This is a genomic window from Bacillus bingmayongensis (genome assembly GCF_000299035.1).
Taxonomy (GTDB): Bacteria; Bacillota; Bacilli; order Bacillales; family Bacillaceae_G; genus Bacillus_A; species Bacillus_A bingmayongensis.
In genome coordinates this window covers 146,318-201,397 of the sequence record NZ_JH921521.1, presented here as the reverse complement: position 1 = coordinate 201,397, position 55,080 = coordinate 146,318, and the positions used below count along the sequence as shown (strand labels likewise).

The 55,080-nt window shown below is 35.4% G+C and carries 74 protein-coding genes and 1 riboswitch (2 of these 75 only partly in view); of the genes, 65 read left to right on the top strand and 9 right to left on the bottom strand.

Going from position 1 to position 55,080, the window contains the following annotated elements; translation table 11 throughout:
• The 17 genes from Y7E_RS0126145 to Y7E_RS0126060 all read left to right on the top strand — a co-directional run.
• On the top strand, positions 1-378 hold the 3' portion of the coding sequence (locus Y7E_RS0126145; protein WP_017154165.1) for a Rha family transcriptional regulator. The gene continues 345 nt to the left of window position 1, outside the view; 378 of the gene's 723 nt are visible here — the last part of the coding sequence; the start codon falls outside the window, past its left edge; it ends in the stop codon at positions 376-378.
• Between the two features lie 45 nt (positions 379-423).
• Positions 424-774, top strand: a complete 351-nt coding sequence (locus tag Y7E_RS0126140; protein ID WP_026049359.1) for a helix-turn-helix domain-containing protein — start codon at positions 424-426, stop codon at positions 772-774.
• Entirely contained in the window at positions 771-935 is a 165-nt protein-coding gene (locus tag Y7E_RS33795; RefSeq protein ID WP_017154163.1) for a hypothetical protein, read from the top strand. Before Y7E_RS0126140 ends, Y7E_RS33795 begins: the two co-directional genes overlap by 4 nt.
• A gap of 32 nt (positions 936-967) precedes the next feature.
• Positions 968-1,150, top strand: coding sequence for a hypothetical protein (locus tag Y7E_RS30420; RefSeq protein ID WP_017154162.1), 183 nt, complete (start codon positions 968-970; stop codon positions 1,148-1,150).
• A gap of 5 nt (positions 1,151-1,155) precedes the next feature.
• Entirely contained in the window at positions 1,156-2,034 is an 879-nt protein-coding gene (locus Y7E_RS0126125) for a phage replisome organizer N-terminal domain-containing protein (protein WP_017154161.1), read from the top strand.
• Positions 1,976-2,851 carry a DnaA ATPase domain-containing protein gene (locus tag Y7E_RS0126120; RefSeq protein WP_017154160.1) on the top strand — a complete coding sequence of 292 codons (876 nt, stop codon included), beginning with the start codon at positions 1,976-1,978 and terminating at the stop codon, positions 2,849-2,851. Before Y7E_RS0126125 ends, Y7E_RS0126120 begins: the two co-directional genes overlap by 59 nt.
• Before the next feature lie 32 nt (positions 2,852-2,883).
• Positions 2,884-3,075, top strand: a complete 192-nt coding sequence (locus Y7E_RS0126115) for a hypothetical protein (protein WP_017154159.1) — start codon at positions 2,884-2,886, stop codon at positions 3,073-3,075.
• Positions 3,076-3,106: 31 nt separating this feature from the next.
• On the top strand, positions 3,107-3,271 hold the full coding sequence (locus Y7E_RS31080; RefSeq protein ID WP_017154158.1) for a DUF3954 domain-containing protein: 165 nt from the start codon (positions 3,107-3,109) through the stop codon (positions 3,269-3,271).
• Between the two features lie 30 nt (positions 3,272-3,301).
• On the top strand, positions 3,302-3,532 hold the full coding sequence (locus tag Y7E_RS0126105; RefSeq protein ID WP_017154157.1) for a hypothetical protein: 231 nt from the start codon (positions 3,302-3,304) through the stop codon (positions 3,530-3,532).
• A 15-nt stretch (positions 3,533-3,547) separates the two neighbouring features.
• Positions 3,548-3,823, top strand: coding sequence for a hypothetical protein (locus Y7E_RS0126100; protein ID WP_017154156.1), 276 nt, complete (start codon positions 3,548-3,550; stop codon positions 3,821-3,823).
• Positions 3,824-3,837: 14 nt separating this feature from the next.
• Positions 3,838-4,263: a hypothetical protein gene (locus Y7E_RS0126095; RefSeq protein ID WP_017154155.1), complete on the top strand. Its 426-nt coding sequence runs from the start codon at positions 3,838-3,840 to the stop codon at positions 4,261-4,263.
• Positions 4,264-4,278: 15 nt separating this feature from the next.
• A complete protein-coding gene (locus Y7E_RS0126090) occupies positions 4,279-4,761 on the top strand; it encodes a nucleoside triphosphate pyrophosphohydrolase family protein (RefSeq protein WP_017154154.1) in 483 nt (160 codons plus the stop codon).
• Between the two features lie 39 nt (positions 4,762-4,800).
• A complete protein-coding gene (locus tag Y7E_RS0126085) occupies positions 4,801-5,055 on the top strand; it encodes a hypothetical protein (protein ID WP_017154153.1) in 255 nt (84 codons plus the stop codon).
• 36 nt (positions 5,056-5,091) lie between these two features.
• Positions 5,092-5,478 carry a YopX family protein gene (locus Y7E_RS30410; RefSeq protein WP_017154152.1) on the top strand — a complete coding sequence of 129 codons (387 nt, stop codon included), beginning with the start codon at positions 5,092-5,094 and terminating at the stop codon, positions 5,476-5,478.
• Positions 5,456-5,839, top strand: a complete 384-nt coding sequence (locus tag Y7E_RS0126075) for a hypothetical protein (RefSeq protein WP_017154151.1) — start codon at positions 5,456-5,458, stop codon at positions 5,837-5,839. Before Y7E_RS30410 ends, Y7E_RS0126075 begins: the two co-directional genes overlap by 23 nt.
• Before the next feature lie 40 nt (positions 5,840-5,879).
• Complete coding sequence (locus Y7E_RS0126070; protein ID WP_017154150.1) at positions 5,880-6,335, top strand: hypothetical protein; 456 nt, start codon at positions 5,880-5,882, stop codon at positions 6,333-6,335.
• Between the two features lie 371 nt (positions 6,336-6,706).
• Positions 6,707-7,000, top strand: a complete 294-nt coding sequence (locus tag Y7E_RS0126060; RefSeq protein ID WP_017154148.1) for a hypothetical protein — start codon at positions 6,707-6,709, stop codon at positions 6,998-7,000.
• 9 nt (positions 7,001-7,009) lie between these two features.
• Here Y7E_RS0126060 and Y7E_RS35100 read toward each other — a convergent pair whose 3' ends face one another.
• Positions 7,010-7,282, bottom strand: a complete 273-nt coding sequence (locus tag Y7E_RS35100) for a hypothetical protein (RefSeq protein ID WP_017154147.1) — start codon at positions 7,280-7,282, stop codon at positions 7,010-7,012.
• 285 nt (positions 7,283-7,567) lie between these two features.
• On the opposite strand from Y7E_RS35100, the gene Y7E_RS0126050 reads away from it, so the two are divergent.
• The 36 genes from Y7E_RS0126050 (at position 7,568) to Y7E_RS0125880 (ending at position 35,930) form a co-directional block, all read left to right on the top strand.
• The gene (locus Y7E_RS0126050; protein ID WP_017154146.1) at positions 7,568-7,777 is read left to right on the top strand and encodes a MerR family transcriptional regulator; all 210 of its coding nucleotides are present in this window, start codon (positions 7,568-7,570) and stop codon (positions 7,775-7,777) included.
• A gap of 3 nt (positions 7,778-7,780) precedes the next feature.
• Complete coding sequence (locus Y7E_RS33345) at positions 7,781-7,948, top strand: hypothetical protein (protein ID WP_017154145.1); 168 nt, start codon at positions 7,781-7,783, stop codon at positions 7,946-7,948.
• A complete protein-coding gene (locus Y7E_RS34845; protein WP_272942963.1) occupies positions 7,926-8,060 on the top strand; it encodes a hypothetical protein in 135 nt (44 codons plus the stop codon). The genes Y7E_RS33345 and Y7E_RS34845 overlap by 23 nt, the downstream gene beginning before the upstream one ends.
• Before the next feature lie 337 nt (positions 8,061-8,397).
• Positions 8,398-8,856 (top strand): DUF7448 domain-containing protein, encoded by a 459-nt coding sequence (locus Y7E_RS0126040; RefSeq protein ID WP_017154144.1) that lies wholly within the window; start codon positions 8,398-8,400, stop codon positions 8,854-8,856.
• A gap of 25 nt (positions 8,857-8,881) precedes the next feature.
• Positions 8,882-9,004 carry a DUF3983 domain-containing protein gene (locus Y7E_RS31075; protein WP_017154143.1) on the top strand — a complete coding sequence of 41 codons (123 nt, stop codon included), beginning with the start codon at positions 8,882-8,884 and terminating at the stop codon, positions 9,002-9,004.
• A 239-nt stretch (positions 9,005-9,243) separates the two neighbouring features.
• On the top strand, positions 9,244-9,414 hold the full coding sequence (locus Y7E_RS33785) for a hypothetical protein (RefSeq protein ID WP_017154142.1): 171 nt from the start codon (positions 9,244-9,246) through the stop codon (positions 9,412-9,414).
• 26 nt (positions 9,415-9,440) lie between these two features.
• Positions 9,441-9,923 carry an ArpU family phage packaging/lysis transcriptional regulator gene (locus Y7E_RS0126025; protein ID WP_017154141.1) on the top strand — a complete coding sequence of 161 codons (483 nt, stop codon included), beginning with the start codon at positions 9,441-9,443 and terminating at the stop codon, positions 9,921-9,923.
• Positions 9,923-10,465: a site-specific integrase gene (locus tag Y7E_RS0126020; protein ID WP_017154140.1), complete on the top strand. Its 543-nt coding sequence runs from the start codon at positions 9,923-9,925 to the stop codon at positions 10,463-10,465. Before Y7E_RS0126025 ends, Y7E_RS0126020 begins: the two co-directional genes overlap by 1 nt.
• A 561-nt stretch (positions 10,466-11,026) precedes the next feature.
• Positions 11,027-11,776 carry a DNA-methyltransferase gene (locus Y7E_RS0126015; RefSeq protein WP_017154139.1) on the top strand — a complete coding sequence of 250 codons (750 nt, stop codon included), beginning with the start codon at positions 11,027-11,029 and terminating at the stop codon, positions 11,774-11,776.
• Positions 11,777-11,808: 32 nt separating this feature from the next.
• Positions 11,809-12,108: a hypothetical protein gene (locus Y7E_RS0126010; RefSeq protein WP_017154138.1), complete on the top strand. Its 300-nt coding sequence runs from the start codon at positions 11,809-11,811 to the stop codon at positions 12,106-12,108.
• An 83-nt stretch (positions 12,109-12,191) separates the two neighbouring features.
• Positions 12,192-12,407: a hypothetical protein gene (locus Y7E_RS30400; RefSeq protein ID WP_017154137.1), complete on the top strand. Its 216-nt coding sequence runs from the start codon at positions 12,192-12,194 to the stop codon at positions 12,405-12,407.
• Between the two features lie 83 nt (positions 12,408-12,490).
• A complete protein-coding gene (locus Y7E_RS0126000; protein ID WP_017154136.1) occupies positions 12,491-12,811 on the top strand; it encodes a hypothetical protein in 321 nt (106 codons plus the stop codon).
• A 30-nt stretch (positions 12,812-12,841) separates the two neighbouring features.
• A complete protein-coding gene (locus tag Y7E_RS34605) occupies positions 12,842-13,261 on the top strand; it encodes a hypothetical protein (protein ID WP_017154135.1) in 420 nt (139 codons plus the stop codon).
• Positions 13,262-13,278: 17 nt separating this feature from the next.
• Positions 13,279-13,443, top strand: a complete 165-nt coding sequence (locus Y7E_RS0125990; protein WP_017154134.1) for a helix-turn-helix domain-containing protein — start codon at positions 13,279-13,281, stop codon at positions 13,441-13,443.
• Entirely contained in the window at positions 13,444-13,674 is a 231-nt protein-coding gene (locus Y7E_RS0125985; protein WP_017154133.1) for a hypothetical protein, read from the top strand. It begins immediately after the preceding gene.
• Positions 13,667-14,002, top strand: a complete 336-nt coding sequence (locus Y7E_RS0125980; protein WP_017154132.1) for an HNH endonuclease — start codon at positions 13,667-13,669, stop codon at positions 14,000-14,002. The genes Y7E_RS0125985 and Y7E_RS0125980 overlap by 8 nt, the downstream gene beginning before the upstream one ends.
• 153 nt (positions 14,003-14,155) lie before the next feature.
• Positions 14,156-14,491: a P27 family phage terminase small subunit gene (locus Y7E_RS0125975; protein WP_017154131.1), complete on the top strand. Its 336-nt coding sequence runs from the start codon at positions 14,156-14,158 to the stop codon at positions 14,489-14,491.
• Positions 14,488-16,146 carry a terminase TerL endonuclease subunit gene (locus Y7E_RS0125970; RefSeq protein ID WP_017154130.1) on the top strand — a complete coding sequence of 553 codons (1,659 nt, stop codon included), beginning with the start codon at positions 14,488-14,490 and terminating at the stop codon, positions 16,144-16,146. The genes Y7E_RS0125975 and Y7E_RS0125970 overlap by 4 nt, the downstream gene beginning before the upstream one ends.
• Before the next feature lie 11 nt (positions 16,147-16,157).
• Entirely contained in the window at positions 16,158-17,300 is a 1,143-nt protein-coding gene (locus tag Y7E_RS0125965; RefSeq protein WP_017154129.1) for a phage portal protein, read from the top strand.
• Position 17,301: 1 nt separating this feature from the next.
• Complete coding sequence (locus Y7E_RS0125960; protein ID WP_017154128.1) at positions 17,302-18,057, top strand: head maturation protease, ClpP-related; 756 nt, start codon at positions 17,302-17,304, stop codon at positions 18,055-18,057.
• A 19-nt stretch (positions 18,058-18,076) separates the two neighbouring features.
• Positions 18,077-19,234 (top strand): phage major capsid protein, encoded by a 1,158-nt coding sequence (locus Y7E_RS0125955; RefSeq protein ID WP_017154127.1) that lies wholly within the window; start codon positions 18,077-18,079, stop codon positions 19,232-19,234.
• An 18-nt stretch (positions 19,235-19,252) separates the two neighbouring features.
• Positions 19,253-19,435 carry a hypothetical protein gene (locus Y7E_RS0125950; RefSeq protein WP_017154126.1) on the top strand — a complete coding sequence of 61 codons (183 nt, stop codon included), beginning with the start codon at positions 19,253-19,255 and terminating at the stop codon, positions 19,433-19,435.
• A gap of 5 nt (positions 19,436-19,440) precedes the next feature.
• The gene (locus tag Y7E_RS0125945) at positions 19,441-19,752 is read left to right on the top strand and encodes a hypothetical protein (RefSeq protein WP_017154125.1); all 312 of its coding nucleotides are present in this window, start codon (positions 19,441-19,443) and stop codon (positions 19,750-19,752) included.
• Positions 19,739-20,113: a phage head closure protein gene (locus tag Y7E_RS0125940; RefSeq protein ID WP_017154124.1), complete on the top strand. Its 375-nt coding sequence runs from the start codon at positions 19,739-19,741 to the stop codon at positions 20,111-20,113. The genes Y7E_RS0125945 and Y7E_RS0125940 overlap by 14 nt, the downstream gene beginning before the upstream one ends.
• A complete protein-coding gene (locus Y7E_RS0125935; protein ID WP_017154123.1) occupies positions 20,101-20,538 on the top strand; it encodes an HK97-gp10 family putative phage morphogenesis protein in 438 nt (145 codons plus the stop codon). Before Y7E_RS0125940 ends, Y7E_RS0125935 begins: the two co-directional genes overlap by 13 nt.
• Positions 20,535-20,897, top strand: coding sequence for a structural protein (locus Y7E_RS0125930; RefSeq protein WP_017154122.1), 363 nt, complete (start codon positions 20,535-20,537; stop codon positions 20,895-20,897). The genes Y7E_RS0125935 and Y7E_RS0125930 overlap by 4 nt, the downstream gene beginning before the upstream one ends.
• Positions 20,898-20,911: 14 nt before the next feature.
• A complete protein-coding gene (locus tag Y7E_RS0125925; protein WP_017154121.1) occupies positions 20,912-21,493 on the top strand; it encodes a major tail protein in 582 nt (193 codons plus the stop codon).
• Between the two features lie 59 nt (positions 21,494-21,552).
• Positions 21,553-21,927, top strand: coding sequence for a phage tail assembly chaperone G (gene gpG, locus Y7E_RS0125920; protein WP_017154120.1), 375 nt, complete (start codon positions 21,553-21,555; stop codon positions 21,925-21,927).
• The gene (locus Y7E_RS34600) at positions 21,924-22,073 is read left to right on the top strand and encodes a hypothetical protein (protein WP_237741415.1); all 150 of its coding nucleotides are present in this window, start codon (positions 21,924-21,926) and stop codon (positions 22,071-22,073) included. The genes gpG and Y7E_RS34600 overlap by 4 nt, the downstream gene beginning before the upstream one ends.
• 15 nt (positions 22,074-22,088) lie before the next feature.
• Positions 22,089-27,071, top strand: coding sequence for a phage tail tape measure protein (locus tag Y7E_RS0125910; protein ID WP_017154118.1), 4,983 nt, complete (start codon positions 22,089-22,091; stop codon positions 27,069-27,071).
• Positions 27,072-27,112: 41 nt separating this feature from the next.
• The gene (locus Y7E_RS0125905) at positions 27,113-28,570 is read left to right on the top strand and encodes a distal tail protein Dit (protein WP_017154117.1); all 1,458 of its coding nucleotides are present in this window, start codon (positions 27,113-27,115) and stop codon (positions 28,568-28,570) included.
• On the top strand, positions 28,567-33,354 hold the full coding sequence (locus tag Y7E_RS31070) for a phage tail spike protein (RefSeq protein WP_017154116.1): 4,788 nt from the start codon (positions 28,567-28,569) through the stop codon (positions 33,352-33,354). Before Y7E_RS0125905 ends, Y7E_RS31070 begins: the two co-directional genes overlap by 4 nt.
• A 32-nt stretch (positions 33,355-33,386) precedes the next feature.
• The gene (locus tag Y7E_RS0125895; protein WP_017154115.1) at positions 33,387-34,346 is read left to right on the top strand and encodes a tyrosine-type recombinase/integrase; all 960 of its coding nucleotides are present in this window, start codon (positions 33,387-33,389) and stop codon (positions 34,344-34,346) included.
• Positions 34,347-34,393: 47 nt separating this feature from the next.
• Positions 34,394-34,630, top strand: a complete 237-nt coding sequence (locus Y7E_RS0125890) for a hemolysin XhlA family protein (protein ID WP_017154114.1) — start codon at positions 34,394-34,396, stop codon at positions 34,628-34,630.
• Positions 34,630-34,869 carry a hypothetical protein gene (locus tag Y7E_RS0125885; RefSeq protein WP_017154113.1) on the top strand — a complete coding sequence of 80 codons (240 nt, stop codon included), beginning with the start codon at positions 34,630-34,632 and terminating at the stop codon, positions 34,867-34,869. The genes Y7E_RS0125890 and Y7E_RS0125885 overlap by 1 nt, the downstream gene beginning before the upstream one ends.
• Complete coding sequence (locus tag Y7E_RS0125880) at positions 34,866-35,930, top strand: N-acetylmuramoyl-L-alanine amidase (RefSeq protein ID WP_017154112.1); 1,065 nt, start codon at positions 34,866-34,868, stop codon at positions 35,928-35,930. Before Y7E_RS0125885 ends, Y7E_RS0125880 begins: the two co-directional genes overlap by 4 nt.
• A gap of 48 nt (positions 35,931-35,978) precedes the next feature.
• Here the strand turns inward: Y7E_RS0125880 and Y7E_RS0125875 are convergent, their stop codons facing one another.
• The gene (locus Y7E_RS0125875; protein ID WP_017154111.1) at positions 35,979-36,413 is read right to left on the bottom strand and encodes a hypothetical protein; all 435 of its coding nucleotides are present in this window, start codon (positions 36,411-36,413) and stop codon (positions 35,979-35,981) included.
• Between the two features lie 740 nt (positions 36,414-37,153).
• Between Y7E_RS0125875 and Y7E_RS0125870 the strand changes: the two genes are divergently transcribed.
• The 4 genes from Y7E_RS0125870 to Y7E_RS0125855 all read left to right on the top strand — a co-directional run bounded on the left by Y7E_RS0125870 (position 37,154) and on the right by Y7E_RS0125855 (position 41,051).
• A complete protein-coding gene (locus Y7E_RS0125870; RefSeq protein ID WP_026049357.1) occupies positions 37,154-38,131 on the top strand; it encodes a tRNA dihydrouridine synthase in 978 nt (325 codons plus the stop codon).
• Positions 38,132-38,630: 499 nt separating this feature from the next.
• Positions 38,631-39,479 (top strand): pyridoxamine kinase, encoded by an 849-nt coding sequence (locus Y7E_RS0125865; protein WP_017154109.1) that lies wholly within the window; start codon positions 38,631-38,633, stop codon positions 39,477-39,479.
• Positions 39,480-39,689: 210 nt separating this feature from the next.
• Positions 39,690-40,220: a YehS family protein gene (locus tag Y7E_RS0125860; RefSeq protein WP_017154108.1), complete on the top strand. Its 531-nt coding sequence runs from the start codon at positions 39,690-39,692 to the stop codon at positions 40,218-40,220.
• 123 nt (positions 40,221-40,343) lie between these two features.
• Positions 40,344-41,051 (top strand): M48 family metallopeptidase, encoded by a 708-nt coding sequence (locus Y7E_RS0125855; RefSeq protein ID WP_017154107.1) that lies wholly within the window; start codon positions 40,344-40,346, stop codon positions 41,049-41,051.
• Between the two features lie 79 nt (positions 41,052-41,130).
• Here the strand turns inward: Y7E_RS0125855 and Y7E_RS0125850 are convergent, their stop codons facing one another.
• Both Y7E_RS0125850 and Y7E_RS0125845 read right to left on the bottom strand, forming a co-directional pair.
• Complete coding sequence (locus Y7E_RS0125850; RefSeq protein ID WP_017154106.1) at positions 41,131-41,826, bottom strand: hypothetical protein; 696 nt, start codon at positions 41,824-41,826, stop codon at positions 41,131-41,133.
• A gap of 14 nt (positions 41,827-41,840) precedes the next feature.
• Complete coding sequence (locus Y7E_RS0125845; RefSeq protein ID WP_017154105.1) at positions 41,841-42,950, bottom strand: mandelate racemase/muconate lactonizing enzyme family protein; 1,110 nt, start codon at positions 42,948-42,950, stop codon at positions 41,841-41,843.
• A gap of 214 nt (positions 42,951-43,164) precedes the next feature.
• Here Y7E_RS0125845 and Y7E_RS0125840 point away from each other — a divergent pair, with 214 nt between their 5' ends.
• Together Y7E_RS0125840 and Y7E_RS0125835 are read left to right on the top strand one after the other, a co-directional pair.
• A complete protein-coding gene (locus Y7E_RS0125840; protein ID WP_017154104.1) occupies positions 43,165-44,271 on the top strand; it encodes a M20 peptidase aminoacylase family protein in 1,107 nt (368 codons plus the stop codon).
• Between the two features lie 99 nt (positions 44,272-44,370).
• Complete coding sequence (locus tag Y7E_RS0125835; protein WP_017154103.1) at positions 44,371-44,979, top strand: SAM-dependent methyltransferase; 609 nt, start codon at positions 44,371-44,373, stop codon at positions 44,977-44,979.
• 142 nt (positions 44,980-45,121) lie between these two features.
• Here Y7E_RS0125835 and Y7E_RS0125830 read toward each other — a convergent pair whose 3' ends face one another.
• Genes Y7E_RS0125830 through Y7E_RS0125820 form a run of 3 tightly spaced genes read right to left on the bottom strand, consistent with a single transcriptional unit; the run spans position 45,122 to position 48,132 of the window.
• Complete coding sequence (locus tag Y7E_RS0125830; protein ID WP_026049356.1) at positions 45,122-46,126, bottom strand: FecCD family ABC transporter permease; 1,005 nt, start codon at positions 46,124-46,126, stop codon at positions 45,122-45,124.
• Entirely contained in the window at positions 46,126-47,160 is a 1,035-nt protein-coding gene (locus tag Y7E_RS0125825) for a FecCD family ABC transporter permease (RefSeq protein ID WP_026049355.1), read from the bottom strand. Before Y7E_RS0125825 ends, Y7E_RS0125830 begins: the two co-directional genes overlap by 1 nt.
• 48 nt (positions 47,161-47,208) lie before the next feature.
• Positions 47,209-48,132, bottom strand: a complete 924-nt coding sequence (locus tag Y7E_RS0125820; RefSeq protein WP_017154100.1) for an iron-hydroxamate ABC transporter substrate-binding protein — start codon at positions 48,130-48,132, stop codon at positions 47,209-47,211.
• A 326-nt stretch (positions 48,133-48,458) separates the two neighbouring features.
• Here Y7E_RS0125820 and Y7E_RS0125815 point away from each other — a divergent pair, with 326 nt between their 5' ends.
• Positions 48,459-49,508 (top strand): NAD(P)/FAD-dependent oxidoreductase, encoded by a 1,050-nt coding sequence (locus tag Y7E_RS0125815; protein WP_017154099.1) that lies wholly within the window; start codon positions 48,459-48,461, stop codon positions 49,506-49,508.
• Positions 49,509-49,766: 258 nt separating this feature from the next.
• On the opposite strand, the gene Y7E_RS0125810 is transcribed toward Y7E_RS0125815, so the two are convergent.
• A complete protein-coding gene (locus Y7E_RS0125810; protein WP_017154098.1) occupies positions 49,767-50,135 on the bottom strand; it encodes a hypothetical protein in 369 nt (122 codons plus the stop codon).
• Between the two features lie 191 nt (positions 50,136-50,326).
• Between Y7E_RS0125810 and Y7E_RS0125805 the strand changes: the two genes are divergently transcribed.
• The 3 genes from Y7E_RS0125805 to Y7E_RS0125795 all read left to right on the top strand — a co-directional run bounded on the left by Y7E_RS0125805 (position 50,327) and on the right by Y7E_RS0125795 (position 52,620).
• Positions 50,327-50,566, top strand: a complete 240-nt coding sequence (locus Y7E_RS0125805) for a helix-turn-helix domain-containing protein (RefSeq protein ID WP_087958035.1) — start codon at positions 50,327-50,329, stop codon at positions 50,564-50,566.
• 206 nt (positions 50,567-50,772) lie between these two features.
• Complete coding sequence (locus Y7E_RS0125800; protein ID WP_017154096.1) at positions 50,773-51,999, top strand: ATP-binding protein; 1,227 nt, start codon at positions 50,773-50,775, stop codon at positions 51,997-51,999.
• A 237-nt stretch (positions 52,000-52,236) separates the two neighbouring features.
• The gene (locus Y7E_RS0125795; RefSeq protein WP_017154095.1) at positions 52,237-52,620 is read left to right on the top strand and encodes a hypothetical protein; all 384 of its coding nucleotides are present in this window, start codon (positions 52,237-52,239) and stop codon (positions 52,618-52,620) included.
• Positions 52,621-52,636: 16 nt separating this feature from the next.
• Here Y7E_RS0125795 and Y7E_RS0125790 read toward each other — a convergent pair whose 3' ends face one another.
• A complete protein-coding gene (locus Y7E_RS0125790) occupies positions 52,637-53,272 on the bottom strand; it encodes a cyclase family protein (RefSeq protein WP_017154094.1) in 636 nt (211 codons plus the stop codon).
• 88 nt (positions 53,273-53,360) lie between these two features.
• Positions 53,361-53,473: riboswitch (SAM riboswitch) on the bottom strand.
• A gap of 152 nt (positions 53,474-53,625) precedes the next feature.
• Between Y7E_RS0125790 and Y7E_RS0125785 the strand changes: the two genes are divergently transcribed.
• Both Y7E_RS0125785 and Y7E_RS0125780 read left to right on the top strand, forming a co-directional pair.
• Entirely contained in the window at positions 53,626-54,735 is a 1,110-nt protein-coding gene (locus Y7E_RS0125785; RefSeq protein WP_017154093.1) for a PRK06851 family protein, read from the top strand.
• Positions 54,736-54,891: 156 nt separating this feature from the next.
• Positions 54,892-55,080, top strand: partial view of a nucleotidyltransferase domain-containing protein gene (locus Y7E_RS0125780; protein WP_017154092.1) — the 5' end (the start) only. Its footprint extends 591 nt past the window's final position; the window shows 189 of its 780 coding nt (coding positions 1-189); its start codon is at positions 54,892-54,894; its stop codon lies off the right edge, out of view.

Here is a 55,080-nt window from a genome sequence, read left to right as displayed (position 1 = left end):
TACATTGAACAGCAGCAACAACCTTCTGTTGAGGATGCAATCATCCATAGTATGACGGAGTTGAAACAAATTAAAGAACGCCAGAATCATACAGAAGAAGAATTAAATAAAATGAAACTTTTAGTAGATAACGAGATTTGGCTCACTGAACAGAATAAAGGAGCTGTTCAACGAAAAGTAAAACAACGTGTTTTTGAACTAAGAAAAGAAGGTTATGATAATGCATCTTATCAAGGGATATATGGAGCATTAAAAAGACATTTCGGTGTAGCTAAATACGATAAGATACCACGAAAATATTATCAAAATGCAATGAAATTCATATCTGGATGGTATCCGCTGGAGAGACCTAATTTATTTGATGACCATGTTTCATAATTGCAAGATTTTAATTTTATAAATAAGGAAAAAGGAAGTGTAAATATGAATAATTCAACAGTTCAAATAGCATTAAGTATTACAAAATTGTCAGCACAAAAAGGTTGGAAGGATGAAGAATTTTGGGAAGCTATCGAATTACTTCGTTCTAATAAAGAAGATGATAGACAAACAACAGTAGAAAAACTAGACAATGTTCCAGTTACTTATGATAGTGCAAATGATTATCCAATTATGTTGAATGTTGATCATGTGAAAGAAATATTAGGAGTTGCCCAAAGAACAGCTTATGACATTATGGATCAAAAAGGGTTTCCATTAGTAAGGATTGGTCGTAAGAAAGTAGTACCAAGAGATGCATTCTTTAATTGGTTAGAAAGGAGTGCAACAGCATGATGGAAGATACAGGTTCATTAGCAATTTTCGCAACAGTATTTGTTACTTTGATTTTAATAGTTCATATCACATCTAAACCGATTCAAAGATGGGCAGGGAGTGATGAATCACAAAATAAAAAGACCCACGGCAATGGGTCCCTTAAGAAAATCAACTTGTAAATAGTATATCACGGAAAGTGAGTAAGTAGTACATGCAGATAAATCTAGTTCCTTATCAAGTACTGTTACCTCGGAAATTTTGGGAGAAAGCAAATGATGAAAAAGAATTAAAACAAATGATTGAACACTATTTCAGTGTTAGTTATCCAGATTATGAGATTCAACAAATCATCAAAAGCGGAGAATCACATGTGGCGATTTGTGTGAGGAGGTAAATACATTGTCAGAAGTTAAATGGATAAAGTTATCAACTAGCATGTTTGAAGATGAAAAAATACGTTTAATCGAGAGTATGCCTGAAGCTGATACTTTGCTTATTATATGGATTAGATTATTAGCCCAAGCTGGAAAAACGAATGCAAGTGGTTATATCTTTCTTAGCAAAAACATTCCTTATTCAGAAGAAATGCTTGCAACACTTTTTAATAGACCAATTGCAACAGTTAGGTTAGCACTTCAAACATTTAAACAATTTGGAATGATTGAAATTACAGAAGATCAGTATATATGTATTTCAAATTGGGAGAAACATCAGAATATGGATGGGCTAGAGCGTGTACGACAATTAAATGCAGAAAGAAATAAAAAGTATCGTGAACGTAAAAAACAACAACAGCTGGCGCTAGAAAATAAGAGTAATGATAGTGACGCTTCCGTGACGTCACGTGACGATACAGATATAGAAGAAGAATTAGAAGAAGATAAAGAAAGAGATAAAGAAAATAATAAATCCTCTTCTAACAAAGAGGACAAGCCGGCACCAATTCCCTATAAGGATATTCTTGATTATTTAAATGAGAAAGCAAAAAAGAATTATAACCATCAAGCAGAGGGCCACAGGAAATTAATTAGAGCTAGATGGAATGAAGGGTATACAATTGATGACTTTAAAAAAGTAATCGATAACAAAGTATCACAGTGGCTAGGGAAATTTGATAGAGATGGAAAGCCGTTAGAACAGTATTTAAGACCAAGTACATTATTCGCGCAAAAACATTTTGATAATTATTTAAACGAAACAGTAAAAGGAGCGAAAAATAATGATGCGATTGCAAGAAACGGCGCAGTTTATTACAGCGAAACTGAATTTGACTTCTAACCTATGTGAAGTTTGTAAAGCGAAAGGAATTAAACAACGAACAATGATTTTTCGAGAAGAAGAGGTTTGTCCTAAGTGTTATTTACAACAAGATCACGATAGATTGTTTGAGGAATGCAATAAATATTACCAGGGCGAAGAGGAACGGAGAAGAAAGGCTTATTTTCATAACTACAGCTTAATTAGTGATCCAACTATCATGAATGCAACGTTTGATAACTTTGTACCGGAATGTGAAGAAGAAAGAAACAACAAAGGACAAGCTAAGGAACATGCTCGTAATTTTATCGATGATATGAAATATACATTAGTAGCTTCAGGTGATGCTGGACGTGGGAAAAGTCATTTAATGCATGCGATAGCTGAAGATATTAATGAGGGTGGATCGCAAACAGTTTTATTCATAAGCGAAAGTGTTTTATTCAAAAAACTAAAAGCTACGTTTAAAAAAGATTCCAATCTATCTGAGGATGATTATTTGCAAAAGATAATTGATGCAGATGTAGTAATCTTTGATGATTTCGGTTCAACGTTGGGAGATTATCGAGATATTAATTTGAAAGCATTAGAGTTCCATAACAAAAAAGGAGAAGGGAATATAGGTGACCTTCAAAGAGCAACAAAATATATGAACGACACTTATATGACAATCTTTGACGGAAGACAAGGTAAGGCAAATGGAATTGCTACAAATTTAGTAGGCGCAGCAATCACATATTGTTATGACCAACGTATCACATCTCGGATTCTAGGATGCAAGTCGGCTATGACATTCAAAAATACACCAGATAGACGTCAAAAAGCATTACCTTTCTAATTAAAACCGAATCGAATTAAGGAGGAGTAATAATGTGTGCATGCAATGGCAAAGGTGTTATTTATACAGAACCATTTAAAGGTGCGGTGAAAATTGAATCTTGTACATGTGAGATTGCTCAATTACAAGAAGCAACTTATCAAGATCGATGGAAAGCGTGGTTGCAATATAGTAAAGCGAAAATGCAAGAAGTAGAAGCTAAAATACACCAACAAGCTAGTTAATAAACAGTTTTGAAAAAAGGGAGAGAAGTCCATGAAAGTGGAAATCGATGTTTCAAATAATAAAATTTACGTTGTAAAGGATGGACAAGTTATTCCAGTTAATCCACCGTCAAGTGGATTTGGGGAACAGGTTGCTATTTGGGTAAATGGGAAAGTGGATCGTGTAGATACAAAGTTCACTGAAAAGATAAAATAACTCAATCGTAAAAGAAAAGGAGATAGGGATATGGGAGTGGCACAGCAGCACGAAGCAATGAAGGAATCACGTCTTAAAATATATGTTGCATTAGAAGATGCAAATTATATTTGGGATGAACGAGACGTGATTCGTTTTCGTGAGATGTGGAGTTCTGGAGTTCCTTTTGTTGAGATTTGCAAGAAGCTAAGACGTCATAAAACAGAAGTCATGCTTCTTTTGATGGATCAAGCCGATTTATGCAAAATAGAACCTCGATAAGTGGGTGATGGAAATATGAGAAGTGGACAATTAACATTCGATGATCTGTTAGGAACTTTTGATTACAAGGCAAAGAGTACGGCTGAGCAATTCTTGAAGTGTGATCCAGCTGTAAAAACATATGAAGTTCATTTTTATGACAAGGATGAAAGACAGAAGATAGATTGGTTTGATGTTGAAAGTGAGAAGGAAGCATGGGAAGAAGCGAAGTTAGAACATGGTCGTAGTATTCAGAAGATTGGAATATTTAAGTCAAAAAGAACGAGAGCGGAAATCATGGCATTGGATTAGGAGTGGTAAGGGATATGAAGGACTATCTTCCAGTTCCGACAGCTGAAGAAATGGAACAAGCTGCATCGATTGGAGTTAGTAATAAGTTATTAGATCAGAGATTACGTCAAGGATGGACAGTGGAACGGACAATTACTTCCCCACCAGGGACAAGTTACGAAGGAAAAGAAAAGCATGTGAAAATGCTGAGATTGGCTAAGAAGACAGGAATTAGTGAATCTACTTATTATCGTCGTCTAAGAGAAGGAATGACACCATATCAAGCAGCAACTACATCAAAAGAAGAAACGTACGGAAAATATAAAAATTATGTCGCGATCGCTATAGAGAACGGGATCGAGCCAAAAACATTTTATAAAAGAGTCGAAAGAAATATGGATCCATTAGAAGCGGCGACAAAGCCTGTAAAGAAGAGAAAGACAGTACAAAAAAGCTATTAAAAGGAGCGAACGAAAATGAAGGAAATCGAAAACGGTGTATTTGGAATAACTCAATTAATTAGTGAAATGAAAAAAGGAGATCACATTATAAAAGATTCTACTGTATTAGAAATTGCTAACGCCTTATCAATTGATGAATTAAACGATTATCAAGAAGCAACGTTACGTACTTGGAATAACAAAACCGATTTTGGAGGACGTGTTTCAAATGCGGCTTTAGGACTTACGGGAGAAGCTGGTGAAGTTGCCGATATTATTAAAAAAGCGATTTATCATGGACATGGGTTTCAACCAGCTCATTGTCCAGGAGAAGAAGACGGAAACACTTATAAATTGGCATTAGAGCTAGGGGACATTATGTACTATGTAGCAATTATGGCTCATGAGATTGGATATACCTTACAAGATATTGCTGAAATGAATATAGCAAAATTAGCTAAAAGATATCCGGACGGATTTAGTCGAGAAGCAAGTCAGAATCGTGTCGATGTGAAGTAAGGCCAAATTTGAATTTTATTAAGAAATGGGGAATGAGAAATGGCTATTGAAGCACATAAATGTAACGTTAAAGGATGTAATGGTCTTGTAGTTTTTGAAAATGCTGATTTTGATTTGCAAAATCCTGAAACAATTAAAGGAGTTTATGCACTTGATGATCCTACTTGTAACGTTTGCGGAAAAGAATTTTTAGTAGTACCTAGCTATTCTGTCATTGATCTTGATGTAGAAACACAAGAATTTGAAGAAATTGAACCAGCTTGTATTACTGAATGGCAGAATCAAAAATTTTAACCAAAGCGTTATTTGAATAGAAAAGGGGAATGAGAGATGAGCAGATTTCAATTTCGTACATGGGATAAAACAGCAAAGGTGATGGAGCAATATCTTCACTTGCAACTATCGCCAAATGGTCAACTGTATCACGATGGAATGAATGTTACTGATAACTATGAAATCATGCAATGTACGGGTCTTAAAGATTCTGACGGAACGGAAATATATGAAGGGGATATCGTGAAATTTAGTGGCTACGTTAATGCAATTGGAATAGTGAAATTTAATGACAAATTAGGAATTTATCAAGCAGTAAATGGTGAATCAAGTTGGCTTTGTTGTAAGGAGAGTGGAGTAGAGCAAAGGGTCATCGGAAATATCTATGACAATATAGATTTAGTGCAAAGGGGAATGAGTGATGGACAAGCAAAAACGGATTGAAATTGTGAATTCACTTATTAACTACTTAGCAGATCATGAGAAATCTTTCTTTAAATCCAAACATAAGATAGGCGAGTTTAAACATGATGGTAAAAATTTATGGTTCGTTGATGGATTTACACATGTTGCAATGCGTATGACACGTAGTCCATATAAGAATAAAAAACAAGAACGTAACTTCTCAAAAGGTGGAACGATGTGGGGATTGGTTAGGGATTTTACTGACTTTATATTTGGTAATGATGATTCAGATGGAGCGAATGGTTATGGTGGTTTGTACTGTTCTCACTGGGGTTGGCCAAAGGAAGAAATGAAGAAAATGCGTGAATACGCAAGGGAAATCGGATACTTAAAATCTTAATAAAATAGTTATTTGGTAAGCGGGAGGTGAAGATGGCAGTATGGGCCGCTTAATTACTTCTATAAAACAAACTACTAAATTATTCCGATCACCTCAACGAATTGGGGAAATCACGGAGTACAAAGGGAAACCTTATTTAATAATTGGCATCGAGAATTTTCAGGTCATAGGAAATCAAATTTCTATATGGTACACAGTACAGGATTTGGAGAATCATAACTTTATTTCAAAACAGGCGGCGCACCCTGAATATGGTTTGGAAGAAGCTTATGTTCAATATAAATATGATGCCAGCTTTGAACATGTCCAATTAGGAAGGACGTTCACATGCGAAGGAGAAAGATACAAGATTTTAGAGTATACGGATATTGTATTGAAGGGAACTGATATTGAAGTTTCATTTACGGCAAGTAAAGTGTTCCCTGTAGATCGTAAGACGGCGAAGTCAAAATACTTAACAGAAAAAAGGAAAAAGTTAGCTATAGATGTTTTATAAAATATTTATTTGAGAGAAATGGAGAATGAGATATGAAAACCTCCATAGGTAATATAACTTTGAATCCTAAAATCAAATGTTTCTTTATTGGGCATAAATGGAGCTCAAAAGTAACTAAGGATACAGTTTTTGAATGGGAAAAAGAGTGGATTTGTAAAAGATGTGGGAAGAAAGAAAAATACCAGCATTGGTTTTTATCATAAAATCCTTATTTGAATAAAAGAAACCCCGTAGATAAACAGGGTTAAGTAAGGGTATAGCCGAGAATGTCAGACTCGACAAATTAATCATAACATGGGTCCTTCGGTGGACAAGTGATTCAAATCACAGAATTAATAAAAAATTATTTTTGTAGAAAGGGAGAATGAGAGATGCGGTATACAAGAGGGAAGCAATTAGCGTTGTATGTGTGTAAAGGAGCTAATGAAGATTACAAACGATTCAAGAAAATGCGTGGAGCTATCGGGAATATGACGATAGAAGAAAATGTAACGTTACCACCATACTGTAATGAGGTCGATCCAACGTTTAGATGGGAAAGGGGTCTGAATGCTAAAAATACGGTTTCAAATCTAATTTTCTTTCGACGAAAAAGTGGAGAGTTAACAGTCATGTTAGCTAAAGAGTCTACACAAAAGTTAATAAAACAGGGATGGATTAAATAAACAAAATCGTTATTTGGGAGAATTGTGATTATTCAAATGTGTTTCAGCCATTCCAGCACCAATAATAGCACCAATAATTAATGCGCAAGCAATTAAAATACCTAAAATAATTAACATAGCAAAAGTAATTTTTTTCGCTGTATCCCCTTTCGGAGCAAGAATAGCTAAAACAATTGAGATAGGTATTAAATAAATTAAGTAATTGTTTGTATGCCCAGATAATGAAGCAAAAAACACGATTGAAACTAAAAACATTGAAATGAAACCAAAGTATTCTCTCATTGCTTTATCCTTTCTTGGAAAAGTGAATTATACAGATTATACCATAAATAAAGAGAATCAAAGTGAGTTTCAATAAAAACGCTATTTAGTACGGTTTCAAGTCTACGAAAAGAGGACCAGCTAAGAATAGCAGGTCCTCTCCAAGATGGCAAAGAGTAAATCTTTCAGTTACTCTTGGTTCATATAATACACGATTATTAATGAGAATTCTAGGTTCTATATATTGAGAAATAAAGTGAAATGATTCTAAACAAACTTCATTTTAGATTAAAGGGGAGTCGAGTAATGAGTGTCATAACAAGTTCAAAAGAATATGCCGTTTACAAAGGTGAATCGCTCATATGTATCGGGACCATAAAGGAGTGCGCTCAACATATGGGCGTACTTCCTGAAACAGTCTACTTTTACACTACACAAGCGTATCAGAGGAGATTGGCAAAAAGAAAGAATCCTAGGAATTGTTTAAATGTTACGGAACTTGAGGAGGATGAATGATAGATGTCAATGTATACGACAGCAAAAACATGGGATGAAATGATGAAAACGGTACAATCATTAGACCCTCCATCATGTTTATCAGTAAACTTTGATCCAGATAACGATGAGTATAAAATCTGGTGCGGAAATCAACCTTATTATTTTTATGATGATGTCATATCCGCCTAAACAGAATTGGATATGCAAGAAGTGTGGAGCGCAAGGAATCACTGTCATTGGCATTCCTAATAGAAATAAAGCAACGTTTGAAGAGATTAAAAAGATGTTTGAATCACAATAAAAGAGCAGCTAGCAAAAGCTAACTGCTCGACTCCAAGGCATCTCCGAATGGGGACGGAGAAAGAAATTCAAATGAGTTTTGGCTAACAGCCTATATACAGTATTGACGGAATATTGAGTTTTATTCAGGGAGGGCAATAAAAAAAGCTAGGATTTCTCCTAGCGAGTCATAGGGTATTCGTGCATAGACGAATTTACTTATATTATATCGTAATAACTAACTTAATGAGATTTTAATCTGGTTAAGTTTTTTTACAAGATAATTACAATTGTAAATTGAAGGTTAAGGAAGGTTTTAACAAAATAATCCTTTGAATAGAAAGTGATGGTGGTAAATAATGCGTTTCATGAATGATATTGAGAGACTACTAGGTAAACCTGGTGACATTCATATGTTAGTAGGAAAAACAATCGAAAAGATTTATATAGGTAATGGTGATTGGTCACTTCGTTTTGTAATAAACGATGGCGTTATAGAGTGGAATACGGAAGGTGGTTGTTCTAATAATGTATGGTTTGAGCACCTAGACGATATTGATGCACTTTTAGGCGGTACCGTCATTGAAGTAGAAGGTGATCGCTGGGGTGAATGGATAGATATAACTACAAAAGATGCCGAGGAAGCACTGGAACAAGCATTTTGGAAAATCAAAACGAACAAAGGAGTTTGCACCATTGAGGTTCGTAATTCACATAACGGTTTCTATGGTGGTCGCATTGTGGAGAAATTAAGCGAGCAGAGTAAGGAATACTTCGAAAACGATATTGATTGGAAGGAAGTAAAGGAAGAATTTTAAAGTAATAGAAAGAGAGGTTAGGAGAATGACAAGTTTAAAGAAGAGAAAAATAAAGAAATCTATTGCTCGTCGTGCGAAGGCAGTAGATAAATACAGAATCGAGAATGCATGGAGAAACATCTTTATACAAGCTGGCATTTTAAAATAACAAAGAAAAAAGCAACCCGATGGGGACGAGTCGCTTTTTCGAATGGCAATGATACATTTATTATAACAAAGTAAATGTACTAGCTAAACGAAAAAAATACGAAATTATTAGACGAAATTCGATTCAAGAACTGAATACAGTCCGGCTAGAAAACTAGAGGACACCAATTCTTTAAATCAGCAATTAAAGCTGTTTGGGGAAATGGTGTCCTTTTTATTTTGAAAAGGGAGATGTGGAGAATGAAAGCATTAAAAGATCAATTACGTGAATGGAAAAAACAATCTAATCAAGAGAAAAAGAAAAAGAAGAAAAAACGAAAAGAGAAATTAACTACACGTGATATTGAGGGCTTAATGGGAATCCATGGACCACGTTATGAACGTAGACGTGGGGCATTAAGACAAAAGTAATTAATAAATAAAAGGAGTGGTCTTACATGACTAAACAATTATCTTTCTTACCAAAAATCGATAGAGCAGCAACACAAGAGAAATTAGAGGGTATTCTCGAAAGTGTACGTATATATAAGCAATTTGGAATGATGCGTAAGGAAATGAAAGTCACTCCTTCTTATGAAATGAGAGAGCATGGTCCTACATATGCAGTGGGAAAACCTTTAGAAGATGTGGCAATCTCTAATGTTCAACAAAGTGAACGTGAAGAATGGCTTGAAAAGATGGCGTTTCGTATAGATCAAGCGTTAAGTCGATTTGGTAATGGGATTGCAGGTAAGAATCAAAGAGACATCATTATTAAACGTTATTTAGAAGATGAAGATATATGTGATTATATGGTTTATAACGAGATGGGAATGAGTGAACGTACTTATCGACGCGTTAAAGCTAGAGCATTTTATAAACTGGCCTTTGCTCTTAGATTAGAAGTTTATGAGACAGAAGAAGCTGGAGGTAATGAATAATGAATTTTGTTCAGCCAATACGTGATCCAGAGCAAATAAAGCGGTTAAAAGAGTATTTTAAAGAAAAGAGTGTACGTAATTATATTTTATTTATTATGGGAATTAATACAGGCCTGAGAATATCTGATATTTTGAAATTGAAGGTAGGAGATGTCAAAGGCAGTCATATCTCTATGAGGGAAAAGAAAACAGGGAAACAAAAACGAATACAAATTACAGCAGCGCTGAAAAGAGAACTTAAGTGGTTTATTGAAGATCGAGAAGATAATGAGTATCTATTACAAAGTAGACAAGGCAAGAATCGTCCGATTGGTCGTAGCATGGCATATAAGATATTGAGTAGAGCTGCAGCAGAGTTTGGATTAGATGAAATAGGTACACATACATTAAGAAAAACGTACGGGTATCACATGTACATGCAAACGAAAAATATAGCATTACTTATGGAGATATTCAATCACTCGTCAGAGAAGGTCACACTACGTTATATAGGTGTAAACCAAGATGCAATGGACAAAGCAATGACTAGATTCAAAATCTAATCATTGCTTTTTTCTTTTTAATTTATACAGTTACTCATAAATTTTGTACTGTGTAACTCAAAAAAGAAAGGCTTATAAATTCACTGATATCAAGGAGTTCAGCGATTGGCTCAGTTACACACAATATAAGATATGGGTAACTCATTAGAGAGAAATACATAAGAGCAAGAGATAGTTAGAGAAGGAAAAATAAGTGGCAGAGTTGTGACCGCTTTTTGGCAGTAAATGTGCCGGTTATTTTGGATTCACCGTGATATATTTGTATTGTGAGAAGTGGCGGAAAACACAACTCATAAGGATACCATTATAATTCTAAACGGCTTCATATTGACGGCATGATTAAGAAATCCGTAACCAGCAGAATGGTACTGATTGAATGATACCGTTAATATAGGAGAGCTTTTGCTCTTCTTCCAGTTACTTAATAATGTTTCAGCAGATCAGCGCAGCATCATTAGGTGACTGGAAGAAGGATAAAACTTCACATACCACATTTTATTGTCCGAATAACTTCTAACGCTTTCATGAAATTTTAGACAATAGAAATGGATGGGATAACAAATGTTGAATCAAGTATTTAATATGGACTGCCTTGAAGGTATGAAAATGATTGAGGATAAATCAATTGATTTAATCCTGTGTGATTTGCCTTACGGAACGACTTCCTGTCATTGGGATGAGATTATTCCGTTTGATAAGTTATGGGAACAATATGAACGAATTATAAAAGATAATGGAGCTATCCTTTTAACAGCAAGCCAACCATTCACTACAAAGGTAATTGCTTCTAATATGAAGTTATTCCGTTATGAATGGATCTGGAAGAAAGGGAATCATACAACAGGTTTTCCGAATGCAAACAGAATGCCATTAAAGAATCATGAAAATGTATTAGTCTTTTATAAGAAGTTACCAAAGTATTATCCTCAAGATTTGGTTTTATTAGATAAGCCGATTTATAAAAAAAGTACAGATAAGAAATTAAAAATCTTTGGTAAAAGAAATAATGAATCATTAAATAAGGTTCATGTGACCAAGTATACAAATTATCCTAAATCAATATTAGATTTTCCGCGTGAGAGCAAAACATTTCATCCAACACAAAAGCCAGTTGCATTATTTGAGTATTTAATTAAAACCTACACAAAAGAAAGCGAAACGGTGTTAGATAATTGCATGGGTAGTTTTACAACTGCTATAGCATGTATTAATACGAACCGTAACTACATTGGATTTGAAATGGATGAAGAGTATTGGAAGTTAGGGAATGAACGAGTGGCAAAACATTTACAAACAATTAAGCATCCGTAATGGGTGCTTTTTATTTTGGAGGATGATGAAGGATGGAGGAAAGAATTGATCAATTAGAAAAAATGAACAGTGATTTGTATAGCGCTTATCAAGAACAACAAAATAGAGTTGCTAGATTAGAATGGTACATTAGTAGTTTGTATAGTGAGAATCGAATGCAACAAGAATCGATTAACCAGTTAGCATGTAGTGTGGAAGGACTAACACAAACGGTTAGTATTTTAGAACAGAAGATAAATACGAAAGTAGATAAAATTGATGTATTGCAAACAATTGAACAAGCTGAAGTAATAAAAAAGATTAATGATACTAAAGAAAAGTATCGAATTTAAATAATTAAAAGAGGATGATACAAATGGCTAAAAATAAACTAACTATTAAATTAGATGCTGATACGACAGAAGCATTAAAATAAATGAAGGAAGTAACGGAAGCCGCTAATGAATGTGTGGCGGCTTTGGAGAAGTTGGAAATGGTTATGGGTAAGTTTGCTGGTGAAAGTAAGTCAATTGAAGTGAATCCTAAGATTGGTCTTGTGTTAGATGATAAAGTGATAGGTGAATCGATTGGACAACGAATTGATGAAATGGAAAGAATCAAAGTCAGAATGTCACCATTTTATCATGATTAAGTTAATATCAATTATCGTAGGCGCTGCTGTTATCTGTCTAGCGTCTTATTTGTTGTTAAGGAAAGGTAAGGGGTGAAATAGATATGAATCAAGAGAATTTCGATTCGATTTATCTGAAGGGATTATTAAATGAACTAAAAGAAGATAAAAAACAACAGTTATGGATTGTGGGTAGTAATCTAACACAAGCGAAAGAAACTTGGAAAGAAATACAATATCACTTTGAAACTGATCATGTAATACCTCGTTTGATATCTAATAGTTCATTTTCATTAGATGGGTTGAATCCAATGAACGCGCGAATAATTTTGCTAGATAAATGGTGGCAAAATAAAAATGCTATGCAACTTCTTAAATATTTTATACCGTTATCAAGACAGTGCCGTCAAATCAGTAATATTTAAAATATTAATTTGATTAAGGAGTGAGGATAGATGTGTGAGGTACGTACAGAAATAAAATATTATAACACTTCTAAATGTTTAGTATGCGGTCATCAAGATAAGGTATATCGTTCATCTAAAGAAGAATATAAAGAAGTGACTATTTGTCCGAAATGTAACGGTGCTTTTGTAGATGTGTGGAAGTTAGGGGAATACCAACAACATATCGTTCAACATAAAGAATGCCAGCATAAGTATCAAGTGTTAGATAGTGAGACTACTTCTTTTTATTCTGATGATAAGCAATTCATTCAAGAATTATCAGCTACTTTCTTCTGTGAGAAATGTCTTGATATTAAACATCGAAATCAAGTAGTGAATAAAGGACATCTTAATGTACGAGATGACAGTAAACAGGGTAGTGGAACAATTAAAAGTGTAGGTACTGTAACTCATAATAGTTATTGCTAGATTGTGAGGTGATGTAAATGAATACATTCTTACACAATGCAATCGGTGTTCATGAAGCTGCATCTATTCTTAATGTATCACCTGGTTATGTCAAGAACCTTTGCGCTCAAGGGAAGATTGTGGCAAAGAAGATCGGTAAGACATGGGTGATTGATAGGTCAAGACTAAAAGGGGTGAGATGAATGTTATGGTTATTAGCTTATCTTATTGTAGGTATGCTCTATGTTTCTATTACAACATATCCAATCGTAAGGAAAGTAGCACAACAATATAAGAATGATGATGTATATTTAATAGCTACATTCATCATATCGATAGCATTTATTATTTGTTTAATACCTTTCTGGATTATCATTCTAACATTTGATATTGCTAAGTTGTTTTATAAATGGAGAGGTAAGCTTCATGAATGAATACAAAACAAAACAACAGAAGCGTAAGTTCTATGACAATGGAGCATGGAAACAATTACGTGAACAAGTAAAGAAGCGTGACAACTATGAATGTCAAGAGTGTAAACGTAATGGTCGTGTTCAGACGGATACGAATGAATACAGTGAAAGAGCAAAACGTAAAAAGATTCAATTAGTTGTCCATCATATCAAAGAACTTGAACATCATCCAAAGCTTGCATTAGAAATAGATAATCTCGAAACAGTCTGTGTGGATTGCCACAACAAAGAACATGGAAGAACATTCGAAAAGAAACCGAATAAATGGGAAAGCGATGAAAAGTGGTAAAAAAGATTCGGAATAAATACCCCCCCTTAAAAAATTTTAAAAAAATTTGGGGAACCAGGCACCGGGGAGGGGGCTCGATTTTCCAAATTCATGAGCATTTTCGCGCGTTATATTAAATTGGGGATTAATGTAAATTAGGAGGGAGGGGATACGGTGGCTAAAATCAAACGTGAAACGTTAAGAAAACGGATTGAAAAAGATTTAATCAAGCAATTAAAAGAGAAAAAAATTGTGGGTAATCATTATGAAGACTTGATCCAAGATTATTTATCCTTGTGGGATTTAAAATGTATTCTTTTTGATGATATTGAAGAAACGGGAATAAAAGTATCCGGTATGCATGGGCCGAAATCCAATCCTTCCATCAATGATTTACATAAAACCAATGATCGAATGATTAAAATTTTAGATGCACTTGGATTGGAAGCATCGGCTGAAGAACAGAAAACACTTTCAAAACCTAAGCGCTCTGTGAAAGATCTGACATGATTCAGAATCAATATGTTAATGAATATATTGAAATGTATCGAACGGGAAAAATTAAGCTGAATAAAGAGCGCATAATGCTAATTGAGTACCTGGAGAAATACATCTTAGTACGTAATGATTTGTATTTTCATAATGAAATGCATGAGGATTATATAAAATTCACCGAGAAATGGTACTTTAAATTACAGCCATTTCAGAGGTTTGTAACTGCATTTGTCTTTCTCTTTTATAAAGAAGATAATTCAATTTTTTATGAACAATTTCTCTATATGATGGCTCGTGGCGGTGGTAAAAACGGTTTGATTTCATCGTTATGCCATTTCTTTATTAGTCCATTGCATGGAATAGATCGATATAATGTTTCAATTGTGGCAAACAATGAGAAACAAGCAAAAGTTTCATTCCGTGAAGTATATGATGCTATTGAAGGTAAAGAAATATTAGAAGATATGTTTTATCGAACCAAAGTTGAAATCATGGGTAACGATACGAAAAGTATTATGCAATATCATACATCTAACGCAAGTTCTAAAGACGGGCTTCGCGACGGCTGTGTTATTTATGATGAAATACACCAATATGAAAATTTTGATGTAGTTAACGTATTCTCTAGTGGACTTGGAAAAGTGCCAAATGCTAGGGAATTTTTTATTGGAACAGATGGTTTTGTTCGTGATGGATTCTTGGACAAGATGAAAGAACGAGCAATGAACATTCTTAAAGGTGAAGAATTAGATGATCCTTTGTTTCCTTTTATCTGTAAAATTGATGAACCAGAGGAAATTGATAATCCTGATATGTGGGAAAAAGCAAATCCAATGTTTAGTGAACCGAGAAGCTCATATGCAAAAGGGTTATTTAAAAAGGTACTAACTCAATATAAACAATTAGCAAATAATCCATCTAATCGTGAAGAATTCATGACAAAACGTATGAATTATCCTGAAACGGATTTAACAAAAGCTGTGGCTCCATGGGAAGAAATTTGGAGGACAGGATATGAAGAAGATGGAGAGACATTGAGAGAAATACCAGATTTAACACATAAAGTTGCTGTGGGCGGTCTCGATTACGCCAGCATTAAAGACTTTGCATCGGTGGGACTTCTATTTAAACATAGGGAAAACTATATATGGAAAACTCACTCCTTTGTACGAAAAGGTTTCCTGGATAAAGTGAAATTAAAGGCTCCTATTTACGAGTGGGCTGAAAAGGGATTACTAACTATTGTGAATGAACCTGTTATTAATATTTCTCACATAGTTGATTGGTTCGTAAAAATGCGTGAAGTTTATGGAGTAAATACGATTGTTGCCGATACATTCCGTTTGGATCTTGTTAAAACAGCACTTGAAGCGGAAGGATTTACATTGTTGTATATTCGTAATCCGAAAGCTATTCATTCTTTATTAGCTCCACGCGTTGAAACATTATTTGCAAATGGACAAATTATTTTTGGGGATAATCCATTGATGCGTTGGTACACCAACAACGTCTACGTCCACATCAAGAAAGACGGCAACAAAGAGTATTTAAAAAAGGATGAATTCAAAAGGAAAACAGATGGATTCCAAGCCTTTATTCATGCATTATGGCAAGCTGATAACATCCTTGAAGATGATGTTGAATTTGTGTTAGCTGATATTAAATTTTAGTAAAGGGGGTGATGGCAATTGGGTGGCTCAGTGATGTATTAAACAAAAATAAAGAAATAGCTTTTATGTTTGATGTAGACATGTTTATCGATACAGCGAACAGAGTCCACATGAAACGATTGGCCATTGATACATGTATATCATTTTTAGGAAGAACAATTAGTCAATCAGAATTTAGAGTCAAGAATGGTAAAGAATTTGTGAAAGATGAATTGTATTATCGGTTAAACATTCGTCCAAATAAGAACATGACAGCAAGTACCTTTTGGGAAAAATTCATTCGCAAGCTTATTTATGATAATGAATGTTTGATAATACAAGCTGATGATGGTGATCTACTTATCGCGGATGATTTTCAACACAATGAATATGCTGTGTTTGAAGATATTTTTACGAATGTAACAGTAAAAGATTATCTTTTTAAACGTAGTTTTAAGCAAAATGAAGTCATTCATTTGAAATATCGAAATGATAAATTATCGCCACTCATTGATGGGCTTTTTGCTGATTATGGTGACTTATTTGGGAGAATATTAAACTCTCAAAAGCGTAAAAATCAAATTCGTGGCACAGTTGATATGGATATGATTGGTGCTAAAACACAAGAACAGGTTAAAAAGCTACAAGAATTTATAGACAATATGTATAAGGCTGTTAGTGACAAAGATATTGCTATTGTCCCGCAACAAAAAGGACTTGAGTACAAAGAGGTATATAATGGTGTCGCTAATGGTCCTAGTGTGGATGAAATAAACAAAGTGACAAACGGCTTTTTAAATCAAGTTGCAATGGCTATTGGTATTCCAACAGCTTTGTTATATGGAGAAATGGCTGATGTTGAAAAGCAAACGAAAAACTATATGCTTTTCACTGTAAATCCTTTGTTGAAAAAGCTATCAGATGAAGCAAATGTGAAGTTCTTTGAGATGGAGGAATATCTTTCAGAACAAAAAATTGAAATTAAATCTATTTCTTATCAAAACATATTCGATCTTGCAACAAGTATTGATAAGCTTATTTCTTCCAGTGCGTTTACTGGTAATGAAATTAGATTAGAAGTAGGATATGAAGCTTCCGATGATCCGAACTTGGACAAACACTATATCACGAAAAACTATACTGAAATGAACACAGGAGAAGGAGGTGAGAAATAAAATGAAGCAGATGAAACGTAAATTCGGATTTAAAAATCAAAAGTATAATGAGCAGTTAGCGAACATCCCACATAATTTTGCTGTTGTTCACGATGATGAAAGTGGAGTAAGTGAATTAACTATTTATGGCGACATTGGTGAATCATGGTGGTGGGATTCTACTTCGGCAACAGATGTTGACAGTGCTTTAAAAGAAGCTGGTAATAATAATTTAATTATTCACCTTAACTCTCCAGGAGGTAGTGCCTTTGACGGAATTGCTATTTACAATCGTCTAAAGTCACACAAGGGAAAGGTCACAATTCATGTAGATGGATGGGCTTGTTCAGCGGCTTCTATTATTGCTATGGCAGCAGATGAGTTAATCATGGGAGCAGGTTCAATGATGATGATCCATGAGGCTTCAACAATTGTGTGGGGCAGTAAAACGCTTATGCGAAAAGAAGCTGATATGCTTGAAAAATTAGAAGATGGCATCGTTGATATTTACATGACTCGTGCAAATGTTGAGCGAGAAGAAATTCGCAATATGGTAAATGAAGAAACATGGTTTAGCGCAAATGAATCAGTAGAAATCGGCTTTGCCACTTCTACTGCAATAACTGTGGAAGACAACACGAATGAAGAGCTTGCACAATTAAAAGCTCAAATGCAATCAATGCAAAATGAATTAAATCAGTATAAGAATCAACCAAAAGAGCCTAGTCCTACACCTGTAAAAAACAGTGGGATTAAAGGACTCTTTTTAAAATTATAAAAATTGGAGGAAACACATAATGGTAATTAAATTTAATAAATCTGAAGCGTTTAATAAGGCAAAAGCGAAATTAACGGATGCTTTAACAAATGCTGAAAGTACAGAACAAGAGCAAACGGCAGCCTTTGAAAATTTCTTTGATGTAATGCAAACGGACGTAATTAATACAGTTCGTACACAGGTTAATGATGAAATGCTTGATCGCTCTATTCTACAACAACGTGGTCAAAATGTTTTAACTTCTGAAGAAACAAAATTCTTTAATGCTGTTGTGCAAGAGGGTGGCTTTAAGGATGACACTATTCTTCCAGTCACTACACAAGAACGTGTATTTGAGGATTTAGTAACGGAACATCCATTACTTGATGCAATTGGACTTCAAGATTTAGGAGCTGTAACTAAATTTATCTACTCTGATGCAACAAAAGCGTATGCTTGGGGTCCTTTATTTGGAGAAATTAAAGGTCAAGTGAATGCAGCATTCCGTGAAGAACAAATTGGTCAACTTAAATTAACGGCATTTGCAGCTATTCCAAACGATATGCTTGAATTAGGTCCAGTATGGGTTGAACGTTATGTACGTACTTTACTTGTTGAAAGTTATTCTGTAGGCCTTGAATTTGGTTTCATTAATGGTGGAGGTACTACAGTAAATCAGCCAGTTGGTTTAATGAAAGATGTGAATCCAAGTACAGGTGCTATTACTAATAAAGCATCATCTGGTACATTAACATTCGCTCCTTCTGAATTTGGCGAAGTGGTAGCTGGTGAACTTTATGAGGTAGTAAAGGCTTTATCTGTAGATGCAAAAGGAAAATCACGAAAAGTATTAAATAAAATTGTAATGGTTGTCAATCCTGTGGATGCTATTGGTGTACAAGCACGTAACACAATTCAAACGGCAAATGGTCAATGGGTTATGGCATTACCTTATAACATTCAACTTGTGGAATCTGAAGAAGTTCCAGTTGGGAAAGCATTATTCTTTGTGAAAGGTCAATACCTTGCAGCAATTGCAGGTGGATATAAACTTAAAAAGTTTGACCAAACATTGGCAATTGAAGATGCTACGCTTTATACAATCAAACAATTCGCTAATGGTAAACCAAAAGATAATAAAGCGGCGCTTGTGTATGAATTAAAGATTTCATTTACACCTCAAGCACCATCAGCTTAATAGGAAGGTGAATAAACTATGTCTTATGTAGTAATTAATGCATTTAGAGATAAAGAGGATAATGATCTACTATATCAAGTAGGCGAAAAATATCCAAAAAGTGATTATAAACCTACTAAAAAACGGTTAAATGAATTATCGAAAGAACATCCAAAGCACAAATGTGTTTTTCTTAAAGAGATGAAAGAGAATGAGGAGTGATGTGAATGAGCATCACAACAATTTCAAATGAAATATTAAAGCAGTTTAAAGATAGGATGCGATTAGGTGATGATGAAGACGATAACCTAAGACGTATCCTTTCTGCATCTAATAAAGCTTTAATGAGAGTGTGTGGGAATTATGATCTTAATAATGACGAGGTGTTCCAGGAATTAGTCTTTGAACGCTCTCGTTATGTTTATAATGATGCACTTGAATATTTTGATAAGAATTTTTTAAGTCAGATTAATAGTCTGAGCATTGATAAAGCATTAGAAGAAATCGTATTGGATGGTGGTCAAGATGCAACCATTTAGATACAAACGACCATTAAATGCAGCAAAATTAAATAAACGTATCATATTGGAATATAAAACATCTGAAACGAAGGATGAAGAAGGTAATACAATTCCTGCTGAATGGAAGGAATTTGCTACAGTATGGGCAGAACCTAAAACACCTTTTGGTTCAGGGTTTAGATCAGAGATATTCCAAGGTAATGCAGAGTTTGTTATTAAACTGATAAACTTTACAATTCGATACCGAGAAGGCATTAATCCAGCAATGCGTGTACGTTATGATGGCAGATTATATGAGATTAAGTCAGCCATTGATATTGACGAACAGCATAAAGAAATTTGTCTTATTTGCGAGGAGCGATCCAATTGGCACAATTAGAGGTCTTTGGTATTGAACAATGGATTCAAGAACTAGAGAGTTGGGGGCAAGATGTTCCTAAAATTACAACAAAAGCATTAAAAGCTGGGGCAAATGTATTTAAAGATAAGTTAGAAGCCCCACCTACACCTGTAGGACCTTCACCAAAAAAGCCAACAGCAAAACAACCTTGGTGGGATGGAAAACATGCAAAAGATGCTGTTCAAATTGGAAAAATTGTAAAAAGAGGTGGAGCATCTTATGTACAAATTGGTTGGGATAAGGCAGACAGATCCCCTCACTTCTATATGAAGTTTCAAAACTGGGGAACAAGTAAAAAACCTAATCCACCACATAAGGGGTTTGTAGAAAAGACGATGGTTCAGTCTCAAAAAGAAGTACTAGAAGCAATGCAAAAAGTATTTATGGATGCGATGCCAAGATGAGAAATTTAAATAAAGAAGTATTCGATGTTTTACGAATAGATTCAGTAATTAAAACAGAACTTGGTGGAGAGTTTATCTATCAATTTGTGAAAGGCAATGACCAAACGAATACTTGGATTACTTTTTCTGAATTGGATACATCGTCAGGTTTTTATGCTGAGAATACAGAGAAATCATCCATTGTTATGTATCAAGTAGATATATGGTCAATGTCACCTATTAAGGCACAATTAAAAAATGCAGTGCAGGCAGCTATGAAAAAGCTGTCTTTTCAGCGTTTAAGTACGTTTCCGGATTATGAAATGGATACAAAAATTTATAGATATGGCTTTCGTTTTATAACAGAAGTCAGTAATTAAGGAGGAAAACAAGCATGGCAATTGCAATTGATTTTAGAGATTTACACTTCGCAATTTTAACGGAAACACCAGATGGAAAGTGTGATTATGAGATTCCAGAACGAATCGGTTATACAGTTAGTGGTAAGGCATCTCCTAAGAATGATTCAACAACGTTTTATGCAGAAGGTGGTCCACTTGCTACAGCAAATGCATTTGGTGGTGTGGAAATCGAACTAGAAACGGATGATATTTCATTGTCTGTTTATGCGAAACTTTTAGGTAAAAAAGTTATTAAAGGGCAAGTTGTTGATAACGTTAATGATGTAGCTCCATATGTAGCTTTACTATATCGTTTACCAAAAGATAATGGTAAGAACCGTTACTATTGCTACTATAAAACGAAATTTGAAATTCCAAGTGATGAGCATAAAACAGCGGAAGATAAACCAAACTTCCAATCAGCAAAAATTAAATGTAAAGCAATTCAACGTGCAGACGGAAACTGGAGACATCGTCTTGATGAAGAAGAACCTGGTTTTGATGCAAACGTTGCAGCAAATTGGTTTAAAACAGTACCAAGTCCACCAACAGAAACGGCACCACCAAGTGCTTAATAATGAGAAACAAGGGATGGCGAAATGCCGTCCCTATTTTAATTTAGGAGGAAAAAGATATGAAAATTACATTGCAAACAGCAGAAGGAACCAAAGATTATTATCTTCCACAATTTATTCAAGGTTCAGCTACTTTTGAAGCTTCTACATTAGCTGATGAAATGCAAGCTGATCTTGTCCCAAAAGAAACGATTGAAAAAGCAGCGAATTTTATAGCGCGAGTATATGACAATCAATTTACTGCTCAAGAATTTGTGGACGGTACTCATGTATGGTTTTTATCTCTTACAATTTACTCAGTTTGTTTAGCAATCATGGGGCGTTTAAATGATGCAATAAAAGTAATGGAAGCGATGGATGATACGAAAAAAAAGTTGATGAAGGAACTAGAGATGAAACCGAAGCGAAAAAAATCAAATACAGTGAAGTCGTGATAGATATATATAATCTTTTGATGGATGCAGGTATGACACAAAATCAAATCAATGAAATGGATATTGCGTTTTACTTTACCTGTTTGGCAAGAAAAGAAAAGGCAAACCGAGTAACAACAGCAGATAAAGCGCCGGATTGGTTGTAAAGGTAGGTGAGATAAATGTCATTAAGTAACGATACAATAGGCGCTCGTGTTCGGTTAGATACAGACCAATTTGAACGTGGGGTAGCTGGCATCAACCGAAGTCTTCGCATAATGGATGCTGAATTTAGAAATAGTTCAGAGCAATTACGTGCCGTTGGTTCTGAGATGGATCAATTGCAAAATAAGGTGAATCATTTAAACAATAAGATTGAGGGGCAAACACAAAAGGTTCGCTACTATGAGCAAGCTTTGCAAACTTCTAAACAAAAGCAACAAGAAGTGCGTGAAAAATGCGAGCAACTAGCCACATCTATGCAGCAATTAGAACAAGAAATCCAGCAAAGTACGCAAAGGTTTGGCGCTAATTCTCAAGAAACTAGACAATTGCAAGAGCGATATCAACAGTTACAGCAAGAATATCGACAAGGTACACAGGCCTTACAACGCTTAAATGTACAAGTAGATCGTAATACAATAGGATTTCATAATGCTGAAGCAGCCTTGCAACGTTTTCGCAATGAGCTTGGTGACACAGAATCAAGAATTGAAGAATTGAACGATGTTTCTGGGCGATTACGTGAACGTATGAATGAAATCGGTAATGGTATGCAAGAAACAGGCTCTAGGATTAGCCAAGGATTTGGAGCCGCAGCTGTAGGTGCAGCGGCTGGAATTGGAGCACTTGTTGTTAATGCCGGTAAATTTGAAGAAGCAAACAAAAAAGTTCAAACAGGTCTTGGTTTAACAAAAGAAGAGAGTCTGAAATTTAGTGCTGTAGCTAAAGAAGTATGGCGTGAAGGCTACGGTGAAGATTTAGAAAGTGTGAGTGATTCTCTTGTAAAAGTAAAGCGCAATATTCAAAGTATCAATGATGATGATACTTTAAAACAAGTAACACGAGATAGCGGAATTTTAGCGGAAACAATGGAATCCGATGTGAATGAAGTTACTCGTGGTGCGAGTCAGTTAATGGATCGTTTCGGCTTATCTGGTCAAAAAGCGTTCGATTTATTAGCACAAGGCTCAGTCAAAGGACTTAACTACTCAAATGAATTGTTCGATAATTTAAGTGAGTATGGTCCGTTGTTTGATGAAATGGGCTTCAGTGCTGAAGAAATGTTTACAATTTTAATTAATGGTAGCAAAAACGGCGCTTATAATCTCGACTATGTGAACGATGTAATGAAAGAATTCCAGATTCGTGTGAAAGACGGCTCCAAATCAACGAATGAAGCTATGGCTGAAATGTCAAAAGACACTCAAAAAGTATGGCAGGAATTCTTGAATGGAAAAGGTACAGTAAAAGACGTTTTTAATGCTGTATTAAACGAACTGAAAACAACGGATGATCAAATTAAAGTCAATCAACTTGGAGTTGCACTTTTCGGAACCAAATGGGAAGATCTCGAAGCAACAACGATGCTGTCTCTAAACAACATGGAAACAGGTCTTGGTAATTATGATGGTGCAATGCAAAAGATGGTTGATGGATATGATACAAGCGCAAAAAAGTGGAAATCTGTCACTCGTGAATTACAACTTGCATTAGAACCACTTGGAAAAGTAGTTCTTGAAATCGCTAATAATGCTATCCCAACATTAAAGGAATCTGTAAAAGGTGCAGCTGATTGGTTTAATAGTTTAGATGAAGGAACGAAAAAAACATATGGATCAGCATTATTATTAACACCAGTTGTTTTAGGGGTTGTCAGTGCGCTTGGTATGCTTTCTTTTGCTGTTGGGGCTATTATAGCAAATCCAATTGTTGCAACAATTAGTGGAGTTGTCATTGGTCTTGGCGCACTTGGTCTTGCTTTTGTCGATGCTGGTAAGAAGGCTCAAAAAGCAGAAGAAGATAGCAGAAGATTTGGCGATGGTGTAAGTGAAGGTACAAAAAAAGCACTTGAGGGGTATGTGAATTTAAAAGAAAAAGCCTTCAAAACACTTGATGAAATACCGACATTGACTGGCGACAAGGCAAAAGAAGCTGTCCAACGCGCACATGATGAGTTCGCGAAATTGTCTGATGAAGCAATAAAAGCAATCAATAAAGACAAAGGTAAGTTCCAGGCACATTTAGAAAGCTGGTTCGCTGGTGAATCTGATTCAGCAGTCTTACGTGCAAAAGATAAAATCTTAAATGACCAAATGGAAGTATATAAAGCACAAGAGGAAGCTGTCATTAAAGCAACTGAGAAAATTCAGAGCCTCTTAACCCAATATAACGGGCAAATTTATAAAATGACTGAAGTAGATAAAAAGGTATTCCTAACTGCTTTACAATCTATTGATGCTGAAGTAGGAAAATCAGCAGCGAAGAGTGTAGATGAAATTCAAAAAATAGGTAAGGCAATGGATAATTTCAACAAAAATACTTCTGTTGAAACAATCCAAGGGAAAGTAAAAGATTTAGGATCAGAATATACAAAGCTTACAAATGAGTTAGACAAAGCGAGACAAAAAGAAATAGAATTTGCAAAGAGTCACATAACAGATTCTGAAAATCAAAAAATAACAATTGATCAAATCAATAAGAAATACTCTGAGCAGTCTATACTTCTTACAGAAGGCTATAAACAGCAGTTACAACAAGCGCAGGAAGTATTGAAATCCAAAGGCATTGAAATGGATTTAACAACCGGAATGACGAAAGCTGAAGCTGAAAAAATAAAAATCCAAGGTAGGGGCTTTAGCGAATACGTTAAGAATTCGGAAATCATAGAAGGAAAAAATGAAAATCTGTTCAAACGTCTTCAAGACCGCGCCGAAAAAGAAGCTGATATTCATAAAAAGAGTGCGGATCGAGTAAAAGAATTTGGTGAGTCTTTAATTGCTAATTCGAATAGTTTATATGAAAGCTTATTTCAATCCACACATGAAAAAGCTGTACAGGTTGCAAATGATATTGCAGTTACTTTCGAAGATGGAAGCAAAGCAATCAACATGGGTGAGCAAGGCTATATTAAAGTGGAAGAGTTTGTTGAAGGAATTAAATCTGGAAAATATAAAGTCAACGATGTAGCAATTGCTCTAATAAATACCATGCGTTTAGAAATGGGGAAAGAACCATTAACCCAAGAAGGTATTAAGGTAATGACTACGTTTGCTGATGGTTTAAAGCAAATGAACGTTACTGATATAGCGGCTAAACTAAATCTTGATCTAAAGAAAAATTTAGAAATAGATTTAGGGCCACTTGGCAAGATGACTACAACACAATTTGTAAATGGCTTAAAAGAAGGCACAGTTGGTATTGACGCTGTGTTTATTTTCTTTCATCAACATTTATCGAAATTAACGGCTACTGATTTAGCAAAAGACGGAACTAAAATCATGTCTACTTTAAAAACGGGCATGGAAATGGGCTTCATTGGTGTGGAAGACGTACTATCAAGACTTGGAGTTAGTCTTGAAGATAAAACAAAATATGATCTCGGACCAAATGGTCAGGTAACAATCAATTCTCTTGTACAAGGTTTACAAAGCGGTCAGTTTAGCGTAGATCAAGCGCTTGAGGTAATTCGGCAAATTGTTGTGCAAAAAACAAATGTTGATACTACCCAACAAGGCGCAAATATTCCACAAACTACAGCTGCAGGTATTCGCCAAAACAGTCAACAACCAATACAAGCGGCAAATGAAATAAAGCTAGGAATTGAAGGATTACTCGGTCTTACTACAGACGGTGGCGGTGGATCGGCTTCCACAATTCTTATGCAACAAAATATGGCCCTAAATAAACCTGGTATTGTTGGTGAAGCATCAAGCATAAAACAAGGTGTAGAACAACAATTAGGTAGCACAACAGACAATGGTGGCGGCAATAATTCCACCTCAATAATGCGTAGTAATATTGCAAATAATCGAGGTAGTGTTGTTGGAGCAGCATCTAATGTGAAGTTGGGTATTGAAGGGATGCTTGGTGCTACTACAGATGGTGGTGGCGGTTCGGCTTCTACATCAATCATGCAACAAAGAATTAATGGCAATAGAGGAAATGTTGTAAGCGCAGCTTCAGGTATCAAATCCAGTGTGGAAGGAACGCTTGGAAGTGCTAATGATGGCGGTGGTGGTTCAAAAGCTGGTGGTGAATTTGCTAGGGGGCTTTCTTCCCAAAGTGGCAGCGCAAGGTCAAGCGGATCAAGTGTTGCTCAAGAAGGGAAATCTGGTTTAGATAGTGTAGGCACAAACAGTGTAGGGAAAAGTTTTGCTCAAGGTTTTGCGGATGGTATGCAATCGAGTGGGTCGATCATAAATAAAGTTGCTTCGGGATTAGCTAGAGGTGCTTTTGAAGCCTTAAAAGCGACTTTAGATGTTAACTCACCATCGAAATTAGTTCGAGATCAAGGTGGTATGCCTTTTGGTGAAGGGTTTGCAGTAGGTATTCAAAAATCAGCATTTATGTCCGAAAAAGAGAGCCGCAAACTTGCTTTTGGAGCAAACAATGCACTTGTAGATTCATTGAATAATAATGATTCATCTTTTGCAGGGGTACGTATGGCTAAAGGGCTGGCAGCAGGTATTAAGAGTCAATATTCTGTTGTTAGGGATGCTTTACAAGATACCGTTACAAGTGCGGTTGATGGCATCCGTTCTATACGACCAGACCAATTATTTACCTTTAAAGGTGACGATCCCTTAACAAAATATTTTAATGCGATCTTTGAAGATGGAGATTGGCAGAATGATTGGATTACTCATTTACCCAATAGCATGCGTGAGATGATTATGAATATAGGTAAACAATTAGAACGATTCGAAGGTCTTTCACAAATGGATATCGGCAGTTTAGGGCAATGGAGAAGGGTTATTTCTGATAATACAAATGCAGTTCAATATAGATCATTAGGTTCGTCTCAAAAACAATCACAGGAAAACATAGAACCGATTTATATTGAAATCCCTGTTGTGTTGGAAGGAAGGGAAATTGCGCGTGTGAGCCATCGATATGTAACTGAATATCAAAATAGAGATCAAGAAAGAAACTCAGCCTTTTAGGTTAGGGTTTCTTTTGCTTTATAAAGAAAAGAGGTGTCAAAATGGGTTCCTTTACCTTTAACAATCAAAGAAGAAATTATGTTGTAATCGGGCAAGGTTGGAAAAGGCCAGCATGGGCGCCTTTAAAGAGAAATTTATTACAAGTGTCAAATTACCCAGGGGCTAGATTATTGAATACGCAAACTGACATTAGAGTTTTGGATGTTCCAATTGGAATTGAAGCTAAAAGCGGTGCTGATCTACAAAAACTAAAGGAAGATTTAGCAGGATGGCTCATAACCGAAGAAGCTCAAGAATTAGTTTTTGATGCAGAACCAGACCGGATATATCTTGCAGTAGTAGATGAAACTTTTGATCCTGAGGAACTTGTTAATATCGGACAGGGAGTCATTACATTTATTTGTCCCATGCCATATAAACTCGGCAAAGAACAAACTGCGACAGCGAAACTTGAAAACAATCAATTGAAATTAAACATACAGAATACAGGCACTAAATATTCAGATCCAAAATTCACAATTACAGTCGCAAATCCTTCTACATTCTTTGACATCATTAACAAAAATGGCGATCAGTATTTTCGCATGGGGTATCCTGTAAAAATCGACGAAACACCATTAGAAAGAAATGAGCTTGCTATGTGGGATCAAATGAGTTCAATGGTAGGATGGACAGAAGCGACAAAAGTTGAAGGCGGAATTGTGTCTGGAAAGATGAAAACGAACGGGTATCAATTTTTAGCCGAATCTTATGGAACAGGAACAACATTTCATGGCCCGACAGTTAAAAAAAGTATCCCGAAAGGTCCATTACAAGATTTCATTATGCAAGCACACATTCGATGCATGGGGGATAATCCTGTAGAAATGGGGCGTGTGGAAATCGCTTTACTGGATGAAAGCTCTAATGTTGTAACAAAAATATCTATGAACGATTTATACTGGCAAGCTGAGCAAAACTTAGGTTCTATGGTTATTGGAGCAGAAGGACATCCCAAAAGACAAACACTTATTTATGAATCAGGAGATAAACCGACAGTATGGAACAAATTTTATGGACGTTTGTGGATTGCGCGGGTAGGAGATTATTGGGAAGCTTATATTTCAAAATTTACAAAACACGATGGAAAAGATGAGTCTGAACGTTTTGCCACATGGAGAGATGTAGGAAAAGATCATATGAATACAGTAGCGCAAGTTCAAATTCATATTGGGCAATGGGGAAGCACAACACCCTGTAATTTGATGACCATAGATGATTTAAAAATTTGGAAAGTGAATCAAAATACCCAGAGACAAATTCCTTACATTGTAGAAGTAGGCGATATTGTAGAAGTTGATACAAAAGATGCAAGCATTAGAATCAATGGTAAAGATGCCATTTATACAAAAGATTTTATGAGTGATTATATAACAATTGAAAAAGGACAAAACGATATTTCTTTTTTACCAGCGGATATTGGACAAGTTGAGGTTTCTTATAGGGAGCGGTATTTATGAGCAAGTACAGTAATTTATTGCATATTGTCGATTTTAAGACAGAGAAAATTATAGGTGCTATTAAAGAGCAAGATTACTGGGATGACATACGCAAATGGCAGCTTAAAAATAATGAAGATCAGTTTGAATTCACAACAATGGATGGAACAAAAATTGCTGCTTCGCTTATGCAACAGAATTTAGTGATAAAGCGTGTGCGAGATGGTTCTTTTGTTTCTTATATCATTACTGAAGTTGAACAAGACTCTACAGGTCGCTATAAGAAGGTATACACTCTTAGTGAACATACAAAGCTAAAAAAAACGAAGTATATTAAACCGCAAACACTCCAGGCTTACACTGTAAATCAAGCGATTGATTTTGCTCTTGGTGAAACGAAATGGAAACGTGGTACTACAGAATATGCAGGTGTTCGAACTATTCATATAAAGGAATTTACGAACTCACTTGATTTACTCAAGGAAATTGCATCTACATTTGAATTAGAGATACGTTATCGTACAGAAATTCAAGGCTCATTCATTGTAGGGCGTTATGTAGATATGGTACAAAAAGTCGGACGTGACAACGGGAAAGAAATTGTGTTAGGTAAAGATTTACAAGGCATCCGTCGTATCGAAAACTCACAAAAGATCGTTACCGCTCTTGTGGGTGTTGGACCACAAGATAGCGAAACTGGAGAGTATCTAACCTTTGAAAAAATAAATAATGGGAAATTGTATGTAGGGGACAATGACGCTTTACAACGATGGAGTGAAGATGGTACGCATTTGTTTGATATTTATTCTCCTGAAACAGAAGACCAAGATATGACGGCAGAAAGATTACTGCAGTTAACCAAAACAGAACTAAAAAAGAGAATTGATACATCTGTTTTATATGAAGTAGATGTAGTTGCTCTTGAACAAGTATTTGGATTATATCATGAAGCTGTCCACAAAGGTGATTTTGTCAGTATTAAAGATAAAGGATTCACGCCAGCTCTTTTCTTGGAAGCTCGTCTTATTGCAGCTGATGAATGCGATAAGGATCCAAGTAAGGATAAGTATTACTTTGGTGAATTCCGCGAAATTGTAAATACAGATGATGAATTACGAAAGTTATATAATAAAATTCTTGGCTCTTTAAGCAGTAAGGCGAATAAAGAATTAGTTGATCAGCTAGAGAAGTTAGCAAATCAAGCGCAAGAAACAGCTAACAATTCTAAACAAACTGCTGACGATGCATCATCAGCGGCACAAGCGGCAAAAGATATCGCAGATGCTGTTGCACAAAAACAGAAAGATTTTCAGACGAAAATTGTTAAAAGTACAACGCCACCACCCAATCCTGAGAAAGATGTAACTTTATGGTTAGACATAAGTAATCCTGATAAACCTATCCTTTATTTGTGGGATGGGACGAAATGGGATAGGTTGACTCCAGATACTTCTATCATAGATAACGATATCAAAAGTATTGAGGATGAAATCAAGAAGCTTCAAACAGAAGTTGGTTCTAAAGTTAACCAACAATGGGTTAAAGATCAAATTCAAACTGACATTCAAAATAAGGCTGATATTAAAGATGTTTACAAGAAGACTGAAATTGATCAAGCACTTCAAGGTCATGTTAAGGTTCAATCGTATGAAATTGATAAACAAGCCATACAAGACGATATAACAAACAATACAAATAAAATTAATGAAAATGACCAGAGCTATATCAAACGTTTTACCGAAAATGAATCTAAGATTACTCAGACAGAAACAGATATCAAAACGCAAATTGAACAGTTGAGTGTTACGAATAAAAGAATTGATTCCCAAGGTAATACAATAGATGAAGTTCAAAAGAAAACAAATGAAATTGTTCAAGATGCGAATGGTACAAAGCAAACAATTACTGATATTCAAACTGAGTTAAAAAATCAATTAGCTACAGCTAGAAATGTACTTACTAACTCTAATTTCATTGACGGTATGAATACCTGGAAAACATTGTGGTCTAAAGTTGAAATAAGAGATATGGATGGCGAAATACATCCTGAATTCTCTAAGTATGCAAGAATAGAAAAGATTGATGTTGATGATACGTGGCTGGATAAAGACCTTGACGTTGTACCAGGGGAATATATAATTTCGGCATGGATTAGAAGTGTTGATGGTAGCTTTGCGACTATTGGCGTGAAAGATAACGCGAATGGAGCATCGGGGGATCCTGGAGTTAAGTATTTTTTCTTTAAAGCGGATGACACTATGACTGACGGTAAATGGCATCATCTCTACGGAAAATTTAAAATTGAACACGGAAGAGTTAGGGTTTATTTCGGACTTAGAAAAAGCAGTAGTACTGTAGGGCAAAAAATCGATATAACTGGTGTTAAATTAGCGAACGGTAATATCGTTGATAACTGGACAATTGCTCCAGAAGATATGACTTATAATACAGATTTCACTAAAAAGACTGCTGAAATTATTACTAGCGTTGATCAAGTTAGCAGTAAATTATCTAAAACAGAACAAAACGTAACAACCGTTTCGAACGATGTGAAGAAGGCGCAAGAAACAGCCGATAACGCTAATACTGCAGCAACCAATGCAGATAAAAAGGCTGGAGCAGCACAAACGGCTGCTGATAATGCTGATAAGAAAGCACAAGAAGCGCAAACTCAAATCACAACAACCAACAAGAAAGTTAGTGAGGTTTCTCAAACGGTTAGCGACTTACAAGTGAATATTTCTAATGTGTCTAAAATACAAACGCAACAAGGAAATGACATTAAGAATGCTCAAACTGAATTGCAACAACAATCTGCTCAAATCAAAGCAAATGCTGATGCCATTTCAACAAAAGTTGGTGCTGAGTATGTGCAAGATTATACTGGTGGATTAGGCATTCACAATAAATTCAGAGATGCAGACTTTGCTTTGGCTGTGGACAATAATCTTAAATATTGGAATGTCAACAAAGGCGGAGATGGTAATGTTGAGTTCATAAAAGGCGGAGGTCACGAAGGTTTTAATTCGTGTCGTGTTACTGGTAGAGCCGATACCACACAAGTACATGCTAACTTCTCTCATTTCTTTGCAGCTGGAGAAATAACAGGTGAAGTTGATTATGTTGTATCTGCTTACGCTTTTGCTGAAACAGCTCCTACTTCTGGACAAAATGCTAATGTATATTTTAACTATTACGCAAGCGATGGCAAACAGATTAGTGCTGAGAATAAACAATTAACATTAGCTGTAGGCGCTCATATCAAGACTGATGTGCCATTTAAACCGCCAGTTGGAACGGTTAGAACGAGAATTAGATTCTATGCAGCAGGTGTTGGTTTTGTTGTTAGATTCTCAAAACCGATGGTGACAAACGGTAAAACGGGTACAACATTCACATTAAACCCTAAAGACTACACCGACTACGACAAATTAGTTGATGATATAGCGAGTCGAGTTTTAACCGAAGATTACGATAAGAAAATGTCAGAAGTAAGTACCCAATTTATCCAAACTGCTCAAGCATTAGAACTAAAAGCAGATACGAAAAATGTTTATACAAAAAATGAAGTCGATGGTAAAAATGATGCTATTGTAGAAAGCATGAATGCTCAATTTAAAGTTCAGGCTGGTGAAATTAATTCTAAAGTTACGAAGGGGCAATCCATTTCAGAAATCAACCAATCCGCTGAGGCAGTAAAAATTAAAGCAGGGAAAATTGAATTAGATGGTAATGCAGTAGCTAAATCTTTAGAAGCTCAACTTTTACAAGGGGTAACAATTAAAACAGCCCAAAGTGATCGTTTTGTAGAAATGACTCAACAATACATGACATTGTATGAAAAATCGATACCACGGGCATTCTGGGGATTTTTCAACAGAACTGATGGAAGTGTGCGTCCAGCTCTTGTTCTTGGAAGTGACTCCTTTGCTGGCTCTAATATGACAGGCTCCCTTGTTTTAAATAACATCATTAACCCGAGTAATTTAACAGAATCTGTGGGTAGTATCGAAATGGTGAAAGATTCCAGTTTTAATACTTATAGTTCAAATATACAATTACTGTTCTTTAGAAATTCAGGGCAATTTGAAGCTACCAGCGATGGACTTCAATGGTTCTCAAGTGGCACTGGAGAATTTTACTTTCATAAAAAAGGTGTTAATAACACGAATGTCATGTGCTTAGTTCGAAGTGATTATGATTCCGATTTACGATTGGCGAATTTTGTAATTCGTGGTTCAGCTCATCCAGATTATTCTGAAGCATTGCAATTCAAAACACGTGGAGGTAGTTGGGCAGATTTGAAAGCCGCTAGATTCCTTAATACGTCACAAAGGAGTTTAAAAGCTTATATCAAAGACTTAACATTCTCACCTTTAGAGAAAATTCTAGAGTCTAATGTCCAAGAATATTACTTCAAATCTGACATTGCTAATTTGTATGAAATAAGAGAAAACGATCCAGATAATTTACACACCATAAAAGAAATCAAGAAGAGTATTGGTTTAATCGCAGATGATGCTGATGAAGTTTTTGCAGGCGAGAAACATGAAACGATTGATATTTACAGTATGGCGTCCGTAACAATGGCAGGGTTAAAAGAACATGTCTTAGCACAAAATGAAGTAAATAATCGCTTAACTGAAGAAAATAAACAGCTTAACGAAAGAGTGGCAAGGTTAGAAGCTTTAGTGCAAAGTTTAATAGAACAGAATGGTCAAACGGATACACCAACAACCGAAGAACCAGGAGGAACAGAAGAAGGCGGTACAACTGAACAAACGGACCCTATAGAGCAGCAATAGCTGGTCTTTTTTATTTTGAGGAGATGATCAGTGTGAAACGAATAGTAAACCAAGCAATTTATGAAAAGCATGTGAGCCGAGAAAACAAAAATCTAGTCAAAGATTTTCTTATTGAAAAGAAAGCACAAGGGAAAGCGGCAAGCACTTTACAGCAATACAATTGGGATTTACGAATTATTTTGTTTCTAATACATGAACACTTCGGAAATAAAAATCTTATTGATTTAACACGTAAAGACATTCGGAATTTATCTATTATTTTTCAGGAGATGGGAATGTCTAATGCACGTGTGAATGGATTAATGAGCGCATTACGTTCAGCTCTTGAATTTTGCGCTGACGATGATGACTATGATTATGAATTTAATGTAGGTTCAAGAGTACGAGGCTTGCCAAAGAGTCCAGTCAGAGAAATAACATTTATTACAGAAAATCAGATTAATTGGTTAATTGATGAGTTGATTGAACAAGAGAAATATATGTTAGCAACCTATTTAGCTCTTTCTTATTACAGTGCAGCGAGAAAGAATGAAGTTTACCAAGTGAAGAAAGAGGGGCTAACAGAAAGGTATTACACTAATATAGTTCGTGGAAAGCGCGGTAAAAAATTTAGGCTTTATTACAATCTCCGAGTGCAAAAATGCATTCGTTTATATATAGATCAGCGTGGTAAAGATGCTATTCCAGATTTATTTGTACGTGTGTATAAGAATGGTGAAAGAAGACTTTTAAATAAGAGTGTATTCAATTATTGGTGCAAGATTTTTGCTAAGATGCTGTACGAAAAAGAAGGTAAGGAATTTAAAATCAATCCTCACTGTTTCCGTCATAGTAGATTAGATAATTTAAAAGTACAAGGTGTGCCACTTGAAAAATTAAAGTCGCTTGCTAACCATTCTGATATTTCCACAACTGAATCTTACCTAAAAGATAGAAGTGAAGAAGATATTGCAGAGATTTTTGGAATGGATCCAAGTTGTTTTGCAGCGTGAAGAAGCATATATATGCTTCTTTTTTATTTTGAAAAGGGGTGGTCAAAGTGGAAGGCTTACAAGAAGTAAGAAATGATATGCAGGAAATGAAACAAGAAATCAAAGACATGAGGTTTGATATTAAAAGTTTGGAAATGCGTACAACAGGAAACGAGAAAGATATTGATAATATCAACAAACAACTAGATAAAATCAGCGCAAACACTACATGGATTTTACGACTTATTGTTGGTGGAATTATCGGTGCAGCCCTCACTTTCTTCTTGAAAGGAGGTGGTATGTAATGGTTGAAATTAGCGTAATGATTGCCGTTGTAGTAGGTCTTTCGCAGATTGCAAAAACAATTGGATTACAAACAAAATACATTCCGTTATTAAATTTAACGCTTGGCATTGTGCTAGGCGTTTTGTTTTTGCCGCAAGACTTAAAAATGAATGTATTTCAAGGAATCATCATCGGACTGTCAGCAAGTGGATTATTTGACCACACAAAAATTTTTAAAAAGGATGCTGATGTGAAATGAAAAAGACATTAAAACATATTTCTTCTGTAGTCTTTGCCGTTATTTTAGTATTATCCATTGCAACAAGTGCTTTTGCTGATAGAACACTTATAATTCCTGATTTACCAAAACAACCATATCGTTATGGTGTTGGTGCTTATGAAGGTGTTGTTGCTCACAGTACAGCGACACCAGAAGCACCGGCTATTAATATCCGAAACTATGAAGCGAGAACATGGAGAAGTGCATTTGTACATTATGCAACAGATTGGGATGAAACAATTCAAATTGCCTCTACCAAATTCCAGGCATGGGGTGCTGGTCCAGTAGCAAACAAACGATTTGTTCATGTGGAACTCTCTGAAACTAGTGATCCAGTTAAATTTAAAAAATCATATGAGCGTTATGTAAAACTATTAGCTACGATTTTACGTGACCGTAACATTCATCCTTCTAAAGGATTGTGGACTCATAAAGATGTTACTTATGGTTTAGGTGGTACAGATCATGAAGATCCACTTGATTACTTACGTAGCCATGGTGTATCAGAAGCTCAATTTCGCGCTGATGTGAAACGTGCATACAATAATTCTAATGCTGATGTTTCTGTACCAGAGAAACCATCAAAACCAGAAGAAGTACCAACAGAAGTAACAGATGGTGTTGCGTATATTAATGGTTACAATGTTAATTTACGTAAAGGACCAGATACAAGCTATTCTAAACTCCGTCAGTTAAACAAACCAGAATCTTATATTGTATGGGCTGAAAAAGATGGTTGGCTAAATCTTGGCGGTGAGCAATGGATTAAATACAATCCTTCTTATGTAAAATTCGACAAGAAAAGCACAGTAGATTCATCTATTGTAGGCAAACGTGTTGTTTCTGAAGTGGACAACCTACGTTTCTACGATTCTCCATCTTGGCAGGATAAAGATGTTGCTGGTTCTGTAGATGCAGGGTTAGGGTTTACTATCGATGCAAAAGTAAAAGTGAACGGATCTTATCAGTACAAAGTGCATAACAGCAGGGGCAAAACATACTATGTAACAGCTAATGAAGCCTATGTATATGTGAAGTGAAAATAATCCGACTCTGAATAAGAGTCGGATTATTTTGTGTTTTTATTGTTATATACGTTTTGTTTTTAATGATCCAACCTTATTATTCCATTTCTTATTAGTTCCTTTAATATAATGCTCATCTAAATTAACAGTTAAGTAATCTGACTCACTTTCATTCCTAAATGTTTTCGTTTTCCCTTCGTAATTAAGATCAGTATAGATGGTGATAGAAGAGGATGGAGGCATTTTTATAGACGATATATCATCATTCCCTAAGAAATTCTTTGCACTCCCTGGAGTTAGAGTGAAAAATTCCGTTCCCCTCAGGTCGCTTAAGTCATAGAAGGAAAATTCATATGATGCTATACCTCGATTTTCGGTAGAAACCTCAGCCTTATTTGATTGAGGACTAGCGGCACTTGTTTGTTCACTAAAACCAAAAAGGAATCCGCCGCTTAAAACTAGTGATGTAACTGTTAAACTTTTTAATACTTTTTTCACTTTTAAAGCACCTCCATTTTTTAAACACAAGCTCATCTTACAACCCTAATCTGTCTCTAAACTTTCCTTTACCTTACAAAAACCTTACAAAAATTATGTAAAAAAAGCTGACTATAATCAGTCAGCTACACCCAAAAATTCATCGATCTTAAATTTCGTATTTAATCCAAAAGCACCTGAACAGATGAGTGTTTTTGAGTAAACATCAATATCCAATACAGTTTATAAAAACAAGTACAATGGAAAACGATATCTATATAAAAGTGTACGTTGTACCAGAATTTCAATGAAAAGAGCTGAATATAAACTCAGCTCTTTTGACCACCGACCACAAAAATGACCACACACTTAAAATAAATTAAATACATTCAATGCATGAAAAGAACATTACGGTGTATTTTCTTTGCAATAAAATACACAACGGTAATATAGGGTAAATTAAATGATATAATATACTTTATACTACTCATGTGGAGTGTGTGGCTTGGCTTAAGTTGGTATAATAGAAAAGCAGTTGATATAGAAAAAATCTATACCATCTGCTTTTTGGTTTATAAAAATACCATTCAGGCCTGATTTTAGTTAAAATAAACATTGCCGATTTTTACAAATTATAAATGCACAAATGTACGTGTGTTTGATAATAAGTTATGAAGCATGATATAAGTGTAACATTTGGCTTTATATTTTTTGATCGAGAGTTTGAAGTTGTATTCATAGTGAGAGGATTTGAGTTTGGAATGATAGATAATTTTTGGCGTGATTTACCACGACCATTTTTTGTACTTGCACCAATGGAAGATGTGACAGATGTTGTTTTTCGTCACGTAGTAAGTGAAGCCGGTCGACCGGATGTATTTTTCACAGAGTTTACAAACTCGGATAGCTATTGCCATCCAGAGGGTATGAAAAGTGTGCGTGGCCGTTTGATTTTTACAGCAGATGAACAGCCAATGGTGGCACATATTTGGGGGGATAATCCCGAATATTTCCGTCAAATGAGTATTGGCATGGCAGAGCTAGGATTTAAAGGCATCGATATTAATATGGGCTGCCCAGTACCGAATGTGGCATCAAGAGGAAAAGGTAGTGGCCTTATTCTGCGTCCAGACGTTGCGGCAGAACTTATTCAAGCAGCAAAAGCGGGCGGACTGCCTGTCAGCGTGAAAACACGACTTGGCTTTAAGGAGGTAAATGAGTGGGAGGAGTGGTTAACGCATATTTTAAAACAGGATATTGCGAACCTTTCTATTCATTTACGTACAAGAGAAGAAATGAGCCAAGTAGATGCACATTGGGAGCTAATTCCGGAAATCAAAAAATTACGTGACCGTATCGCACCAAATACGCTACTAACAATCAATGGAGACATTCCTGACCGTCAAACTGGGCTGCAGCTTGCTGAAAAATATGGTATTGATGGCGTTATGATTGGGCGAGGTATTTTTAAAAATCCTTTTGCTTTTGAAAAAGAGCCAAAAGAGCATAGCAGTAAAGAACACCTTGATCTTTTAAGACTACAGCTTGATCTTCAAGATCAATATGCGGAAGTACTACCACGTTCAATCACAGGACTTCATCGCTTTTTCAAAATTTATGTAAAAGGATTCCATGGAGCTGCTGAATTAAGAAATCAATTGATGGGCACGAAATCAACAGATGAAGTGCGTGCATTGCTTGATAAATTTGAAAAAGACGGGGACAGTGAAATGATGTAACTCTCAAGGAGTTAGAGGGAAAATGAATCGCATCAATTCATGTGTATTTATTTTATTCAGTTTCAAGTTCCTTTGCAGTCGATAACTTTTGTTTTGATAAGGTCTGTTTTCTGAAAGAAACAGGTTTTAAGAATGTAATAAACCCACCAGCACCCTTGTGTTGCCACATACACTCTGCACATGTGGAGTGTGTGGCGGTACACTTATTTTAAAATAAAGCAGCCAGCTCTCTGATAAGGGGGCGCTGCTTTTTTAAGTTTTTTGAAAAGGATTAACGAAACTATATTGAATCCGAATATTTCCAAAGATATCATAAGAGATGCTTTCTACTAGTGAATGTAGAATTGAAGGCGTAAGTTTTTTAGTGTTAGAAAGCCATTTAACTTAGTTGAAAGGTAAATGGTGTAGTTATTCCTCGGGGTTAACGGGAATTTTTCCTATTTTTTATTTGTGATAATATGAATAAAGCTTAAGTGGGATAGATCTTATGGAGGTTATTATGAAAAAAGTCGCTGTAATACAGGATTTATCATCTTTTGGAAAATGTTCATTAACAGCTGCGATTCCGGTTCTTTCGGTAATGGGGGTGCAGGCATGTCCTTTACCAACGGCTATATTGTCTGCACAAACGGGTTATCCAAGTTTTTTTTGTGAAGATTTTACATCTAAAATGCAATATTTCGAAGAGGAATGGAGTAAGCTTCATGTAACCTTTGATGGAATCTATACCGGATTTGTAACTGGCCGAGAGCAAATTGATAATATTTTTCGTTTTTTAGATAAATTTCATACAAAAGAAACCATCTTGCTTGTGGATCCTGTGATGGGGGATATAGGTGAGGCCTATAAACTTTTTACAGAAGAATTGCTAGTGCGAATGAGAGAACTTGTGAAATGTGCAGATGTTATTACACCAAATGTAACGGAGTGCTGTCTATTAACTGGATTATCTTATGAAAAACTATATAGCTATTTAAATGAAAGTGATTTTATCGAAGCGTTAGAAGAAGCTGGAAAAACATTGCAGCAAGAAACTGATGCTAAGGTGATCATAACTGGCGTGAATCCACCGTCAGCAGATCCAGATAAGCAGTTTATCGGGAATATGTATTTGGACGGGAATAAAACCCTTTATGGTACAATTCCGTATAATGGTAACAGTTATTCTGGTACGGGTGATTTATTTGCTTCTATCATAATGGGAAGCATGATGCGAGAAGAGGGTCTAGAAAAATCTGTGCAGCTTGCAGAGGCATTTCTAACAGCAGCCATTCATGATACCTCTTTGGAGCAAATTTCTGAAGTAGAAGGAGTTAACTTCGAAAAATATTTGAGAATGTTATTATAAAGTAAAACTTTATTCCGGATAAAATGTCTAAAAACACGGCTTTAAAATGTTAAAGTATTCATTTAGCAGACATTAGTTTAAAAGTGATAGGGATATAATCTTAAGGGTGATTCTTGATGATACGATTATATTTAACACGATAGTTTATAGCATGTTAGAGAATACACTTTAACTGCTGGATAAACAATCAATATTTTAGGAGGAATAACAATGGCTATGAGCAACAACGATATATTAAAGAGAGTAAGATATGCTATGGATATAAAAGATACAGATATGGTGGAAATATTTAAACTTGGTGGCATTGAAGTAACGAAAGAAGAAGTAGTTGATATGCTTACCAAATTAAAGAAAAGTCCCCAACATGAAGCTGAAAATGCTGATGTGGTTGAAAGTGATTACGTACTAACATGCGACATTATGATGTTAGAGTCATTTTTAAATGGTTTTATTACTTTTAAAAGAGGGAAACAAGATCCGAAACCAGGACAATCAGAAGGACAAGCGATGCCTTTACAGAGCAATGAAAGTGCCAATAACCTTCTTTTAAAGAAAATGAAAATAGCACTAGCATTAACGAGTGAGGATGTGCTTGATATATTAGACAGCGTAGGAGTTAAGGTAACAAAAGGAGAACTAGGCGCTCTATTAAGAAAAAAAGGTCATAAGAATTACAAAGCGTGCGGCGATAGATATGCAAGAAACTTCTTAAAGGGACTAGCTGTTAAATATAGAGGATAAGGAATATAAGCATTGTAACATTTATGTTAAAACAGTAAATGATATAATAGATAGAGTAGGTTGTTTGTAGCCTACTCTTTTTTGTTTGTAAAAATAACATGAATAAATACTCTAGGTGATGAAATGATACATACATATTCAGGTGAGACAATTAATTTTCATATAAATTACAAGAAGAAAAAATCCGTACGTATTTATATAGATTCTTACGGAAATGTTGAAGTTCAGGCTCCTAAAGGAACGCCTGTTGAATACGTAATCCAATTGCTAGAGGAGAAGTGGGATTGGATTCAGAAAACACGCAAGGCAATGAAGGAGCGAGTGCTTGGGCCACGGGAGAAAGCTTATAATCAAGGCGAGAGCTTTCTATATTTAGGGAATACATATCCGATACAGATTTCTCAAGATGCAAGTGTTCAGCAAGACAATGCAGTGTTTGAAGGGGACAAGCTGCATATATATGTGAAAGAGCTTGAGAATGAGAAAATAAAACAAGCCCTAAAACGATTTTATTATAAGCAGTGTAAAGCGTTAGTAGAGAAGAGTATCAAATCTTACCAAAGTAACTTTAAAACAAAACCGCGTTCAATCCGTATTTCAGATAGTAACCGTACATGGGGAACTTGCGATTCAAATCTGCAGTTAACGTTTAATTGGAAGTTAGCAATGGCACCTCAGAGGGTGATTGATTATGTAGTCGTTCACGAAATGTGCCATATGGTTCATTTAAATCACGATCGTTCCTTTTGGCGTCTTGTTGGGAAGATAATGCCTGATTATAAGGAAATGGAAAACTGGTTAGCGTTATCGAGTTGGAAGATGACGGTTTAGTAGTGAGTACTATTACTCTGGATATGTGGAATGAAATAAAGTAGAACCCTAATGAACTAGGGTTCTTTTTGCATATGGATTATCGTCCAAACTTCACGACAAAATCTTCGTCTGTTTTCTCCATTTCATATCCACGATAACCTTCTGAAAGCAATGCCTGTTGTTCACGAAGATCGCTCATCGGGAAACTTTTAACATCCGTCCAATCTCTTTCTATATCTTTACGCAACTCCTTCACAAAAACATACCGCATACTCCCGCTATACTTCTCCTTCAGCGCCGCAATCTCCATCCCTTGCGTAAACTTATCTTTTAAACTAGGGATGTTAAAAGGCGCAACGGTACAGCAAACGTAATCGTATTTGCTGTCTGATTGTATTAATTGCTCCATAATCACTTTCGCCAATATTTTTTGCATTCCGTTCCCGCGGCACTTTGGATGAACATTTGAGATTTCTTGATAAATAACACGGTCTAAGTCATTCTCAGTTAAACCAATATCAAACCCTAAATGTTCGTCATCGACAGGCGGAACTAAGAGTGCACGAAATGCAATCAGTTCCTGCTCTATAAACGCACCAATCATCATGCCATTACCTTTTAATATATACTGATATTCTTCTAACGTAAGAGGTTGCAAGCTATCCTTATTTTCTAATGCTTCAATTACAATATTCTGTAATGATAGGATTTGCTCGATGTGATCGAAAGATAATGGTGCGACTTTGAATATTTGCGCGTTTTGTTTTAATGTTCCTTCATAAAGAATGTTCATGCGGTGGTCCTCCTTTAGCGAACAACGTCTTGAAAAACGGTTAATTCATTTAGTATATCTTCATTAACATCAACGCCTAATCCTGGCTTTTCTGTTAGGCGAATAAAAGGTACATCATAGGAAAGGTTACCGACATCTTTTGTGAATTTTAATGGTCCTGTTAGTTCAACGCTTGTAATGATTTTTTTTGAAAAAGCAACATGGAAGCCTGCAGAAGAAGCAATGGATGATTCGACCATGGAACCAATTTGGCATTCAATTCCGGCCATTTCGGCTTGATGAGCTAATTTGACAGCAGGGTATATTCCGCCGCATTTCATTAACTTAATGTTCACTTTATCAGCTGCCTGCATTTGAATAATTTGGCGCATTTCACGTGAGCCTTTTAATCCTTCGTCAATCATAAGAGAAAGGTCTGTTTTGGAGCGAATAAAGGCCATTGCATCAATATCGTCAGCTATAACAGGTTGTTCAATCCAGTCAATGTTCAAATGTCCGAGTGAGCGTAATGCAGTTAGCGTATTAGCACTATTTTTCCAGCCTTGATTTACATCCACGCGAATTGCGATATCATTCCCTACTCGTTCACGCACAGCTTCAATTCTCTCAACATCTTTTGTGACATCTGTTCCAACCTTCATTTTAAAGGATCGATACCCTTTATTTATCATGGAAGCAGCTTCTTCTGCCATATTCTCTGGAGAAGCGATGCTTAAAACATGAGTAATGGGAAACTCTTCATGATAGCGACCACCAATTAATTGATAAACAGGTTGATTTACCTTTTTACCCATTACATCAAAGCAAGCAATATCAATTGCAGCTTTTGCGGTAGGAACTCCATAGATAGTTTGATTCATTATGTCATGTACTTTTTCGATATTCATTGGATTTACACCGATTAGGGCCGGAGCTAACGTATGTTTTAAAACATGGAAAGTACTTTCCCATGATTCGCCTGTCACGTGATCATCAGCGACGCCTTCACCGTAACCAATAATACCCTCATCTGTTTCGATTTTTACAATAATGGAAGGCATATCATGATAAGAGCCATAGCTAATAATAAATGGATTGCGAAGTGGTAAACGAATTGCATAAAGATGAATAGCTGTAATTTTCATTGTATAATCCACGTCCTTTGTATTATAGAGTTAAAGCTAGCGATGAGTGATATTAAAAAGAATTTTCAGAATTATAATGTTGATTACCTTATTATATTTCAAAAAAAATGTAGGGACAATGTCTTGACATTTATGTGAATATTCAATATGTTTTTCGAAATAGGATTTTTATAAATGAGAAAACTGCTTCGAATTTAGGAAGGAGAAAGGGAAATTGAAAACAATAGAGCTTCAAGATCGTTTAAACGGAATTTTTCAGTATTTACATGAGAACCCTGAAGTAAGTTGGAAAGAATATAATACAACGGCTTATATTACTAAATTTCTAGAAAAAGAAGAAGTTTCATATAAAGTATTTGATGATTGTCCTGGAATAATAGCTGAAATGGGAAAGGGAAAACCGGTTATCGCGATTCGTGCGGACATGGATGCATTATGGCAAGAAGTAGATGGGGAGTACAAAGCGAATCATTCTTGTGGTCATGATGCTCATATGACGATTGCGATGGGACTTATTTTACAGCTGAAAAATGCGAATTGGGAAAGAGGAACTGTCCGATTTATTTTCCAGCCTGCAGAAGAAAAAGGAAATGGTGCTCTAAAGATGGTGGAGAAAGGTGCTGTAGATGACGCTGATTTTTTATTTGGTGTTCATTTACGCCCAATTGAAGAATTACCTTTAAAACAAGCTGCGCCATCAATTAGACACGGGGCAGCAGGGTTTTTAAAAGCTAATATACATGGGGATGACGCGCATGGGGCACGTCCACATCAAGGTGTGAATGCCATTGATGTCATCTCTATGATTAATATCGGATTAAAAAACATTTGGTTCTCACCACAAAAATCATACTCTGTCAAAATGACGAAATGCCAAGCTGGTGGAGACAATTTAAATATCATTCCAGGAAATGGACAATTCGGTTTAGACGTGAGAGCTGAGAGTAATGCATTGCTAGAAGAGTTAATGAAAAAGATAGAACATGTCATTCAATCAGCTGAATCAATGGGAACGAAAATTTCTTACGAATGGGTTGATATTGCACCCGGGGCAGAGGTATCGGAAGAGGCAGAACAGCTCATGCGTAAAGGAATTCTTGAAATATATGGAGAGGAAGGCTGCACCCCGCCGCTTTTTACTACAGGAAGTGATGATTTTCATTACTATACGGTCAAAAGACCGCACTTAAAAGCTGTTATGTTAGGATTAGGAGCAAATTTAAAGCCTGGGTTACACCATCCTTATATGAAGTTTGATCACGCTTGTATAATGGATGGGGTAGAAATAATGAAGCAAACTGTGTTGAAAGCTTTAAAATAATATTGGTTTAAAGTAAAAGCCTGATTTTATCAGGCTTTTTTTGTGGGATTTTCTAGTAGTGTATAATAAAAAGTATCATTTCTTAGTAGGAGAAAATCAATGAACGAACAATATTATGATGCAGTGCTGAACATAAAAACAGTAGGAGACCAAAAAGGATTCAACAAGTCGTTACACTATCATCGTTATGAACCAACCCCATATAGCGCATTAGAAACATTATTCAATCAATATGAATTAAAAGGTAGTGACCGAGTTGTTGACTTTGGATGCGGAAAAGGACGGCTGAATTTCTATATTCATCATGCATGTGGTGCTTCAGCCGTTGGAATAGAAATGAATGAGACGTTTTACGAAGAAGCGATGGAAAATCGTGAACGTTATGCGAGAAAATCGAGAAACAGTAAAGATAAAATTCAATTTCAATGTTGCTTAGCACAAGAGTATGAGATTGACCCGCGTGATAATCGGTTTTATTTCTTTAATCCATTTTCGGTACAAGTGTTTATGAATGTCGTAAATAATATATTGCTTTCAGTGGAAGAAGTAGAGAGAGACATTGAACTTATTTTGTATTATCCTTCGGAGGATTATATCTTTTTCTTAGAGAATCAAACGGCATTTGAGTTGAAGGAGGAAGTCAGGTTGCCTGAGGCTTATGAGAGGAATGGGAATGAGCGATTTTTGGTTTATGGGTTTGGAGGATAGAAAAAATAAGAAGTTAGAAAAAGATTGAGTAGTTAATTCTAATAAATAATATGATTGAAGCTGTAGAATTTATTAGGATGAACCGCATCATAAGTAAAAGCAAAAAATCCCTCGAGAACAAACGCATTCTCAAGGGATTTTTCTATTTCTTTAACAACAAATACATAAAATAAGGAGCACCAATCAAAGCAACCACAACCCCCGCGGGAATACCACTAGGTTCGACAATATGACGGCCGATTGTATCTGCGAGTAGTAGAAGCCATCCGCCGATTAGAACGGCTATAGGGACGAACATTTGATGTCTAGGACCTACTAAAGATTTTGCGATGTGAGGGGCCATAAGTCCGATAAAGGCGATGCCTCCTGTGACTGAAACGGCAGCAGCAGCTAATGCAACGGCTGCTAATAGTAGGGAGCGACGTTCTTTTTCGATTTCGATACCGACACCGATCGCTACTGGTTCGTTTAATGCAAGGATATTTAGACGATTTGCTTTATAGAAAGTAAATGGAATGAGTACAGCTAACCATGGAATGATGGCTAAAACAAAGACCCAATCATCTCCCCAAATGTTTCCAGAAATCCATTTTGCAATAAAGTCTACTTTGGCACGTTCAGCAGAGGAAATGATTACGATCATTGTTCCTGAAAGGGCGAATGAGAATCCAATCCCCGTTAATGTTAAGTTTGTAGGCTGAAGTCCAGTAGCTTTTTTATATGAAAAGACATAGATTAGACAAGCCGTAATAAAAGCACCGATAAATCCAACAACTGGTAACAAGTAAACAAATGAACCTGCGTCGATTGGAAAATATAAAAAGAAAATCGCAATCGCTACACCAGCTCCTGAGTTAATACCGATAATTCCAGGTTCAGCGAGGTCATTTCGAGTAATTCCTTGTAATATCGCCCCTGATAAGGCCAGTGCCATACCAGCTAATAGTGTAATGGTAATTCTAGGCAACCTGAGGGAGAATAAAACAAATTCTTCTTTAAAAGTCCCTTGCCCAAACAAAGTTGGAAGCAATCTATCATAGGAGAGTGAGGCAGCTCCAAGACCCATTCCCACTGTGATAGTTGCGATAATAAGTATCAGTAAGGCAAGTATAATGATGCGCTGTTTTTTTATAATAGATTGTTGAATCATGAGAGTGTTCTTCCTCCTTTGCGTACAATGAATAGGAAGAATGGTAAACCTACGATTGCGACAATGGCAACAAGTGGTGTTTCATATGGAGCATTCATTGTACGTCCAATTGTATCCGCAAGTAACATAAAAGAAGCACCAACGATAGCAGACATTGGGATAACAAAACGATAGTCTGGTCCGACGATTGGACGTACCATATGAGGTACCATTAAACCTATGAATGCCATATTCCCAACAAGTGCAACAGAAGCACCAGCAAGTAAAATGATAGTAATAAAAAGAATGGTTTTAATGACGATAATCTTTTGTCCTAAGCCAATTGCAACTTCTTCGCTTAGGCTTAGAATCGTCAATTTCTTTGAAAATAAAATTGCAATAAAGATACTTACTGAAATAACTGGAACAATGATTTGTAATTGGCTCCATGATGTTCCAATTACGCCTCCAGCAGTCCACATGGATACATCTTGTGAGATTTTGAAATAAATCCCCACCCCTTCTGAAACTGCGATTAAGAATGCAGAAACAGCAGCACCAGCGAGTACAATTCGAAGAGGGGAAAGTCCGCCTTTTTTCAGCATACCAATTCCAAAAACCATAATTGCACCGATTGCTGCTCCAATAAAGCAGGCAATCATCATATAAAAGTAATTTACAGAAGGTATAAAGGCAATTGTAATGGCAAGTGCAGCGTTAGCTCCGCCAGTTAAGCCAAGCAGCCCTGGATCAGCGAGTGGATTTCGAGTTAGTCCTTGCATAATGGCACCAGAAACCGCGAGTCCAGCTCCAACAAAAATGGCTGCAATTTCACGTGGTAAACGCAGCTCACGGATGAGAGAAAGTTTTTCACCTTTAGCTGAAGAAGTAAGTGCTAACCATACATCCTTTACAGTAGTGTCTGCCGCACCAAATACCATCGCGGCTATAAAAATAAGAAAGAACACAACGTTTCCTAAAATGAATTTGTATATAAAGGAGGTGGAACGTAGATTATCTTTTGTCATCAGTTTCACATCTTTTCTTTTCATAGAATAAAGGAAGAGGAATTCTTATTTTAAGAATTCCTCTTTGCTGTACTATTGACCAAGAAAGCTTTTTTTGAAGAAGTCTAGTTGGAAATCTAATGTAAGTGGATCATTAAAGTAGAATTCCATCATATTTACTTCGAATGCTCTATTGTTTTTCACAGCTGGAATATTTTTATATGATTCTGTTTCTTGGAATGAATTATCAGTATCCTTGTTTTTACTTATAATTAAATAATCACCAGCATACTCAGGTAGAACCTCAGTAGATAATGCATAGTAACCTGGTTTTAAAGCTTTTTCTTTTACTTTTTCAGGCATTTTTAATTTCATTTCTTGATAAAGAATTTCTGTTCCACGGCCCCAGTTCTCGCCGTATACATAAATTTGTTTATTGAAGTTTTCGATAACAGAAACTGTTGCGTCGTCGCCGATTTTCGCTTTAATATCTTTTCCTGTTGCTTGTGCACGTTTTTTGAAATCATCAACCCAAGCTTTTGCTTCTTTTTCTTTATTTAATAGTTTACCGATTTCTAAATGTTGTGTTAAGTAATCTACTTTTCCATATGTGAATGTTACAGTAGGAGCGATTTTCTTTAACTTATCGATGTTTTTGATATTTGATAAACCAATGATTAAATCTGGATTTAGTTCGATAATTTTTTCTACATTTTCATCTGATACTTCAGCAACATCTTTTAATTTCTTCTCAAAACGTGGATTCTGTTTAGACCAAGAATCTACACCAACAAGATTTACACCTAAAGACATTACGTTACCTGCGAATGATGATAGTACAACAACGCGTTTTGGATTTGCGGGAACTTCAACTTTACCATTTTCAGATTGGTATGTAATTGTTTCTGATTTGCTTCCCTTTGCATTTGAATCGTTTTTCTTATCTGTCGAGCCGTTGCTACAAGCACTCATAACGAGTACGAATAGAACTGTAAGTGAAATGAATAATTTTTTCATTTTTCTTCTCCTTCTATAAAGTGTATGTAATGTATAGCTTCCTAACAAGATAGGTGTCTTGTAATTAATTGTTCTTATAAATCTTGATACTGAGATTTTTTATCATAAAATAATTGAGTGATCTATAAAAAAATGAATCATAATTTTTTCTCCAATTTTGTTAATAGTTTACAAATTGATAATGATTATCACTATCGATTCCTTAATAATATAATTTTATATTTTTCTATTGTCAATAGTTATTTTGATTGTAAAGTGAAAAGAAAAAAGGTATATTTTAATGAGAATGATAATCATTTAAGAGGATGGTCGAGGAGTGAACACAAATGAATCCAGAAGAATTATTTGATGTGACCGTGATTGGAGGAGGTCCCGCAGGGCTTTACTCAGCGTTTTATAGTGGACTGAGAGAAATGAAAACAAAGATAATTGAATTTCAACCACACTTAGGTGGAAAAATACATGTTTATCCAGAAAAAATGATTTGGGATATCGGGGGATTGCCACCAGTTACAGGGGCAAAATTAATTGATCAGCTTGTGGAGCAAGGGTTAACATTTCGTCCAGAAGTAGTGTTGAATGAAAAGGTAGAGTCAATCACCCGGAATCAAGAGGGGATTTTTGTGTTAACAACTTTCTCTGGTCAAAAACATTTTTCAAAAACAGTCATTGTAGCTACTGGAAGCGGAATACTGAAACCACAAAAGTTAGCAATTGAAGGTGCAGAGAGGTTTGAAGTATCGAATTTAAATTATACTGTAAAATCTTTAAAGCACTTTAAAGATAAGACTGTTATTGTCTCAGGTGGAGGGAATTCAGCTATAGATTGGGTGAATGAATTGGAGGCAATTGCGAAAAAGGTGTATTTAACATATAGAAAAGAGGCTTTGTCTGGTCATGAAGCACAAGTTACCCAGCTTATGAATAGCTCAGTGGATTGTTTCTTTAATACATCAATTACAAAATTAATTGCAGGTAATAATCATGAAGCGATTGAACGCGTGGAACTAACGAATCATGAAACAGGAGAGATTTCATATTTACTAATTGATGAAGTAATCATTAATCACGGTTATGAACGTGATATGACATTATTGGAAAATAGTGAGTTGAGTGTCGAAATCATTGATAATTATTTTATTGCGGGAAGTGTGAACAGCGAATCTTCAATAGAAGGGCTATATGCTGCTGGAGATATTTTAAAGCATGAAGGCAAATTACATTTAATAGCTGGTGCTTTCCAAGATGCTGGAAATGCTGTAAATAAAGCAAAACAATTTATTCAGCCAGATGCGAGTGAGTATGGAATGGTATCTTCACATAATGATGTGTTTAAACAGCGTAATAGGGAGCTTATTAAGCAAATGATGAAATAAGAAATCCTTTAAAAAGAGGTATTTTCCTAGTTATATATAAACACCCAGTTACTTTTCCATTCATATTAAGAAGGGAAGTAAGCTGGGTGTTTTCCTGTTTCCTATGTTTTCTATCATTTTTTTTGACACCGGTTTCATAAGTTCACGTCTTGTGGATCTATTTTTGAAAAAAAGGGATAGGAAGACGTGAACATTTTATTTTTGGATTCTTCTAGAGACCGAGCTGACTGTGCTACGTTTATCCTGGAACTTAGCAAATTATGCAGTGCCTTTTGCATGGTGATCAGGAAATTGTATATTTTGCACGGAAGCAATGTATTGTTTTCCATGTTTTCTAGCCACAGACTCTAGTATATGGCGCACACGTTTTGTTAGGTGACCTTGATTTTGTAATGCCTCACAATATGCATCATAGTAGGCATATTTAGCCCAGAGAAAATCATTTTGCTGGAATAAGAAATGATTTTTATACCATTCTCCAATTGTGTTGTAGTGTGTGTCTTCGTTTGCAGCCATTGTTTGTTCAAGAATCCTTTGTGGTAACACTTTAGATAGATGAGAAGCAGTGTGCTCTGTTTCAGCTTGTAATGATTGCTCTAGCATTGTAATGATGTGACGAGTAGCCATATGTTAACTCTCCTTTGTGTAAATGGGTAAATACCATCTATATTTTAAAAACGCTTACTATACTATTATACAATATATGGTATGTATCTACCTGCTTTTTGATTTGTATTTACAAAATCTTTTTATTTTGTTTACAAAAGTATCCTATAATAAAGTAAGATGAATGCTGTATATGAAAAAATAATAAGGGAATGAAACCATTGTATATAACGATAAAAGAAGCAGCGGAATATTTAAATCTTCCAGAATCTTATATTGAAGAATTAGTTCAACAAAAACGAATTCGGGCGGTGTATGACGGTGAGCAATATTTGCTGAATAAAGAACAGTTCAATACACATTTAGAGCAAATGGAAAAATATAAGCAATTAGTAGAAGAAATATTAAATGAGCCAATTCCAGAAGATATGGATGTAAAAGACGAGGATTAAGTTATCATACTCCATGATACAGAATTATAAGAAAAACGTTTCAAGATGTGAAGAGTAAATATCTTGAAACGTTTTTTGATTGCACAATAGAAGGATTTTAATATATTTAAAGGAGTACATATTGTTCTGAAAGCAATTTCATAAGTATAGTATTATAATACGAATACATGTAATATACTTTTGTTTCGCTTAAGAGAGGTATTTATATGAACAAATTTCAAAGCATAGTTCAGGAAGAAAGAGAAGCTTTAAAGGTATTTTTATTATTATTTTATATTATCTTCTTTGTATATGACATTATATATTATTACATATATCCTGCAATGAATATAAATGAAGCACAAGTCGGGTGGCCAGAAGGTGGACTAGGATTTTGGGTATATATTTTTGTAAGTTTATTATTTCCAATTTCAATGTATCTTCAAAAGATAGGGCATACATATGCTGTTAAATATTTGTTCTTAATGGGCTATATGCTAATTGATTTTATAAATAATTTAATGATTTATTTAAAAACAGATCGAGTATTTGAAAATGGAAATATGGTAGAAATATTTCTAATACTTTTTGCACCGGTCTTTGTGAATAAAAAATACTTTTATTTAGTCTCTCTCAGTATAATTGGTAAGTATACTTTTTTTGCTTTATTGTTAAGAGATGTGAAAGTTTTCATTCCGCTAGTGCTATGCATCTTTTTTTTCATCATTTCACACTCTTTATTAAAGAGGTTTCAGTCGTATGTTCGTACAGTTGTGAAAGCGCTAAAAGATATAGAGAAAACTAAAAATCTGGTGCTAATTGGAAAAATGTCAACAGCAATTGGACATGAAATTCGAAACCCGTTAACAGCTTTAAAAGGATTTACTCAAATTCAAAAGGAACGTAATCCAACTGATGTTGCTAGTTATGATATTATGCTACAAGAAATTGAGAGAATCAATGAGTTTGTTAGTGAATTAATGCTGCTTGGAAAGCCAAGACCAACAACTTATCAATTGTGTGATATGCAAAAGATTTTGTTATATGTTATTCAATTGATGGAAAGTTATGCAATGCAGTACGCTGTAAAAATTTATATACAGGTAGATGAAGACTTACCTGATATAAATGGTGACGAAAAACAATTAAAGCAAGTAGTAATAAATCTTGTGAAAAACGGAATTGAATCTATGATGGATGGTGGAAATTTAAAGATTTATGCATCTAAAACGATTGAAGAAAAAGTTTGTATTTGTATTCAGGATGAAGGATGTGGTATGGATAGTGAGAAAATAGAAAAACTCGGAAAAGCTGTTTATACAACAAAGGAGAATGGAACTGGTCTTGGCTTGATCATTACACACAAAATTATTGCAGAACATCAAGGGGATATCAAATTTGAAAGTGACGTTTGCGAAGGCACAAAAGTAGAAATAACATTGCCAACTATATAGAAATTCGAAACAAGAGTACTTTTCTGAAAAGTGCTCTTGTTGTGTAAATATAAACATTTTATAAAAAGATTCGAGAATGCTTTTTTTTATAAAACACTTAGTTTATAATGGAGAAAAATATCGGTATGCAGCTTCTTGCTCATATAACGGTTTGTAGTTTTTTGTTTTACGTGAATTAAAAAGAGGGGTGCACACGCATCCTTTTTTCTATGCAGATATTATGAAAGAGGTGGTATGATGGAATTAACATTAAATTCGGCTGTATGTTTACACACTATTCAATTTCGAAAAGAGCAAAAGAATTATATTGTAAAAGATACAATTACAGGCGAAAAATATGAAATGCCGCCACTTTGTATTGATGCACTTGCAATGATGCGTGACGGCTTTTTATTAGGAGAAATCGAAGAGAAGTTAAAGGAAGAATATCCAGAAGAAGAAGTAAATATTCTAGAATTTACGAGGCAATTGTTAGAGCTAGAGCTTGTTGGAATGGTTGACGGAGAAGAAATCATTTGTACGAAAAAGAAAGATAAAGATTATTTTGCATGGGTTCGTCCTCGTATTGAACAATTTTTCTTTAATTTAAATAGAAAACATCGAAGCAGAGATCAAAGGTGATCTCTGCTTTTTTCATTCATTCAAAAATAACTGCAAACGCTCTTGCAAATGCCCCATCACTATTTTTAATTTTTAATGGTGCCGCTGAAAAGAAGAAACGTTTCGTTTTAATCGCGTCTAAGTTTGTTAAGTTTTCAATTAAGTAAATATTATTCCCTAATAAAATATGATGAATTGGTGATGTTTCGGTCGTCACTTCATCGGGAGAAATGAAATCTAAACCGACAGATTTTACTTTTAATCTAACTAATTCTTCAGCAAGTTCTTCTGAAAGATAAAAGGCTTCTTTTTCATATGCTTCTGTATTCCAGTTGTTTGAGAGATTAGAATGGAAAATGACGATATCTCCTTCTTTTACCCCAGCATCATGTAATACTTCCTTAGGCAATTTTCGTTCTTGTACATGTGTTACATCAACTAGAATAGCTTCACCTACAAACTGATCAAGTGGTAATTGATCAATTGTTGTTGCACCTGAAATAAAATGGGCAGGTGCATCGCAATGTGTACCAACGTGAACAACTGAATGAAAATCTGTGACTTGAAATCCAGCCTCCTCAACACTTGTAATAGGTTCTAGATGAATCGGCGGTGTTCCAGGAAATTGAGACATATTGTTTTCGAATGTTTGTGATAAATCGATTACTTTCATCGGGATACCTCCAATAATTTTTAAAATATAAAAAGCCTATCTTTCAAATCAAGAAAGATAGGCTTTACATACTTGCATGTAAATTCATGTTTTATCTTCCAAAATGCATTGCATTTTGCAGGATTTAGCACCTGTTCAGTTTATATAAACTGAGGTTGCCGGGCTTCAAAGGGCCAGTCCCTCTGCCTCTCTCGATAAGGAATTTATTTAGTTTTAAAATTCATATTTTTTTGTTATTGTTATTGTAATTCATTTCCTTTTTTATTTCAAGAATGACAATAGGTATTCACCCAACTAAGGGTTCCAGCATATGGTAGCTTATGTAAGTAAACTGCTGCAAAGGAGTGAGTGCAGTGACAGGGAAGATTTTAAATTATTATGCTGGAGGAAATACAGCGAGAGGTTTTTATAGTTTATATGAAGAAAGTTTAAGTGGATTGGAAAGGCTTTTCATTTTGAAAGGTGGTCCAGGAACAGGAAAATCCTCACTGATGAAAGCAATTGGGCGTGAGTGGGCTGAAAGAGGATATGATATTGAACTTTTGCATTGTTCTTCTGATAACAAATCCATCGATGGTGTTATTATTCCAAAACTAAAAGTAGGAATTGTAGATGGAACAGCACCCCATGTTATTGAGCCCAAAACACCTGGAGTTGTAGAAGAATACGTAAACTTAGGTGTTGCATGGGATTCAGAGAAATTACGAAAACATAAAGTTGCTATTACACGTTATATTTCAGAAGCAAGTGGTGCATTTCAATCAGCATATGATTGTTTCAAAGAAGCATTAGCTATACATGATGATTGGGAGAGAATTTATATTGATAATATTGATTTTCAAAAAGCGAATGAATTAACAAATCAGCTTATACAAAAGTTATTCGCAGATAACAAAGGAAAACAAGCAGTTGTAAAGCACCGTTTTTTAGGGGCAGCAACACCAAAAGGTGCGGTTGATTTCGTTCCAAATTTAACAGAAGGTATCCTGCATCGTTATTTTATAAAAGGACGCCCGGGGTCAGGGAAATCAACGATGTTAAAAAAGTTAGCAGCAGCAGCAGAAGAAAAAGATTTTGAAGTTGAAGTGTATCATTGCGGCTTTGACCCGAATAGCCTTGATATGATTATTGTAAGAGAATTAGGTTTTGCAATCTTTGACAGCACCGCACCGCATGAATATTTTCCTGAGCGAGAAGGTGATGAGATTATTGATATGTATAATCTCATTGTTACTCCGGGAACGGATGAAAAATATGCTACAGAAATTCGCGATGTTTCCATTCAATATAAAACAAAAATGAGTGAAGCGATGTCTTTTTTAGCGAAAGCAAAAGCAGTTCGAGATAAATTGGAACGAATTTATATTACTGCGATGGATTTTACAAAAGTAGATGCGTATAAAGACGAAATACAGAGTGAATTTGAGCGAATTGCCAAGTTTGTTAGCGAGCAGCAAAAATGAAGTGATTGTAGAGCTGTCAGGAAGGACCTGACAGCTTCCTTACATACTAAAGAGTTCTCGATATATCGATGTTAGCAGTAGAATGACACTTCAATAATAAGTATATTATATTTGTCGAATTTCCAGGGAAATGATCAGAAAATGAGGATGATACATATGAGGGAAAAAATTCAATTGGAATTAGAGAGAATTGAGAAAGAGAATAATGTAAAGATTTTATTTGCGGTGGAATCTGGAAGCCGTGCGTGGGGATTCCCGTCGAAAGATAGTGATTACGATGTTAGATTTGTATATATTCATCCAGTAGATTGGTATTTATCCGTAAATGAAAAACGTGATGTTATT

What these genes read in the sequence shown, in the direction of transcription:
- Y7E_RS0126140 (WP_026049359.1), top strand. Translation starts at nt 424, where the DNA reads ATGAATAATTCAACAGTTCAAATAGCATTAAGTATTACAAAATTGTCA.
- Y7E_RS33795 (WP_017154163.1), top strand. Translation starts at nt 771, where the DNA reads ATGATGGAAGATACAGGTTCATTAGCAATTTTCGCAACAGTATTTGTT.
- Y7E_RS30420 (WP_017154162.1), top strand. Translation starts at nt 968, where the DNA reads ATGCAGATAAATCTAGTTCCTTATCAAGTACTGTTACCTCGGAAATTT.
- Y7E_RS0126120 (WP_017154160.1), top strand. Translation starts at nt 1,976, where the DNA reads ATGATGCGATTGCAAGAAACGGCGCAGTTTATTACAGCGAAACTGAAT.
- Y7E_RS0126115 (WP_017154159.1), top strand. Translation starts at nt 2,884, where the DNA reads ATGTGTGCATGCAATGGCAAAGGTGTTATTTATACAGAACCATTTAAA.
- Y7E_RS31080 (WP_017154158.1), top strand. Translation starts at nt 3,107, where the DNA reads ATGAAAGTGGAAATCGATGTTTCAAATAATAAAATTTACGTTGTAAAG.
- Y7E_RS0126105 (WP_017154157.1), top strand. Translation starts at nt 3,302, where the DNA reads ATGGGAGTGGCACAGCAGCACGAAGCAATGAAGGAATCACGTCTTAAA.
- Y7E_RS0126100 (WP_017154156.1), top strand. Translation starts at nt 3,548, where the DNA reads ATGAGAAGTGGACAATTAACATTCGATGATCTGTTAGGAACTTTTGAT.
- Y7E_RS0126095 (WP_017154155.1), top strand. Translation starts at nt 3,838, where the DNA reads ATGAAGGACTATCTTCCAGTTCCGACAGCTGAAGAAATGGAACAAGCT.
- Y7E_RS0126090 (WP_017154154.1), top strand. Translation starts at nt 4,279, where the DNA reads ATGAAGGAAATCGAAAACGGTGTATTTGGAATAACTCAATTAATTAGT.
- Y7E_RS0126085 (WP_017154153.1), top strand. Translation starts at nt 4,801, where the DNA reads ATGGCTATTGAAGCACATAAATGTAACGTTAAAGGATGTAATGGTCTT.
- Y7E_RS30410 (WP_017154152.1), top strand. Translation starts at nt 5,092, where the DNA reads ATGAGCAGATTTCAATTTCGTACATGGGATAAAACAGCAAAGGTGATG.
- Y7E_RS0126075 (WP_017154151.1), top strand. Translation starts at nt 5,456, where the DNA reads ATGGACAAGCAAAAACGGATTGAAATTGTGAATTCACTTATTAACTAC.
- Y7E_RS0126070 (WP_017154150.1), top strand. Translation starts at nt 5,880, where the DNA reads ATGGGCCGCTTAATTACTTCTATAAAACAAACTACTAAATTATTCCGA.
- Y7E_RS0126060 (WP_017154148.1), top strand. Translation starts at nt 6,707, where the DNA reads ATGCGGTATACAAGAGGGAAGCAATTAGCGTTGTATGTGTGTAAAGGA.
- Y7E_RS35100 (WP_017154147.1), bottom strand. Translation starts at nt 7,282, where the DNA reads ATGAGAGAATACTTTGGTTTCATTTCAATGTTTTTAGTTTCAATCGTG.
- Y7E_RS0126050 (WP_017154146.1), top strand. Translation starts at nt 7,568, where the DNA reads ATGAGTGTCATAACAAGTTCAAAAGAATATGCCGTTTACAAAGGTGAA.
- Y7E_RS33345 (WP_017154145.1), top strand. Translation starts at nt 7,781, where the DNA reads ATGTCAATGTATACGACAGCAAAAACATGGGATGAAATGATGAAAACG.
- Y7E_RS34845 (WP_272942963.1), top strand. Translation starts at nt 7,926, where the DNA reads ATGATGATGTCATATCCGCCTAAACAGAATTGGATATGCAAGAAGTGT.
- Y7E_RS0126040 (WP_017154144.1), top strand. Translation starts at nt 8,398, where the DNA reads ATGCGTTTCATGAATGATATTGAGAGACTACTAGGTAAACCTGGTGAC.
- Y7E_RS31075 (WP_017154143.1), top strand. Translation starts at nt 8,882, where the DNA reads ATGACAAGTTTAAAGAAGAGAAAAATAAAGAAATCTATTGCTCGTCGT.
- Y7E_RS33785 (WP_017154142.1), top strand. Translation starts at nt 9,244, where the DNA reads ATGAAAGCATTAAAAGATCAATTACGTGAATGGAAAAAACAATCTAAT.
- Y7E_RS0126025 (WP_017154141.1), top strand. Translation starts at nt 9,441, where the DNA reads ATGACTAAACAATTATCTTTCTTACCAAAAATCGATAGAGCAGCAACA.
- Y7E_RS0126020 (WP_017154140.1), top strand. Translation starts at nt 9,923, where the DNA reads ATGAATTTTGTTCAGCCAATACGTGATCCAGAGCAAATAAAGCGGTTA.
- Y7E_RS0126015 (WP_017154139.1), top strand. Translation starts at nt 11,027, where the DNA reads ATGTTGAATCAAGTATTTAATATGGACTGCCTTGAAGGTATGAAAATG.
- Y7E_RS0126010 (WP_017154138.1), top strand. Translation starts at nt 11,809, where the DNA reads ATGGAGGAAAGAATTGATCAATTAGAAAAAATGAACAGTGATTTGTAT.
- Y7E_RS30400 (WP_017154137.1), top strand. Translation starts at nt 12,192, where the DNA reads ATGAAGGAAGTAACGGAAGCCGCTAATGAATGTGTGGCGGCTTTGGAG.
- Y7E_RS0126000 (WP_017154136.1), top strand. Translation starts at nt 12,491, where the DNA reads ATGAATCAAGAGAATTTCGATTCGATTTATCTGAAGGGATTATTAAAT.
- Y7E_RS34605 (WP_017154135.1), top strand. Translation starts at nt 12,842, where the DNA reads ATGTGTGAGGTACGTACAGAAATAAAATATTATAACACTTCTAAATGT.
- Y7E_RS0125990 (WP_017154134.1), top strand. Translation starts at nt 13,279, where the DNA reads ATGAATACATTCTTACACAATGCAATCGGTGTTCATGAAGCTGCATCT.
- Y7E_RS0125985 (WP_017154133.1), top strand. Translation starts at nt 13,444, where the DNA reads ATGTTATGGTTATTAGCTTATCTTATTGTAGGTATGCTCTATGTTTCT.
- Y7E_RS0125980 (WP_017154132.1), top strand. Translation starts at nt 13,667, where the DNA reads ATGAATGAATACAAAACAAAACAACAGAAGCGTAAGTTCTATGACAAT.
- Y7E_RS0125970 (WP_017154130.1), top strand. Translation starts at nt 14,488, where the DNA reads ATGATTCAGAATCAATATGTTAATGAATATATTGAAATGTATCGAACG.
- Y7E_RS0125965 (WP_017154129.1), top strand. Translation starts at nt 16,158, where the DNA reads ATGGCAATTGGGTGGCTCAGTGATGTATTAAACAAAAATAAAGAAATA.
- Y7E_RS0125960 (WP_017154128.1), top strand. Translation starts at nt 17,302, where the DNA reads ATGAAGCAGATGAAACGTAAATTCGGATTTAAAAATCAAAAGTATAAT.
- Y7E_RS0125955 (WP_017154127.1), top strand. Translation starts at nt 18,077, where the DNA reads ATGGTAATTAAATTTAATAAATCTGAAGCGTTTAATAAGGCAAAAGCG.
- Y7E_RS0125950 (WP_017154126.1), top strand. Translation starts at nt 19,253, where the DNA reads ATGTCTTATGTAGTAATTAATGCATTTAGAGATAAAGAGGATAATGAT.
- Y7E_RS0125945 (WP_017154125.1), top strand. Translation starts at nt 19,441, where the DNA reads ATGAGCATCACAACAATTTCAAATGAAATATTAAAGCAGTTTAAAGAT.
- Y7E_RS0125940 (WP_017154124.1), top strand. Translation starts at nt 19,739, where the DNA reads ATGCAACCATTTAGATACAAACGACCATTAAATGCAGCAAAATTAAAT.
- Y7E_RS0125930 (WP_017154122.1), top strand. Translation starts at nt 20,535, where the DNA reads ATGAGAAATTTAAATAAAGAAGTATTCGATGTTTTACGAATAGATTCA.
- Y7E_RS0125925 (WP_017154121.1), top strand. Translation starts at nt 20,912, where the DNA reads ATGGCAATTGCAATTGATTTTAGAGATTTACACTTCGCAATTTTAACG.
- gpG (WP_017154120.1), top strand. Translation starts at nt 21,553, where the DNA reads ATGAAAATTACATTGCAAACAGCAGAAGGAACCAAAGATTATTATCTT.
- Y7E_RS0125910 (WP_017154118.1), top strand. Translation starts at nt 22,089, where the DNA reads ATGTCATTAAGTAACGATACAATAGGCGCTCGTGTTCGGTTAGATACA.
- Y7E_RS0125905 (WP_017154117.1), top strand. Translation starts at nt 27,113, where the DNA reads ATGGGTTCCTTTACCTTTAACAATCAAAGAAGAAATTATGTTGTAATC.
- Y7E_RS31070 (WP_017154116.1), top strand. Translation starts at nt 28,567, where the DNA reads ATGAGCAAGTACAGTAATTTATTGCATATTGTCGATTTTAAGACAGAG.
- Y7E_RS0125885 (WP_017154113.1), top strand. Translation starts at nt 34,630, where the DNA reads ATGGTTGAAATTAGCGTAATGATTGCCGTTGTAGTAGGTCTTTCGCAG.
- Y7E_RS0125880 (WP_017154112.1), top strand. Translation starts at nt 34,866, where the DNA reads ATGAAAAAGACATTAAAACATATTTCTTCTGTAGTCTTTGCCGTTATT.
- Y7E_RS0125870 (WP_026049357.1), top strand. Translation starts at nt 37,154, where the DNA reads ATGATAGATAATTTTTGGCGTGATTTACCACGACCATTTTTTGTACTT.
- Y7E_RS0125865 (WP_017154109.1), top strand. Translation starts at nt 38,631, where the DNA reads ATGAAAAAAGTCGCTGTAATACAGGATTTATCATCTTTTGGAAAATGT.
- Y7E_RS0125860 (WP_017154108.1), top strand. Translation starts at nt 39,690, where the DNA reads ATGGCTATGAGCAACAACGATATATTAAAGAGAGTAAGATATGCTATG.
- Y7E_RS0125855 (WP_017154107.1), top strand. Translation starts at nt 40,344, where the DNA reads ATGATACATACATATTCAGGTGAGACAATTAATTTTCATATAAATTAC.
- Y7E_RS0125850 (WP_017154106.1), bottom strand. Translation starts at nt 41,826, where the DNA reads ATGAACATTCTTTATGAAGGAACATTAAAACAAAACGCGCAAATATTC.
- Y7E_RS0125845 (WP_017154105.1), bottom strand. Translation starts at nt 42,950, where the DNA reads ATGAAAATTACAGCTATTCATCTTTATGCAATTCGTTTACCACTTCGC.
- Y7E_RS0125835 (WP_017154103.1), top strand. Translation starts at nt 44,371, where the DNA reads ATGAACGAACAATATTATGATGCAGTGCTGAACATAAAAACAGTAGGA.
- Y7E_RS0125825 (WP_026049355.1), bottom strand. Translation starts at nt 47,160, where the DNA reads ATGAAAAGAAAAGATGTGAAACTGATGACAAAAGATAATCTACGTTCC.
- Y7E_RS0125820 (WP_017154100.1), bottom strand. Translation starts at nt 48,132, where the DNA reads ATGAAAAAATTATTCATTTCACTTACAGTTCTATTCGTACTCGTTATG.
- Y7E_RS0125815 (WP_017154099.1), top strand. Translation starts at nt 48,459, where the DNA reads ATGAATCCAGAAGAATTATTTGATGTGACCGTGATTGGAGGAGGTCCC.
- Y7E_RS0125810 (WP_017154098.1), bottom strand. Translation starts at nt 50,135, where the DNA reads ATGGCTACTCGTCACATCATTACAATGCTAGAGCAATCATTACAAGCT.
- Y7E_RS0125805 (WP_087958035.1), top strand. Translation starts at nt 50,327, where the DNA reads ATGAAACCATTGTATATAACGATAAAAGAAGCAGCGGAATATTTAAAT.
- Y7E_RS0125800 (WP_017154096.1), top strand. Translation starts at nt 50,773, where the DNA reads ATGAACAAATTTCAAAGCATAGTTCAGGAAGAAAGAGAAGCTTTAAAG.
- Y7E_RS0125795 (WP_017154095.1), top strand. Translation starts at nt 52,237, where the DNA reads ATGGAATTAACATTAAATTCGGCTGTATGTTTACACACTATTCAATTT.
- Y7E_RS0125790 (WP_017154094.1), bottom strand. Translation starts at nt 53,272, where the DNA reads ATGAAAGTAATCGATTTATCACAAACATTCGAAAACAATATGTCTCAA.